Source organism: Sporosarcina sp. SAFN-010 (assembly GCF_059415065.1).
This window is the reverse complement of record NZ_JBPFDS010000001.1, coordinates 230,685-288,355: the sequence shown is the minus strand read 5'-3', so window position 1 is coordinate 288,355 and position 57,671 is coordinate 230,685. Positions and strand designations below refer to the sequence as shown.

The window sequence follows — 57,671 nt, the reverse complement described above, 5'->3', positions numbered from 1 at the left end:
TTCAGGCTCCAAGTGCTGAAACAATTTACTACGTCTTTGTTGTGGATGATGACAACCGGCTAACCGGGGTTGTATCGTTACGTGACTTGATTACCTCTGAAGAGGATGTCCTGATTAACACCATTATGAATGAACGTGTTGTCAGTGTACTCGTGTCAGACGATCAGGAAGACGTTGCCCGTACAACACAAGACTATAACTTGCTTGCTGTACCAGTCGTAGATTTTCAGCAACATATACTCGGAATTGTTACAGTCGATGACGTGCTAGATGTCCTCGAAGAAGAGGCATCGGATGACTACTCGAAATTAGCCGGTGTATCAAATATGGATACATTTGACAAAAATTCATTATCTGCAGCGAAGAAACGAGTACCATGGCTTATTATTTTACTTATACTTGGGATGATAACGGCAAACTTGATTGATATGTTTACTGATACGATTTCACAAGTTGCATTGCTAGCGGCATTTATTCCTTTAATTGCAGGAACTGCTGGTAACAGTGGTACACAAGCTCTCGCAGTTGCGGTCCGAGGAATTGCAACACGGGATATCGAAGATGAAAGTAAACTCAAATTATTAATAAGAGAAGCGGGAACCGGATTAATTACCGGATTCATATGTGGAGTCTTTGTAATCGGTTTGATCTTTTTTTGGAAACACGAATTGGTGATCGGAATGCTAGTAGGAGCAGCAATTTTCGTTTCGATTTTTGCGGCAACTATTTCTGGATCGTTCATCCCTTTGTTTATGCACAAAATGAAGATAGACCCAGCTGTCGCTTCAGGTCCGTTCATCACCACATTGAATGACTTGATCAGTATTTTAATTTACTTAGGATTAGCGACCACATTCATCAACCTTCTATAACGTCAGTCACGCATGGGCAGATGTTGCATATAATGCAGTAAAAAGGATGTGGCGCATATTTCACTTCAAGTTCCTTTGCTTTTTATCGACGGCCCCCCTATGGTAACGATTGTCGAGGTTGTTAAAGAAGAGAGTACGTCTATTTATTGGTCAGGTAATGACCCTGAACTAATGGAACAAAACGAACATTCTCAAGAAGAAACAGTGCCTCAAGAAGACATAGTACTTCAACAAGTGATTGAAGCAACGGTAGAGTCTCCAGTCGTCAAAAGGTTACGTTACTTAGCTGAACCGTTTCCTCGCAATGCTTATCGTCCTCTCCAATTCTTGGTGAACGGTCAATTACTGACAGGCGGTATCTCCGCTATGACCGATTCGCAGATTGCGATTGAAGTGAAGCAAGAAAGCAAAGATATGGATGAAATACGGACGCTGGACTTACAGGAAATCGAGGAAGTGTTCTGGAAAGGAACACCGTTCACATGAAAAAGCGTCTCAGGCTAACTAGTCTGAGACGCTTTTTAATACGAATAAAAAGGAGACTACCCAAGTGGGGAGTCTCCTTTCGTGCATCGCGGGGATGATGCTTATGCTGGTGTGTTGCACTGTGTAACAAATGTATCTGTGATACATTGGATTGCACAGAAACAATTCAAGTCAACCGTGATACAAGACTTTGTTGCTCTGAAGCGCTCGACTTTGCAAAGTTTGTCAAGGCAAATTTTACCACAGTCAGTAATATCGACTGGTTTTCCGTCTTTGTCTAGAGGCTCAAGCACCATCAATGTTGCGCAGCAATTGTCAAAAATGTTTTGGACTCTGAAGAATACAGAGAAACAATTGATGCCATGATGATGTGTATGGCTCTTAGGACGATACATCGCTTTAAAGAAGTCACCGTCCTCTGTTAGTAAAGAAAACACCCGTGTATTGAAACGTTCGCTTGCAGGACTTACTAAACTGCCAAGCGGTCTCATAAAGCAGTCTGTATCACAGTCGAAGCAATCTTCATCTGTGTGCGTATCTTGAAGGCGTTTAATGAAGCGAACTGCCTCACAAACACAGTGTCCTTGAATCGGATTCACCTTATCCCCCGTATTTTCGTTCTTTCCACATCCACAACTCATTGATCATTTCCTCCTCTCGTTTGTTCTCTATACCTTATGGCATTCAGCTACCTATTGGCAGGGCGCTTGAACCGTTATGAATAAAATGCATACAAAAAAGGCATACTGGTTAAAAAAGGAGGGGATGGCGATTCGTAAAATACTGCTCCTTGTTTTCATCCTAGTTCTGCTGGCGGGTTGCTCGACTTCGATTGGTTTTAAAACCGTTAATACAACAGATATAGATGAACAACAAGCGGAAACGTTGTTGAAAGAAGATAAGCGTATTAAAAATGCAGTCATGCTGATCCATGATGATCGGTTGATTGCGGGGTTACGCGTTAATACCTTTGAAAGATTTAAAAAGCGTAAGATTGCCAAGGAACTTACGAAAGAGCTGGAGAAAATGTATCCGGACCTGAAAATTACGGTATCCGCAGATAGCAAAGTGTTGTTGGAAACAAACAAGTTAATCGAAAAAGAGAATGAACAGAACTATTTAAAAAAGATGAAAAAAATTAGTGCATTGGTAAAGGAAGAGACCTAATGGATGAAAAAAAATATCAGCAACTTGAACAACAGATTACACCCAAACCGAAGTATTTAAAAAATTGTATATTAGCATTTGTTGTTGGAGGTTTCATTTGCTTTATTGGTCAATTCGTTGCTCTTTTCTATATTACTTTTTTTGATTTCACTGAACGAACGGCAAGTAATCCGACAGTGGCCACGATGATCTTTATCTCCATGTTATTAACAGGGTTCGGATACTATAAAAAAATCGCACAGGTCGGTGGAGCAGGAAGCGCCGTACCGATTACGGGATTTGGAAATGCCATGATATCCGCGGCAATCGAACACAGATCCGAGGGCTACGTATTAGGTGTCGGAGGCAATATGTTTAAACTGGCAGGTTCCGTCATTTTATATGGTGTCTTTTCGGCATTTGTAGTTGCTCTCATTAAAACGATACTCGTTGGATTAGGAGTGGTATCTTGGTAAACAAACGAGGGTTATTGACATTTGCATCTAATCCAGTGATTGCATCAACTGGTGTCACGGTAGGGCCTTTGGAAACGAAGAAGAGTCCCTTTTCCAAGTATGCCGACAAGAATTATGATGACGAGCGTTGCGGATTAAAGACGAATGAGCAAGGCCATGCGAAAATGATGGAAGATGCTTGCATGATTGCATTGAGTAAGCTGGACAAGACCCCCACAGATGCCGAGTTTGTTTTGATGGGCGATTTAGTGAATGAAATGACTCCTTCCAACTTTGCGGCAAGCACAATAGGGGTTCCTTATATTGGAATGTTTTCAGCTTGTGCAACTTCTGTTTCCTCTCTATTAATGGCTGCATTGTTAACGGAATCTGGAATGGCTGAATTAGTAGTAGCGGGGTCCTCCAGTCAGCACAATGCTATTGAACGTCAATTTCGTTATCCTCTTCAATACGGAAGTCAAAAAGGAGCTACAGCTCAATGGACCGTAAGTGCAGCTGGAGTAGCTACGATTATCCCTCATATAGAAGGAGCGCCGATTATTACGTGCGGAACGATTGGAATAGTTACGGATTTAGGATTGACAGATCCGTTAAATATGGGGGCAGCTATGGCACCTGCTGCTGCAGATACGTTTAAACGTCATTTGGAAGGTCACGGTTCGACAGTTGAAGATTATGATTTGATCATGACTGGGGACTTAGGGAAAATCGGATTCGAGCTATTTAAAACGTTACTTGACCGTTGGGAATATGATGTTTCGAGTACTTTTCGGGATGCGGGAGCAGAGTATTATGGCAAACATCCAGAATTTCTTGCAGGAGCAAGTGGTTCGGGATGCTCGGCATCTGCTTATTTCTCGGAAGTGTATGATAAGCTGCTGTCCGGAACATATAAGCGCGTGTTACTGATTGCGACTGGTTCATTAATGTCCCCTCTATCTTATCAGCAAGGCGATACGATTCCCTGTATTGCGCATGCAGTGGAAATCCAAATGAAATGAGTGGTTTAAATTGCTATCCATTTTTATAACAAGTTTTATAGTAGGGGGACTCATTTGTGTCATCGGGCAGTTGATGATGGACGTAGGCAAACTCACCCCGGCACACACATTGTGTACATTAGTGGTTGCAGGCTCCATTTTGGATGGCTTCGGACTGTATGAACCGCTGATCGATTTTGCTGGTACAGGTGCAACGATTCCAATCACATCTTTTGGGAATGCACTTACACACGGAGCCCTCGCTGAGGCTGAGAAGCATGGCATCATAGGTGTTCTGACGGGAATGTTTGAAGTGACAAGTTCGGGTATCAGTGCAGCCATCATTTTCGGTTTCGTCGCTTCTCTCGTATTTAAGTCAAAAGGAACCATCTAAATCACCAACTAAAAATAAATATGCGAATGTCCCGCCCGCTTCGCTGTGTCTTTGCATAGGATACAGGGAAGAGAGGGGGGATTTTCTTATGTACGGAAACTATTGTTACGGAGAACCGCGCTATGAAGGTGGATATGACCGTGGTTGTAATCAAGGAGGCGGCTCTACGTTCGTCTTGTTAGTTGTTTTGTTCATTTTGCTGATTATTGTTGGAAGTACGTTCTGCTAAATGAGAGGGGGGAACTGGGAGTATGAATGACTCCTTCTTCAAGAAAATAGAATCTAAAACTGGTGTGCCGATGACAGAAGTATTTGCACTCGCGAATGCCATACAACATGCTGATTTTAAAGATGAACGACAAGTGAGACGGATTATTCAAAATGTCGGGATGCTTGCGAATAAAAATGTACCCCAACATTTAGAAGATGAACTAGTCAATTCACTTGTTTCTAGTGGTCAGCCTGTAAATATTGCAGATATTCAAAGGATGTTAGGGAAATAAAGAAATAGGTTTAGCTTCCCTAGCAACCGGGTATAGTGAACTAACAACTTAAACGAGAAAGAAGGTGGAGGCAATGGGTTACCTGCTGCCGATTCAGAATATCCAATCACAAATGTATGCAAACCGCTTGGAGGAAGCTTCGCCTGCTATTTCTTATATTGACAGAGTCCAATCTATTAAATCACAGGCAGATTACGAAGAATGGCAACGAGTTCTTCGACGTGAGCGGGAAAGGAATTCTGAAGGGGAGTTTGGTAAAAGTGCGAATCAGCAACGTCCATTGTCTCCAGCTAAAAAAGGTTTTATCCAACCGGACCCTACAATTCTGTCAAAACAAGTTGTAGCGGTGGTAGGAAAAGGTCTGGCTGTAAACGAATACGCATAATAAGCACCCTCAAAAAAAGCCCCATTCCTAAAATTGGAATGGGGCTTTTAAATATGCTTTTTAATATTCTAAAGTGCTGGGTCCATTTGTTTTTCCATGGCGCGATGGGGAATATCCGCATCCATGAATTCGGGAGAAGTGACTCCATACCCAAGTTTCTCGTAAAAAGGAATTGCATAAGACTGGGCATTCAACAAGATTTTGTGGATGCCAGTCTTTTTTGCATGTTCCTCAAGAGCGTTCATAATTAGGACACCAAGATGTTGACCACGATATTCTTTTAATACACAGACACGTTCCACTTTACCCACTTCATTTGCGATACTTCTGATGCGGCCAGCAGCAATTGCTTTCGGCCCATCATAGACGACAAAATGGGATGCAGACGTGTCGTGTTCGTCAATTTCCATCGTTAGGGGAACACCTTGTTCTTCTACAAATACTTTCTTCCGTACAGTAAATGCAGCTTCACGTTCTTGTTCAGACGCGGCAATCTTTACCTCGTACAAATCAGTTTTCCTCTTGTAGACGGAACGTTTCGTATACTGTCCACGAGCCGTCCTCTAGTTGGTACAGAAGATGGATGCGATCGATGATTTCTGAGTGATCTGCACCAAGCATCTTCAATTGACCGATAATGTCATCATGCTCACCGGAAGTTAGACTTTGAGCAATTGTGATGTGAGGTACGAAAGCATATTGTGGTTGTGGACCGAAAAAATCCTCATTATTGAGAGCTTTGTGCAAAGCAAGTAACTCCTCATTTGGGGCAACTTTAAAATATATAGTATTTGTTATTGGCGCAAAAGAGCTTACTTTTGAAACGTTTAGTTCGAATGGCTTGTTTTTCATTGCTACGTTACGCAATGCTTCAGCCACTTTTCTAATTTCAGTTTCATCTGCATCGAAAACACCTTTTACCGTCATATGAGGAGTGATCTGAGAGTAGTGAGGATCATACCGTTTGCGATATCCATTTGCTAGATCTTGCAATTTTTTTGATGGAAATGCTACAACGCCGTATTTCATGTGAAAAACCTCCTTAGGAAAGTGAATACAATTCTTCATTCAAGTATAGCAGAATTGTTTGGAATTGTCCGATTGGTTATTGTCCGTATACCATTTGGACAGCACGACGCACATCTGGTTGCCAATATTTCCAGGTATGCTCTCCATTAAATTCTTCATAGAAGTACGGAAATCCTTTATTTCCAAATAATTTGTTGAGCTCACGGTTTGGAGTCAAAAAGTCTTGTTTTCCATCGACAGTCGTAGAAACTTGAGTTTCTCCAGTTCCAATGACGTGATAAACCGATAGACCTGATGGGTTCTTAGCCGAATTTACGGCTTCAAGTACTTTTTCGTCCACATAAGGTGAATGGAGTATTACTTTGCCAAAACAATTTGGGTATTGTAATGCAGCCTGTAAAGAAACTGTGGCAGCAAGAGAATCACCAATAAGTCCACGCCCTCCACCAATTTGGTAAGTGGGATAATGCTCGTCTATATAAGGAACGAGTTCATGCACGAGGAAACGGATGTAGTCTTTTTGACGATCTCCGTCTGGATGATACATTCTACGGCGTTCAGCAACAGATTTGTATGGAATGCCGACAACGATTACATTTTCAATCTCTTCCTTATCTAAATATTCATCTATAACTTTCCCGATTCTACCATACTGAAAATAGTCTTTCCCATCTGATGCGAAAAGGATAGAGTATTTATATAGTGGAGAATAGTTATACGGAAGGTAAATAAGGAGCTCCATTTCCTCCTGAAGTTCTTTGCTATAAAATTGAATATCATGAATCTTTCCGTTGTTCATAAAGTAACCCCCTCACAAGTCTATTCAAGGAGATTGTAACATAGGATGGTTAGAGGGTATAATGTGCACGATTGGTGGACAGTGGGGACAGCTAGAAATTAGAAGGAGATGGTAGCATGTTTGACGGGAAAAGCAAAGTACGGTCAGAAGTAATTGCAGTTGCAACAAAAGAAGCGTTGCAGCGCCGAGGTGTAGAGCTGTTAGATATCGCGAAAATCGTCTATGAAATGCAAGCGCCTTATAATGAAGAACTGCAGCTTGAACAGTGTGTGGACTCTGTTGTGAATGTATTGAAAAAGCGCGAACTTCAACATGCAATTTTAGTTGGTATCGAGCTGGACGAGCTTTGTGAACAAGGCAAATTATCTAAACCGTTACAAGATATCGTCGAATCGGATGAAGGTCTTTTCGGAGTGGATGAAACAATTGCTCTAGGAGCCGTATTTACGTATGGTTCGATTGCAGTGACGACGTTTGGTCACTTAGATAAAAACAAAGTCGGTATTATAAATGATTTAGATACTAAAAAAGGAAATAAAGTCCATACATTTTTAGATGATCTAGTTGCCAGTGTTGCATCATGTGCGGCAGCTCGAATTGCCCATCGGTCCCGAGATCTGGAGGAAGCCGGATTGACATTCGACGATGTAAAGGATGCTGCGAAGTAAGGAAATGACTAAAAACTACAGATGAAAAGAGTGTAAATCGCTCTTTTCTTTTTTATGTATACATAATGAAAACGGTTTCAAATGATTTTGTTTTCTGAAAAAGATTGACAATTGAACCCGCTTACATGGTAGAATATACATTACTAGACGAATAGTTAAATAGGGGGTAATTGAATGAATAAGAAACTTTTAGGGCTCATCTCGATGCTACTCATTGCAGTGCTTGCACTTGCAGCGTGTGGTACATCAGACGATGCAGCGAAGGATGATGGAGCAAAAGGGGATTCAAATAGCAGTGATAAAGAATACAAGTTCCTCAGTGTTTTAACTGGCGGAACGCAAGGTACGTACTACGCTCTTGGTGGCGCCATTGCAGAGTTCATCGAATCGGATACAGGTGTGAAAACATCAGCTGAAGTATCTCAAGCATCTGCAGCTAACATGACAGCACTGAAAGATGGAGATGCTGAAATCGCTTTCGTACAAACGGATATCGCGTATTATGCACAAGAAGGCGAAATGATGTTTAAAGACGATAAAGTCGATACAGTTTCTGCAATTGGTGCACTTTATCCTGAAACTGTACAACTTGTAACACTGGACAAGACGGGGATTAAAACATTTGATGATTTGAAAGGTAAGAAAGTTTCTGTCGGTGCTCCTGGTTCTGGTACGTATGCGAACGCAGAGCAGCTTCTTGAAATCCACGGATTGTCTATGGATGACATTAAGCCACAAAACTTGGACTTTGGGGAGTCTCAAGAAAGTTTGCAAGCGGGTCAGATCGATGCAGCATTCATCACTGCAGGAACACCAACTGGTGCTGTTGAAGGCCTAAACGCAGTAGCAAAAGTATTCGTAGTACCTGTTGAAGATGACAAAGCAGATGAGCTCATCAGCAAGTATAAGTACTATGCTAAGGAAGTTATTCCAGCTGGAACTTATGGTTTGGCTGAAGATACACCTACTGTTTCAGTAGGAGCTATGCTTGTTATCCAAAACGAAGTTCCTGAAGAACTTGCTTATGAAATTACAAAAGCAATTTACGACAACGCACCAAAACTTCAACACGCAAAGGGTAAACTGATCAAAGCTGAAACTGGGCTTGACGGAATAGGTATTCCAGTTCACCCAGGTGCTCAAAAGTACTTTGACGAAGTAAACAAATAAGAGTTGAATGATAGAATGGGGCGGTGAGGCGATCGATGCTTCATCCGTCCCTTCTGCATTCATAGAACTGTATAAAGAGGTGAGCGGATGAAACGATGGGGGATTCCGCTTGGATTACTCATTGTAGTTTTTCTGATTGTCGGGGGTCTAACGATTCCTTTAAAAAGAGCGTATACCTTTACAGAAACGAGGACGGAAGATCCTAAGATGACGTATCGACTTTTATCGGATGACTCGGAATTTCAAATCAGATATGTCCATTCGATTTTTTTAACAGATGTACTAGAAACCTATCAAGTACAGACGGACAGTTCGTTAAAATTCTTAACGATGCGTTATGAAGATGTTGGAATTGGTCTTCCGGGATATGCAGAAGAAGGAGAAACATTATCTGTGACGGAAGATGGCATTTATACACTTACATATGAGGATAAAGTAGTCGATTCTTTTGTACTTTATATTGGAGATGTAGATGCACAATTAGCATTTCGATATAAAGGGAAAGAAACGGATTTAAAAGCTTATTTGGAACGTGGTCATTCATACGAATTTCGTGTGAAAAAATTAACCCTATATGAAATAATGAAAGGAGTCAACTTGAATGGCAAAGCGAAAGAAAGAACAGAAAGTGGTTCCGATAACGGATCCAAATGACGAGCGGTTCGAAACACTTTCCGAAAAGGAACAGTTGGAGCTCCTTCAAAAATACGATCCTGAATCCAACACGAGGGATTTAGCAGGTATACTTGGCAAGATTGTGTTTTTTGGTCTGTTGGCATTTTCAATTTTTCAATTGTATACCTCAATCGGAACACCGTTCACAGCCTATATTCAGCGATCGATTCACTTAGGATTTGCGCTATCTCTGATTTTCCTCCTGTTTCCGGCACGTAAAAAGCCAGGGGAGAAACGCAACAAAGTTCCATTTTATGATATGATCTTATCCCTTCTTTCTATTGGTGTCGGATTGTACTGGCCACTCAATATGAACGAACTCGTATTAAGAGTAGGTCGTGTGTCTGATTTAGACTTGATCGTTGGGATATTGGCTGTCCTATTAACGATGGAAGCTGCTCGTCGTGCAGTAGGTTTACCAATTACTATTATTTCAGCTGTGTTCTTAGTTTATGCATTTTTCGGACCTTATTTCCCAGGATTCCTAGCACACAGAGGGCAGAATTTAGATAATCTTGTCCAGTTGATGTTCTTTACAACAGACGGAATCCTAGGGACACCGATTAGTGTATCTGCCACTTTCATTTTCGTGTTCCTGTTGTTCGGAGCATTCCTTGTGAAAACGGGCGTAGGCAACTACTTCAATGATTTAGCGGTTGTCCTAGCAGGTAAATTGACAGGTGGACCTGCAAAAGTTGCAATCTTCTCAAGTGCTCTGCAAGGAACAATTTCCGGTAGTTCTGTAGCAAACGTTGTTGGATCTGGTTCTTATACGATTCCTATGATGAAAAAACTAGGCTATCGAAAAGAGTTCGCTGGCGGGGTTGAAGCTGCTGCGTCAACTGGTGGACAGATTATGCCACCAATCATGGGAGCTGCTGCATTCCTGATGGTTGAATTCATTGGCGGAGTGACTTATTGGGAAATTGCCAAAGCTGCTACAATTCCAGCATTGCTGTATTTCACAGGTATTTGGATTATGACACACTTCGAAGCAAAGCGGGTCGGACTACAGGGGATGAAGCCTGAAGAGATTCCGAACCGTAAAGAAACATTAAAGAAAATTTACTTACTACTCCCTATCATCGGAATCATCGTATTCTTATTACTTGGAATTCCTACGATGAAAGCAGCGTTACTTGGTATTGTGCTAACCCTTGTTGTGAGTTCGTTTAACAAAGAGACACGTCTCGGATTTAAAGATATTATTCAAGCACTCGTTGACGGTGCACGTACAGCACTCGCTGTAGCTGCAGCGACAGCTTGTGCAGGTATTATAGTAGGGGTAGTTGTAAAAACAGGTCTTGGACTAAGTTTAGCAAATGGCCTTGTATCAGCTGCAGGCGGAAACATTTTGCTGACGCTTATCTTTACAATGTTTGCTGCAATCGTTCTTGGTATGGGTTCACCAACTACTGCGAACTATGTCATCACTTCTACGATTGCAGCACCAGCAATCATTACGTTGCTGATGTTGGATACACCTGACGCAACAGTACCAGTAGTCGTTGCGATTTCTGCTCACTTGTTCGTATTTTACTTTGGCATTATTGCAGATATCACACCGCCAGTTGCGCTCGCAGCTTTTGCAGCTTCTGGAATCTCAGGTGGAGATCCAATTAAGACCGGTGTCACATCGGCCAAACTTGCCATCGCGGCATTCATTATTCCGTATATGTTTGTATTTAACCCTGCGATGCTCATGATTGAATCGAGTATTGGTGAAATTATCTGGGTGACCGTCACGGCGATTATTGGAATGATAGCGATAGGAGCAGGTCTGATTGGCTTCTGGTATCGAAGAATCAACTGGATTGAACGGATCATTACGGTTGCGACTGGAATGATGTTAATCTATCCAGAAACGAAAACGGATTTCATCGGACTAGGATTGTTTGTTATTCTGTTTGCAATTCAACTAGTCACTAAAGACAAAAACAAAGAAGAAGAAACCGCAACTGTATAATTCCAGCCCGTCTGTCATACTATGCAGGCGGGCTTGTTTTTTGAAACATTGTAATGTGATGAACGTCTAATGAATAATGAAATGAAGGAGGAAGACGAACGTGAGGTTTATCAAAAAACTGATGATGACAGTAATTGTAGTTGCACTACTAGTCGGAGCTGCATATTATTTTGGAACGAATTGGATAGCTGACAAAGCAATGGATCAAGTCACTACTCAGTTGGAAAGTAGTGGACAACTGGATTCAGTCAAACAAGAAATCAATAGCAATCCAGAAGTTCAGGCATATTTGCAAGACGCAAAAACAGCGGATCGCAGTAAATTACCTATTCAAACTAAAGAACAGGCCACTCGAGTTGTACTCAAGAAGTTCAGTATTAGCGAGTTGCAAGATATACAGAAAAAAGCACAGTCTGGGATGACTGCACAAGAGCAACAGCAATTATTGCAACAAGTTGAAGGCCGTCTCACTGAAGAAGAACTGCTTTCGTTGAAGGTTTTAGCTCTGGATGAACTTTCAAAGTAAAAAGTACTTTGCTACTATAAAACAATTAAAGCAGGGACAGCACCATCGCCTTTTCAAAGGCGCCATGGACTATCCCTGCTTTGGTTTTTCTTAAGTGATTGAATTTCATTCGTAAGATACAGGATTTGCTCTTTCATCTCTTTTAACTCATTCACTAAATCCTCATTGTTTGGAGAATTCTTTTTTTCTTTTTTTTCTTCTTCAATTGCGAGCACAGCAGCATAGGTTGAGATGGATTCTCCGATAATGGTGATGACACTACCAATCACATCTATTTTGGCGGCTTGCCCGCCGACATCAATGTCTATGAAATCCAGACTATCAGGATTTACCACGGCGTGCCCTCCTATCCGAAAACTCCCTACTTCAATGTATGCATTGGGCAGTGATAGGTGAATGGGGAAACTAGATACTAAAACTATTTTACAAAATCGTATTGCGCAAAGATGAAGTTCATGGTATTATCATAGATGTGCTTAGTGACAAATCGTTTATTTTAAACGAGTGCTTGTCATTAAAGTCGATTGAAACATTCCCGATTCCTTAGCTCAGCTGGGAGAGCGCTACCTTGACAGGGTAGAGGTCGCTGGTTCGAGCCCAGTAGGAATCATTGGGTGCCAAACCCTCGGAAGTATCGTCGGAACAACGATACTTCTCCAAGACAGACCTATTAGGCCGGATGCCTAGGGTCTGTTTTTTTTGTGCTTGAATGAACAATTCCAGAGAAACGCCAAAATTACAGCAAATTCTGGAAGACATCACTCGCTTTTTCATCGTCCTTTTCAGTGATGTGCGAATAAATATTTTGAGTCGTTTTGATGATTCGAATACCTAATCTATATTGTAACACTTACATATTTACACCCTCTCTTAAAATTAGAATCGTTTACAGCTTTCAGTGCACCTACAATGGTGAACAATTTATTCTTACAGAAGTATATTTATATTATTTTATCAATAAGAATGAAGCGTTTTGTATACTGCTTGATGAATCTAGAAGAAATTAATATATAGAAATGCTCAAGTCGAGGATGTCCACATAGGGCATTCTTTTTTTTGTAGAAAGAGATAAGAGAGTGGGAAAGATGGAGGGGGAAATAGGTGATGCACTTGGAAGTTGGAGGGTTTTGAGGTATCTATGAGCCATTCATCAGTTTCCAGACTTATTTCAACGGCGTTATTAACGATTCGGTTGTTGTCCTCATATTTTTTATGATTCTCGATGGGGTTATGAAATTGTTAAGTTTGTATTTGGCAAAATTCTAGGATAGCAAAATAGGTTTCGTTGGCGTTATAAAAAAGTAGGTATGTTCGTAATGATAGGTATGGAAGTAGCATTTGTATATATAGTGATATCAGGTGGACAGGACTCACACGGGGGGGAGTGCTCCTTGACGTAACGTTTTTTTGTTGTAAATGGAGTGATAAGAATATTAGAAAAATGTGGACAGATTGGGCTGCTGATTCCGGTGGTTCTTTTTATTTTGCTTAAAAAAATGCATCGGGAACTATCTGAGAAAGAATAACGGCTGATACAGTTCTCCATGTTGAACCGTATCGATAAAAAAAGCTTTTGATGGGAAATGAAGTGTTGTTCCCCCAGCCAGCTGAACAAGAAGAGAGAGGAGGAACAATGACAGCAGTTTGATTACTTGCAACAATCTTAGCACTTGATCTTTTTATTGGTTTCGCGGCATTAGCGTTTAATGACTTAAAAGTTGTATTGCGGTTATGAGCAGACGGCTTAGCTGGACTGACAGCTATAGGGATTTTTGAACTAGGGTCTCAAAGTAATAATTTAAAATAATTAATTGTAAGCACGCATGTCTATCTCAAGCAATACGAGTAAACATAGTAATAACATAAAGGAGGAAAAAGAAAATGAGTAAAATCTTTATTGATCCTGGACACGGTGCACATGATCCAGGGGCTAGTGGTAAACGGTCGAAGGAAAAAGATAACGTCCTGAAAGTTGGTTTGCGATTAAAGACATTGCTTGAAAGTTACGGACACACAGTCAAAATGTCACGCACAACTGATGTATTTATTGGACTATCAGAACGAGCTAATATGGCGAATAACTGGGGTGCTGATTACTTCATAAGTCTGCACAACAACTCAGCCACTTCAAACGCATCAGGCTTTGAAACGTTTATCTTTGACGGAACAGTTAGTGAGGCAACAAAAAAAGTACAGGCAGCTATCCACAAAGCAATCGCAAGTAAAATCGGTATATCTAATCGTGGAATGAAACGTGGAAATTTATCTGTATTGCGTGAGTCAAAAATGCCGGCTGTATTAGTGGAATATGCGTTTATCTCAAATTTGAACGATGAAAGCATTTTACTCAACAAGGTAGAACAACTCGCACAATGGACTGCAGAAGGAATTATTGCATTTGCAGGTGGTACTATAAAACCAACAGTTCCTAATCCGACTCCAAAGCCAGTGCCTTCAGTACCCAAAACGGAGGAAACTGAGCTGTACAAACCATCAGTTTCTGCAATTGTTAACTCGACAGCTACAGTATTAAAGCGTTTGGAACAAAAAAACGATCAATCATTAGATCCTCAATGGCGAGAAAAGTTACTAAAAGGAGAGCTGACTCTTTCAGATGCAATCGGTCTTTTGTATGTTGCAATTGATCGCGGTCATATTGTGGGGAAAGAAGAGTGATTAGTGGACAAAATAGTAAGATAAATGTAAATTGGAATGGTGGTCTCCAGCAACAACTTCCCTTTTTTGTCACAATATAAAACATGAAAAAGCGCCCCTCCATTAATTGGTAAGGGCGTTAATGTTGTATAATATTTAATCATCTTCTGTATCATCTTATGGTAACAAAAAGAGTAACAACCAATAACTCACTGTTCTACTATCTATAAAGATGAGAACAGAAAAAATAAGCATGCAACATTTATTGTGAAAGACGTAAATAAACTTGGAGCAAATACTATTTTAATAATCATAGGATGATTAGTTCTTGTTTTTCGCAAGATGCATAACGAAATCTTCGAGAACAGTAATTAGTTCTTTCTGTCTCATATTAATGTTCAAAATCTCCTCGGCATTAGCGGTAAAGTGGGGGTCTTTGATCTTTTTTTTAGGAGAATTGGTCTCTTGTTTATTGATTTCATTAAAATTTCTGGTGAATTTCACTATTTTTTCATTCTTTTTATTTAATGCATGTTTAATTTCTTTAAGGAGGTCCTCTTTGAAAGAAAATAGTGTCTCATTTAATTGGTATTTATCAAAATTTAGGGATTCTTGCATGTCTTTCAGATTTTTGACGACATAATTTGCTTCATCTCTTTGTCGGAGGAGGTTTTTAAATTGCTTCTTGTAAAGATCAATCTTCCTCTGCTGTTTGTTACTCTTGTATAATAATTCTTTATAAGAGTCCAACAATTTTTCCTGTTCATATTCCAATTCACTTTTAGTGGGAGGTTGGCTTGTTTTGTATTTATTTAGTTCAGACTGCAAATGAAGGACAAGTTGCTGGAGCTGAATAAGATTCTCTTGTTCAGAACGGTTATGATTCATCATGGCTGCTCCTTTCAAATTAACTCTTCTTTTTCGCTTCATTTATCAGCTCAGCGAAGTGTTGCTTATTTTCAGCAATTAAGGCATCAATCTCTCCTTCAATATCTATAAATTGTTCCCCACGTTGTATATTCTTCTTTGAAAATTCCATTTCCTTATTCATCATATAAATAATTAATAAATTTATGGTTTGTGAGTCTAAGAAAACACAGCTTTTTGAATGATTATCTTGTTGTGATAAATCACCAATCAATGCTTCTGTCATCTTATCAAACCAATTATGTATTTCCTCTCCTTTTGAATTAGTCATGGTTAACCTCCTCAACAGCTAATGTTCCACTTATATTAATAGCATTTAACGCAGCAACACCGTCTGTTCTCTGATCTGTGTAAGTGTATCCGGTTATACTTCCTGAGTACTCTTCTGATGGCTTCCAAGTGATTTGAAAAGAAGAGAAAGTTAGCATTTCGCCTGGAAATATGATGGTGTCTTCAGAAGGTTTTAAATGGAACTCATGTAAAGCTGATGGGTCATTAAGACGTATCCATCCATTCTTCAGTTTTGAAGGTATACGAGAACCAGGGTTAATATATTTACCATGGAAAGAGAATGGACATCCTTCAGAAATTTTGAGAATGATTTCAGGATTTTTAATGGGATTATTTCCTATATTTTTAATGTGGTATGACGCAAGACACATATTGTCGGATTGAAGATGGTGAGCGATATTAGATGAATAAGTAAAAAAACTGATGTGATTTGTTTTGTGCTCAGTTAAATTAGCAATAGCATCTTTTAGTTCCAAAATATGTTCTTGTGTAGACTTTCTGAGTTCTTGCAGTTTAGTTTCCAATGAATCCGTACCGGAATGCATAAAATTACCTCCTAAAAAATGAAGAGAGGAATTCCCCTCTCTTCATCCTATGTGTCTCTATGAGCTGGTATTACTTGTGAAAACATGTTTCAGTCAGGGTAGACGGCATGACATTGAGCTGGTTTTGCGGGAGGAGGGCAAGCTCCGATTGCTAGATCTGCTCTCGGTTCGCAATAATCAGCAAGAAATTCAACTGTGACTGGGTATGTGGATTGAATACTTTGACATGTTGCAATTGTAATGACTAATCCCGTGAATGTGATTTGTTGAGTTGCGGTGTTAAGAGTAGGAACACCAGGGGAACTAATGATACAATCCAAATCTGTGTATTCAACCATTACGTCTGTCCCTTCTGGAGCACATAGAGTTACTTGTTCGGATCTGGAGATTGTCTGAGTAGGTCCTCTCAACACGGTTCCATTGGCCAATGTTACATAAAGAACAAGATTAAAGTTTTTCTGGATAGTTAGTTGCTGCAAACATACTGAGCAGCCGTCAATCATGAACGAACGGTTCTCTCTTCGGAGTATTACAAAGGGATTTACTGCAGCTGGTGTCACCTCACACGAAACAACGGAATCGGTCAAACTTGTTGTACTTGTGATTCCAGAAAATGTTAGTGGAGAGGGAGCAAGAAAGTAGTCAAACGTATTCTCTTTCATTACCCAGTCATATACCTTATCAACATTGATACAGATAAGCTCCTGATCAGGGCAAGGTAATATATTTTCCATAGTTACTGTCACCTCCTGTAAGTTAAATGGTCTTGCATTCGTAGCATATGTGAAAATAAATGTAGTGAATAGGCAAAAAAAGGACTAGCAAAGAAACTATTATGAATATTAGGCTGACAGAACGATTGTAACAAAAGTGATTCTATATCAATAAGATAGTACTGTATGTTTGACATTAGAATGAGGTGACTAAAATTGGAGACGAATAATCATCAAATTGAAGAGTTGAAAAAGAAAATTGAAAAGTATCGCGTGGCATTGGAAAATTTGAAAAACTCTAAGGGGAGAGAAGATTCGCAAATCGAGAAGAGAGTAAATAGTCTTGAAGAATTGTTCAATGAACTTGAACTACAACAAACTGAGCTATTTGAAAAAATGAAAGTCACTCAGTCAATTCTGGATGAATTACAAGAACGTGTTGAGAAGGAAAACTTAACTGAAGAGTCAAACCAAATGGAGGAAAAGGAGGAGATAGGTTTTCAGAGAAGTAACATGAAAACGATTCCTCCTTTTAAAGTTTTAAAACAGATAGCAAACGACCTCCCTGTATTGTATACAAGTACTCACTCCCCCAATCAAGAGGAAAACCCTTTTTCTAAACCTAGGAATAAGAAAAATCAATTTAAGGCGTTGTCTGTAACAGATTTAAAAACCAGCCTTCCTATAGAACAAAATAATGGTGATCAAATAGATGAAACACAAAAATATGCTAGTACAGAAAACTTCGAAGCGCCTATTGAAAGTGCTGATTTAGTTTCTTCTGAACCACAGAATGATCCTCAAGAAGAGTCTTTAAATGAAGGTAATAGGCCATCGGGATTTTGGAAAGGGATTTTAAAAAAATGAATAAAATAGATTTGGGCATACAATCTAGACGAAAAACTTACAGTCTCGAGCCCGTCCTTTCGTTATCTAAGAGAATAGGATAACAGAGAAAGGAGGTGTTACTATGGTAAACAATCTAAATCACGGTTGCCGTGGTTGTGGAAATCTCGCTGCATCATCTTATTGTTGCGATAATGGCTCATTAAGAAATAGATGTGGTACATTCGGACCGATTCGTGCGATTGATCGGGAATGTATTCCATCTACAGCAGGAAGAGGTTCAATCATTCCATTCGCATCAGGAATAGTCCCTGTCGCTTTGACTTCATTAGTTGGAGGTTTAGTTGGGATTCCGTTCTATATTGGTTTTGGATCGGCAGTTCCGGGTGTCATTCTGGCCAACAACACAATTTCATTGACTGGATTAGTTAACGAAGCATTTACTGTGCCAAGGAATGGGACAATTACAGCAATTTCTGCAACCTTCACTCTGACTGTAGCATTGTCAGTAGCTGGGCAAGCAGCAACCGTAAACGCTCAGATCTATCGTGCACCAGCTGGCAGTAATACGTTTAGTCCGACAGGTGCAAGTGTAAACTTGACGCCACCACTTACAAGCCTATTGACAGTAGGTGAGACTCTCAGTGGTTCATCTGTTCCGGTTGCTCCGGTTTCTGTTGCACCAGGAGATCGATTATTAATGGTTTATTCAATCTCCGGTACAACACTCGCAACTGCAGTTACAGGTACTGTAAGTGCAGGCATCACAATTGCCGAGTAACAGTATTTGAGAAATGCCCACTTTTCGGTGGGCATTTTCTTCTCTCGTTTGATAGGAAATCAAGAATATTAAATGGAGCATTTAATACAGTTCAATCTGTGTATGCAGTGTCCTTTTCAAGTATTTGACGTTATTGTATTATTAATAAATAATCCTAGGTTATATTATTACGATAACGAGATAACAGTTGAATTAATAAAAAAGAGGGGGCAGCTGCCTCCTCTTTTAGTTGCAGTGACCGTCGAGTGACCAATATTTATTTTCTATGATAAAAGATGAGTAAAGTTGACTGAATAGCAGTCAGTAAACATGGTTACTGCAAGGTTTAGACACCTACTGATTTTAGGTGAAAGACAGATTTCACACCTTGACAGGGTAGAGGTCTCTGGTTCGAGCCCAGTAGGAATCATTGGGTGCCAAACCCTCGGAAGTATCGTCGGAACAACGATACTTCTCCAAGACAGACCTATTAGGCCGGATGCCTAGGGGCTGTTTTTTGTGCTTTTTTCGTTTGTAAAAGGTCTCGGGAATTAGAGTTGAAAGAGGCGTTTTCAAAAAACGTTTTTCTCTTTCAAGTCTAATTTGAGGTAAGTCACTCCTCTTCAGTAACCCCAAAGCGCTGGGTTTGGATATTTGTAAAAACACCCTAATATCCATTTGCGTTAAAACAATTAGTCTCCGATTTATCTAGTTATAACAAGTCTTGTTTGTACAACTGAAGAGGATCCGTTAGATACTATAGAGTGACTTCTTTTTTTTGTTTATTGTTTTGGCATCCTAATGAAATAGCAATGTTTTGAGCACCTACTTCGCGGCAACGTAAATTAAAGATAGAAAGAAAGATGCTACATATGTTCAAATTATGACAGCTAATTCTAAATTTCTTCTTGATATGACAACTATCACTAGTACCTATAAGAATATGTAGTGTAAGTTATGGGGAGTAGATAGGTGAATTCAATATGAAATTTATATTTAGAGGAGAAGGTTTAATGAAGAAAATAGCTTGGATTACGGATACAGCTGCGCAACTAGAGGATGCTTTCATCCAAAAACATCATGTACATGTACTGCCTCTTGGTGTTGTTTTTTCCGATGGGTCGTATAGGGAATCCATCGATCTTACACAGGAAGAGTTTTACGATAAATTACGCCTATCTAAAGTTTCACCTAAAACCTCGCAGCCCGCAATCGGAGAGATGCTTTCTTTATACGAAAAACTGCAGTTAGAAGGATACGATTTTGCCATTGCTTTACACTTATCAAGTGGACTTTCGGGGACATTTGAAAGCGCACAGGCGGCTTCTGAAATGACAGACTTCAACGTGTATCCTATTGATTCGAAAATCGGTTCTTTTCCGATGGTTAAAATGATTGAAATCGGCAATGATCTATTTGCGAAGGGGAAAGATGTAGAAGAAGTTGTTGCATCCATCAATGAAATAACATCTAAATCGAAGTTGTCCTTTATTCCATCCAGTCTGAACCAATTACATAAAAGCGGACGTGTTTCTGGAACTCAGAACTTCTTAAGTAATTTGCTGGACATTAAAGTAGTCATTAGTTTTGAGAGTGGAAAACCAGTCATGAAAGAAAAGATCCGTTCAAATAAGCGAGCAAAAAATTACGTGACTTCTTTACTTCGTGCGGACATGAATAATGGTAATGTTCCAGAAGTTGCTGTTATTAATTGCAATAATGCTCCTGACGCAGAAATATGGAAGAACGAGTTATTGCAAGAGTTTCCAACTATAAAAGTACAAGTTGTTCCACTTAGTATTTGCGTGGGCGTACATGCGGGTGAAGGAACTACAGGATTAAGTTGGGTTACTTATTAATTTTTTTAATATAAACTTCAGTTAGCTGAGAAGCTGTATTACGTTAATGGATTCTCTTGAGAGATGCTAACGAAAAATATATGAAAAGGGGGACGAATCCGCAATGGTTTCGACCCCTTTTAATTGTTGCTTTACTTTGGTTTGATGAAATAACCTTTTTGTGGTTAACCGGCTTGTTGCACTTTTGTTGAAAAGTTGAGGATGAAGAAAGCTTCTGCAACCAGTAACAAAATCATTGAAATAGGAGCGACAGAAGGCATTGTAAAGAAGAGGACAGCCGTTATGATTAGCAATACTACCAATAGGCTAGGAAATTTTTCGAGCATGGTTATGTTAGAATAAGAGGTGAAGTCATCGGTGTTGTTGCGAACAGCAAGAATGAGTTGGTGGATAATATAAAATATCATAATCATGCCAGCCACCGCTAATGATGTAAGACTCAAAGCAATAACAGTATCGATTCCTGTGGAAAGCGGAATGGTTGTAATCGAATGTCCAGATCCATTTAATACTGAGAATGCTAAGCTATGCAAAATCATGAAGAGAACAACTGGTTGAATACGTCGAATGGACTCTACGCCACTACTTATACCCCTTAATCCGAAATAGATGAAAATGTACCCGATGGTATTTGTAACGTAATAGAGCGCTCGGGTTTCGAGAAATTGCAAATTGAATTTAGCAAAGATAAACAATAGCCCTAGTATAAATAGACTCATTCATTTCCTCCAAGTGTTGAATAATTTTAGGACATGTATCTATTTGTTAATTTTATAATATTCCTACAACTACAACAAGTGAATTCCGAGGAAATCGTTCATTATCTTGCAAGGAGGTCATTCTTTTGAACATTGAATTGAAACTATCATTCCCATATGATTTTGATCGTGCGCTTGAGAGATTATCCGGGACACCTGTGAATTTTGTAGATCTTCAGCAACGATTCGTGCGTGTTCCAATGGAAGAAGGTAATCTGGTTAAGGTTCAAGCGACAGGGACGATACAAGAGCCAGCTTTTCTCATTGATGGCCAGGAAGACGAGGAACAACTTGCTCATATCAAATGGCTTTTCCACTTTGAAGAATCTCTGGACGGGATTGCTGCTCATTTTGCTCGGACAGACCTAGCTCCAATCTTTCAAGAACATATGGGTACACCACTGGTCAGAAGTTTTTCACTTTATGGCGAGCTTATGAAGAGCATTATCCATCAACAATTAAATCTTACATTTGCAAACACGCTGCTCATGCGTTTTGTTGAAAAATACGGTTCCCAGCAAGATGGGGTCTGGCGATATCCAAAACCGGAACGGATTGCGGCTGTTACAGTTGAAGAGCTTCGAGAAATGCAGTTCAGTACTAGGAAAGCAGAGTATGTTATTGGTCTTTCACAAGCGATAGCTGCAGGAGCGTTAGATCTTGAATCGATGCGAATGAAAAACGACGAAGATGTGACTACGGAACTCATTGCCTACCGTGGTGTTGGACCATGGACCGCGCAAGGTTTTCTGATGTTTGGTCTAGGAAGACCGAACCTGTTTCCGACTGCAGATATCGGACTCCAAAATGCACTCAAGACGTTATGGAAGTTAGATCGCAAACCTACTCAGGATGAAATACGTGAACGTTTTCCGGACTGGTCTCCTTATTTAAGTTACGCGGCATTATACCTATGGAGAAGTATTGAATGAAATAAAAAACAAGCAGAGAACTCATTGAATCGAGTCTCTGCTTGTTTTTTGTAGCTCTTATTTCACCATATAGCCCCAACGCATTGCGAACAATGTCCCGAAAATCGTGACTAGTCCTACAAACAAGGCGTAGAGGATATTTAAATACAGCGTCTTGCTCTCTGCATTTTCTTTCACGTGCATGAACAGGAACAGTTGCAATCCTGCTTGTACCAGAGCTGTAACAACGAGAATCGTCATCCCTGCAGCAAATGATAAGTCAAAAAGTACTGCAACAAGTGCTACTAGTGATAGTAACAGGGAGAATAGGAATCCCATGACGTGCTGTGCTGGAAAAAGTTGTTTCATCTTACATCAGTCCTTTCAAGTAGACGAAGCTGAAGATGAAGATCCAAACAACGTCAAGAAAGTGCCAATACAAAGAGAAGATGAACGACTTATTAGTTGTTTCCGGTGTAAAGCCGCGCTTCTTGATTTGTAGTAAAATCGCGCCACCCCAGAGGAGACCGAATGTTACGTGCAAACCGTGTGTTCCAAGTAGTGTGAAGAGGGCAGACAGGAATCCGCTCGTCTGAATCGTGGCGCCTTCGCCGACGTATGTCACGAATTCATAGACTTCGACACCAAGGAAAGCAGCACCAAGCGCTAGTGTGATGCCGAAGAACGTCATCATCGGTTTTTTCAAACCAAGGCGCATGGCATGTATACCTAATCCGATTGTGAAACTACTTGATAACAGAAGAATTGTTTCAATCATGACCGGAGTCAGATGGAACAAATCAGCAGAGGTAGGTCCGACTTTCGTATTGCCTTGCAGTGTAAAATACACTGCAAAAAGAGTGGAGAAGAGGGCGATTTCCGCCCCCAGGAAGATCCAGAATCCAAGGATTTTCATTTTGTTTTCATCGGTACTATATTCCATTGGTACTGAGTGATCAATTTTCATGCTGTTCACCTCGCAATGCTTTTTCTGTTCGTTCGATTTCTTCCACAGAAATGTAGTGTCCATGATCTTTTTCGAAAGTGCGGTAAGCTAACGTTCCTAAAATCACAACTCCGAAGACGATAGCAGGAATCCACCAGCTGAATACCATGAAGAAGCCCCAGAAGAAGAACGCTGCACCCATAATAATAGGTAGACCGCTATTATTCGGCATGTGGATTGGTTCGTACTTTCCAGTTGCGAGTGGTTTTCCTTCTTTCTTCGCAAACCAGTGAGCATCCAAACGATTTACAGTAGGGATTAACGCAAAGTTATATTCAGGTACTGGGCTGTGTGTGCTCCATTCAAGTGAACGTGCATCCCATGGATCGCTTTTTATATTTCGTGGGCTGTAACGAACGCTCCAGTAAATATTGTACACAAGGATGATGAAACCGATTGTAAGACCGACTGCACCGACCATTGACAGCATGTTGAGTGGACCGTAACCAGTGCTTTCTGAATACGTATACATCCGACGTGTCATTCCGTTTAATCCAAGAATGAAGAGAGGGAAGAACGTCACGTTAAAGCTGATTGCGATAAACCAAAATGACAGTTTTCCGAGTTTTTCGTTTAACATGAAACCAAACACTTTAGGGAACCAGAAATGGAACCCGGCAATGACCGCAAACACTGTACCTGGTATCAGTACATAGTGGAAGTGGGCAACTAAGAACATTGTATTGTGGTACTGATAGTCAGCACTTGCCATCGCAAGCATGACACCTGTCACTCCACCAATGGTGAAGATTGGAATGAAGGCTAGAGAATACAACATAGGTGTCGTAAAGCTGATCTTACCTTTACGTAACGTGAATAACCAGTTGAATATTTTTACACCGGTTGGAATCGCGATGGCCATCGTTGTAATTGAGAACACACTATTAACCATAACGCCGTGACCCATTGTATAGAAGTGATGGGCCCAAACGACGAAGGATAGTAACGAAATTGCAACCATACTGACAACCATCGATTTATAGCCGTAGAGGTTTTTACGTGCAAATGTTGAAATGATTTCACTGTAAATACCGAAGGCTGGCAAAATAACAATGTAGACTTCAGGATGGCCCCAAACCCAGAACAGGTTGGCCCAAAGCATGTCCATACCGCCACTTTGCATGGCGAAGAACTGTGTGCCAAACTGACGATCGAGTGTCATCAATGCAAGTGCTACTGTCAAAACAGGGAATGCAAACACGATAATGACGTTAGTGATCAAAACAGACCATGTAAACATCGGCATTTTCATGAGTGTCATACCAGGTGCACGCATTTTCAGAATCGTCACCAAGAAGTTAATACCTGTTAACAGCGTACCTATACCCGCAATTTGAAGTGCAATTGCATAATAGTTATTCCCGACAGTCGGACTGAATTCCAGACTTGCAAGAGGGAAGTACGCAGACCATCCAGCATCTGGTGAACCACCGATAACGAACGAAATATTGAATAGCATTGCTCCAGAGAAGAATAACCAGAAGCTGACTGCGTTCAATCGAGGAAATGCAACGTCGCGTGCTCCAATTTGGAGTGGAATAACGACGTTCATTAATCCAATAATGAATGGCATTGCCATAAACAGGATCATAACGACCCCGTGTGTTGTAAAGATTTCATTGTAATGCTGACCGTCCAACAATCCGTTATCAGGGACTGCTGTCTGAGCACGCATCAGTATTGCATCTACGCCTCCACGGAATAGCATGAGGAGTGCAGCGAGAATGTACATGACTCCGATTTTCTTATGGTCAACCGTAGTTAACCAGTTCGTCCAAAGCCAGTTCCACTTTTTAAAGTATGTGAGCGCAATCGGAATCGCGAGAGATACAACAACAATACTTACCATCGCCGCGTAAATCATCGGTTCCCCGGTTACGAAAAATTCGTCCCATTTCATATCGTCGAACTCCTTTCGTTTGTTAAGGTTGTGAATGGAAGGTTGGATTTGCTAGGAATGCACTTAGTGAGCATCATGATCCATATCCATATCCATATCCATATCTTCATGGTCTTCGTGCTGTTCTTCAGTGGATGTATTCCCACCATGATTATGTCCGCTATTTTCCCCTTCAGGAGCGGGTTTGAATTCAAGGTGGTTAGAGGAATAAGTCTTACGACCGACGTGTTCAGCTTCTATCAACTCGTCGAACTCATCTTCTGTTAGCTTAGGGGCAGTTGTTTTCACATCGTTAACCCATTCCTTGTAATCGGCATCTGACAGTGATTGAGCTTCAAATTCCATTTTGGCAAAGCCTTCACCGCTGAAGTTAGAGTTTTTACCTATAAACGATCCAGGAACATCTGCAGACATGTGGATGGTATTAACCATGTCACTCATCGCGTACTTTTGACCAGCTAGTTGTGGAATCCAAAAACTTGTAATTGGTCCGAAAGAATATAGACGGAACTCAATTGGGCGATTCGCTGGGAAGTTTACGTAGTTTACGGTCTCGATCCCTTCTTCTGGATAGCTGAAATGCCATTTCCAGTTGGAGGAAGACGCGTAGATTACCATTGGTTTTTCGTCTGCATAAGCGACAGACTTTTGCTCGACTTTACTAGTTGAAGATACTGTGACCACAGAAAGTACAATTACGATGATGACCGGAATGGCTGTCCAAATGATTTCTAACCATTTGTTTCCCTCTTCATGAGGCGGTTCATAATCGTCATCCAGTTTCGAGGCACGATACTTAACTAGGACAACTGTGTATAGCACATAGACCACGAAAAGGATGCCTGCCATTATTGCAATTGAAAACAGGATTGTTTCTGATAATATTTTTGCTTGCGGTCCTTTTGGGTCTAATATGAGCAACGGGTTTTCACAACCAGCAAGTAGAATGGCTGTGATGGAGAATAACGAAAGCGCTATCCACTTTTTCTTCATGATAGGACTCCTCTCAAGAGCGTGATGTTAACAGGGGAGCTCTATATAGTTTGCCACTAAACTATATTTTGATAATTAAAAACGATATGTGTTTATCAATTAAATGCAAAAGACTCCCGTGCGAACTTTATAATAGTCCCGTATAAACGAGAATTCAATGGAGAAGAGAGTATGTCACAAAAGGTTCTTATCTGTTCAAATTCATGAGCGAACAATTTGCATCACCTATTAAATGGGTGTAAGCTTGTTTATAATTTGTTTGATAAAGTTATTAGAAATATAGGGTTTTTTAGGCAAGTCGGAGAGTTATGTGGATTATAGAAGTGACAAGGATGTCCATTTTTAGGCAAACAAAAACAGCTTTTCTTTTCGCGTTCCGCAAAAGAAAAGCTGTTTTATGTACCACCGTCATCTTGAAAAGTCTGTTGGGCGAGCTGCGTCTTCAAAATTAGTTGACGACCTCGTGAGTAAGTTCTTCATCTCTAAAATATAGGAAGTGCTCTTCATCTAATTCGTTCATACGTTCCTTGTTCAATCCAGCGGCTAAATTACCTTCAAAAATTGTTTCCCACCAAGTATCAGTTGTTGTCATCATTATTTCCTCCCTTAAAGAATGTGGTTGCTTGTTATACACTCTTTACCCTAACTCTGTTTAGCTCAAAACGTTGTTCTGAAAAAAGGCTCCGATAGTCCTGCTACGAAATTCCAATTTTGTAGGACTGCCTGATGTGGTTAGTATATGAATCGACAGGAGTTGCTAACCTGCGTATTTTGTCGGAATTAATGATAACGAAAACAGATCCTTTTGAATGATTGACTTTTATTTAGCTTTTTGATAGTGAGCAGGTTGGATTTTTGCGTAACACTCTAAAGGCAGTTAAGATAGAAGAAACCGCTTAAGAGGAGGAACGTCCATGAACTTTACAACTAAAGACGTAGAATCAATAATTGAGCGCCAACATGATTTTTATTTTTCAGGAGCAACACGTCCTGTTGAATTTAGAAAAGAAATGCTAATCCGTTTAAAAGAAGCGATTCAAGCATCTGAACAAGAAATCGAAAAAGCGCTCTACCGGGACTTGCGGAAAAATCCTTTTGAATCATATGTAACTGAAATCGGATTTGTTCTTTCAAGTATTGGTCATGTATTGAAACACTTAGATGAATGGATGGAACCTGAAACAGCGAAAACACCAATCTATTTACAGCCGGGGAAAAGTCAGGTAATCCGAGAGCCGTATGGATCGGTTTTAGTAATTGGACCGTTCAATTATCCGTTTCAACTAGTCATGGAACCAATCGTGGGTGCACTAGCTGCTGGAAACTGTGTAGTCGCAAAACCATCTGAAGCGGCACCGCATACTGCTGCTGTTGTTAGAAAAATTCTAGAACAGCAATTTCCACCAGAGTATGTTCGTGTTGTAGAAGGTGCAAAAGAAGAAACTTCAGCCTTGATACATGCACCGTTTGATTCGATTTTCTTTACTGGCAGTGTCGCGGTGGGGAAAATTGTTATGAAGGCGGCATCAGAACGTCTAACGCCTGTAACACTTGAACTAGGTGGTAAGAGTCCTGCAATTGTAGATCAGACTGCCAATTTGAAAATAGCTGCTGAGCGGATTGTATGGGGGAAGTTCTCGAATGCGGGTCAAACGTGTGTGGCGCCAGACTATGTAGTGGCACATAAAACTATTAAGGAATCTCTGCTAAAAGAGATTAAAAAGGCCATTCGACGTTTTTATGGAAAAGATGCTTCCTCAAGCAAGGATTACGGTCGGATCATTAATGAGAAACAATTCGATCGTCTTCAAACTATCCTTGAAAAAGAGCAATCTGTTGTAAGTAGTGGTGGAAACACTGACAGGGCAGACTTATATATCGAACCGACTGTCCTAGAAGGTATTCATTTTGACAGCCCCTCTATGGAAGATGAATTGTTCGGACCGATCTTGCCGGTACTTGAGTATGAGAACTTAGGGGCTTTGCTACATCAAATTCGTAAAATGCCAAAACCACTTGCTGGTTATATGTTCACAGAAAATGAGGAAGCTGCTGCATACTTCACTGAACAACTACCGTTTGGGGGAGGATGTATCAATGATACGATTTCCCATGTTGGCAACATCCACTTGCCATTCGGTGGAGTGGGTTCATCGGGACAAGGTAATTATCATGGTAAAGCAAGCTTTGACGTCTTCACCCATGAAAAAGCTATGATGAATCGTAGTACTGCTATTCCGATGAGAGCTGCTTTCCCTCCATATGGCAATAAGCTGAAATTCATTAAACCGCTGATTCGTTAAGATCAGTGGTTTTTCTTTTGATTCGTTAATTCAACCATGACGTAGACACAAAAAAAACGTATAATGAATGTATTGCCTAAAAAAGCAGATGGTCGAAAATCGATAATGGATCACTGTAAGGTATGGCTGAACGGAGGAGTACAATGAATACAAAACAATTATTGGCAGTTTTGCCAGTTAAACGTGAGGTAGGGGTACTACCTGAACAAGTAACAGATTTGACAACAGACTCTCGGGCAGTCAGTGCAGGAGGATTATTTGTCTGTATCGAAGGCTTTACAGTAGATGGCCACAAATATGTTAGTCAAGCAGTGGAATCAGGTGCACGGGTCATCATCGCTTCCAAACCAATAAAAGTCGATCTTGAAAAAGTAGCGGTCGTGTACGTAGAAAACACTTCTAGAGCAATTAGCTTACTTGCTTCTGCTTGGTGTGGCTATCCATCAAAGAGAATGAAAATGATTGGGGTAACCGGGACCAACGGAAAAACAAGTGTAAGTAATATCATTCACGGCATCCTAATGGGGGCTGGTGAACGTTCAGCTGTCTCAGGGACAATCGGGTTCAACTTGGATGGTGTATTGTACGAAACGGAAAATACAACGACAGATGTGTTGACCACACAAAAGATGATTGCACGTGCAGCAGAAGAAGGTTGCGACACGATGACGATGGAAGTTTCTTCTCACGGCCTCATAGAGGGACGGTTAGCTGGGACAGAATTTGATATTGCCATATTCACGAACTTGACCCACGATCATTTGGATTTCCATGGGACGATGGAGAACTATGGCAATGCAAAAGGTCTTCTGTTTGCTCAGCTCGGGCAAGACTTGCAACAACAAAAAGTTGCGGTTCTGAACGCAGATGATAAGTGGCACACTAAAATGAAAGAGATGACATCTTATCCTGTGCTAACTTATGGAATTCATTCGGATGCAATGTTCTCAGCCTCAAATATCGACCTTCGAACAGATGGAAGCTCATTTACGTTACACTCGCCAGAAGGTGAATGGGACGTTGAAATGCGAATGATTGGTGAGTTTAGTGTATCCAATGCGCTAGCTGCGATTACTGCGCTCTATGCAAAAGGATTAGCAATTCCCGATATTTTAGCGCCACTCCGTTATCTTGCACCTATTAAAGGGCGAATGGAACGAGTGGAAACTGAACTACCTTTAACAATCTACGTGGACTATGCCCATTCTGCAGATGCAATAGAAAAAGCAATCGATGCAGTGCTTCCTTACAAATCAGACTCTTCAAAACTGATCTTTGTAATCGGCACAGGTGGAAACAGGGATAGGAAGAAACGCCCTGTGATGGCTGAAAAAGCTTCCGCTGCGGATTACGTGATTTTAACGACGGATGATCCGAGAGATGAACCATATGACTCTATAACATCTGAACTTGCAGCAGGAATGACCCATCAGCAGTTTGCATGTGTAGGAGATCGCGAAGTTGCCGTGCGCCATGCGATTGAAATTGCTGATGAAGGCGATATTATTATCTTCGCAGGTAAGGGACATGAAGATTATCAAATTATCGGCTCAACAAAATATCCGCATTCAGATGCAACAATTGCACTTGAAGAGGCGGAAAAGAAATTTGGTAAAGGCTTGATCGGCAGCTAAATGTCGGGCTCATATACGAAGGAGAATAAGGAAATGACTAAAAATATGCAAAATCAAATTGCTTCAAGACGAACGTTTGCCATCATCTCTCACCCAGATGCCGGGAAGACGACGATGACAGAAAAACTGCTCTACTTCGGTGGTGCAATTCGAGATGCCGGAACGGTTAAGGGGAAGAAAAGCGGAAAGTACGCAACGTCCGACTGGATGGAGATTGAAAAACAACGTGGTATTTCTGTGACTTCATCTGTTTTACAGTTCGATTACGATGGAAAACGAGTTAACATTCTGGATACACCAGGACACGAAGACTTTAGTGAAGATACCTATCGGACACTTATGGCAGTCGATGCAGCCGTTATGATGGTCGACTCAGCAAAAGGAATTGAGCCTCAAACCATCAAGCTCTTCAAAGTTTGTCGTATGCGTGGTATACCCATTTTCACGTTCATGAACAAAATGGATCGACAAGGTAAAGAGCCGCTTGAGTTAATGGAAGAGCTAGAAGAAGTTCTCGGCATCGAGTCCTACGCAATGAACTGGCCGATTGGTATGGGGAAAGAGTTCGTAGGGATTTACGATCGCTACAACAATCGCATTGAACAAGCCCGCGTTGAAGGGGAAGATAAGTATCTTGAGTTAGACGACGAAGGTCAACTGGCTAAGCCCCATCCAATGATGGAAACTTCTTATTACAAACAAGCAGTGGAAGATGCGCTTTTGTTAGAAGAAGCTGGGAATTCTTTTGATGAATCCCGCGTTGCCAAGGGCGAGCTTACACCTGTATTTTTCGGAAGTGCCTTGACAAACTTTGGCGTCCAGACTTTTTTGGAGACCTTTTTGAACTTTGCTCCCTCTCCGCAACCCCGCATAACAGAGAACGAGCAATATGTAGACCCAATGACGGACGAATTCTCGGGCTTCATCTTCAAGATTCAGGCAAATATGAATCCAGCTCACCGAGATCGGATTGCCTTCGTTCGAATTGTGTCTGGTTCGTTTGAAAGAGGGATGTCTGTAAACATTCCTCGTATTGGGAAGACGGTAAAGTTATCACAAACAACTCAGTTTCTTGCAGATGATCGTGAAACAGTGAATGAAGCGGTAGCAGGAGACATTATCGGGTTGTACGACACAGGGAATTATCAAATTGGAGATACTGTAGTTGGCGGTAAGTCCACATACAAATTCGAAGCATTACCACAGTTCAACCCAGAATTATTCGTCAAAGTTACAGCCAAGAATGTCATGAAGTCAAAACACTTCCATAAAGGGATTTTACAGCTCGTTCAAGAAGGGGCTATTCAGTATTACAAAACACTTCACACTGAAGAAGTCATACTTGGTGCGGTAGGTCAGCTTCAATTTGAAGTATTCGAGCACCGGATGAAGAATGAATATAATGTCGAAGTCCAAATGGAGCACATTGGCTCTAAAGTGGCGCGTTGGATTGAAAACGAAGCAGACGTGAAGGAATCTATGACGGGACCACGTTCTATGCTCGTAAAAGATCGTTATGATAACTTAGTCTTCCTATTTGAAAACGAATTTGCTATGCGTTGGTTCGGGGACAAATTCCCGGATATTCGTTTATATAGTTTGTTATAAGCAATAGTCCACATTAAAAACTCGTTACATATTTGTGTACGAGTTTTTTTACTATAATAAAATTTTCAAACGTTCTGTTTGAACTCAAGCGATGCATTGCATATGATGAAAGTACTGTATTTAAGAAAAAAGGGGACGCGCACATGAAAATAAGCGATTTTTCGATTAAACGCCCGGTATTTACGCTTGTCACGATGTTTTTAATTATCATTCTCGGGGCTGTATCTTTTCTAAAAATACCCGTTACGCTCATACCAGATTTAAATCCACCTGTCGCAGTAGTCGTTGCGAATTATGGTGGTGCATCTCCAACAGAAGTTAGCGAAAAACTAACAAAACCTTTAGAAGAGAGTCTTTCCACAGCACCTGGATTAAAGTCCTTACAATCTACTTCCCAAGAAGGTGCTACCTTAGTCTTCATGATGTTCGATTGGTCTGCTGATATAGACGACGTTCAGCTCGATATTTTACAGAGAATTGACCAGGTTCCTATACCTGAAGGCGCGGATAAACCTCGTTTCATGAAGTTTGATCCTTCTCAATTCCCAGTTATTCAACTCGCACTTAAAACCGGTTCTGAAGATGTTGACATTCGGAAGATTGCAGAAGAATTGGAAACAGAATTACGTCAAACTGAAGGCGTCGCTAGTGTCAGTGTATCCGGTAAGCTTGTTGAAGAAATTCAAATCGTATTAGATGAAAGTAAGCTTGAAAAGAACGGACTCACTCAAGCGGACGTGTTACAAGCTGTTCAAGCTTCGAATGTAACGATGCCAGGTGAGCCCGTGAGTGCATCAGGTGGCAAACAACTAACGACGCGTATCATCAGTACCCTCAACTCAGCAGATGATGTGAAAAACGTCATTATTGGTCCAAATCCTGTGACTGGGAAGCGATTGTATGTAAAAGACGTCGCATCTGTCACCCTCACAGAAGCAAATAGTGGCACGTTAACTCGTGCAAATGACCAACAAGCCGTGTTACTCTCAGTCCTCCAGGAATCGGGAGCGAATACTGCAGAAGTGTCCAAGTCTTTCAAACAATCATTAGATCGGATGTTAGACGAAAAGCAATTTAAAGACGTAGAAGCGGATATATTATTTGACCAAGGCGATTACGTAAAATTAGCCATTAATAACATAGGTCAATCACTTATACTTGGTGGTCTCTTTGCCATGATCGTTCTTTTCTTCTTCCTACGGGGCATTAGAAGTCCGATTATTATTGGTGTTGCAATTCCGTATTCTGTTATTGTGACATTCGTTCTAATGTTCTTTGCGGACTTCTCGCTCAACATTATGACGTTAGGTGCGTTAGCCCTCGGTATCGGAATGCTAGTGGACAACTCCATTGTCGTCATTGAAAATATTGAACGGCACCTTGCTATGGGGAAAGACCGGAAAGTAGCAGCAAGCGAAGGGGCTAAAGAAATCAGTGGGGCGATCATTGCATCCACTTTGACGACACTGGCTGTATTTGTTCCAGTCATCTTCATTAGTGGATTAATTGGACAAATCTTTACTCAATTTGCCCTGACTATCTCGTTCAGTTTATTTGCATCGTTGGTTGTTGCGTTAACCGTTGTGCCAATGATGGCGAGTCGCATGTTACGCAAGCCACGTCGCAATGTAGAAGCACGTAGACGTCGCTCGAAAACACTCAGTACATTCGAGAAGTCCATAAAATGGTCTTTAGGTCATCGCTTCCTTATTTTGGTGATGACGGTAGTTTTACTTGGCGCTAGTGCATTTGGATTGTTTAAAGTAGGGACGGAATTTTTACCGTCTACCGATGAAGGTTTCTTCAGCATTAATGTTGAACTTCCAAATGGATCTTCACTTGAAACAACGAATGCAGCAGTAAAAAAAGTAGAAGATGTGTTGAAAGAACAAAAAGATGTCGACGTATATGTCAGTCTAGTCGGAGGAACACAGCAGTCCATGGCACAAGGAGGTTCACAAGCGGATACAGCTGAAATGTATGTGAAGCTGAAACCGCTAGCAGACCGGGAGCGCTCCGTATTCGAATTCATGGATGATGTGAAGCCAAAAGTGAATAAAGCGATTGGGGATACTGCCGATATTAGCTTTAACGTACAAGCTGCTGCAGGTTCAAATCCGAATACGTTAACATTTGCAATTGAAGATACAAACGAATCTCGTTTAAATGAGGCAACTGCAAAAATAGATGATGCTCTCAAAAAGTTAGATGGTGTAACAGAAGTCTCTAACAACTTAATGGATACCGTTGAGGAAGTCCAAGTCACCGTCGATCCAAAGTTAGCTGCAAATTTCGGCTTGGCACCTTATCAAGTAGCTCAAACGATTACAGACGTTACTCGTGGTACATTTGCGACTCAAATCGTCGATGAAAGTGATCAAGTGTTGACGGTGAAAGTCCAATATGACAAAAAGTATTATAAAGATACCGATGCTTTAAGAAAGATAAAGCTCCGTACGCCAACAGGACAGTTTGTTAAGTTAGGGCAGATTGCGAAAATTGATATTGCTGAAGGCCCAGTCGCCATTCAACGTGTTGACCAAGCACACTCTGTTTCTTATGACGTGAAGTATGAAAATGATAAATCTCTTGGTGATATGACGAAATCTGTGAACGATGCAATAGATGAACTCAAGTTACCGGATGAAGTGAAGATGTCCTACAGTGGAGACCGTGAACTCTTTGAGAGTGCAGCAAATGATATGCTACTTGCACTTATACTTGCAGTAGTTCTCGTCTACATTGTTATGGCAGCCCAATTTGAGTCGTTTAAATACCCATTTGTTATCATGTTCTCTGTTCCATTGATGGTGATTGGTGTAGCAATTGGTTTGTTTGTGACGAACACCCCGATAAGTGTCACTTCGATTATTGGTATCCTTGTATTAGTAGGAATCGTCGTGAACAACGGGATTGTCCTTGTGGACTACATTAACCAGCAAAAGGCTGCTGGTATGAGATCGTATGATGCAATTGTCATTTCGGTTAAAAACCGTGTGCGTCCGATTCTTATGACAGCTCTAACGACAATTCTTGGCTTGTTACCACTTGCACTTGGCATCGGTGAAGGTACAGAAATAAACCAACCGATGGGAATTGCTGTGATTGGTGGACTCATCAGTTCCACGTTCTTGACACTCTTCATCGTTCCGATTATTTATAGTCTCTTCGATAAAGAAACAAGAAGACGTGCACGACCTACAACATCTGTGGATAACCAAAATGATTTATAGAAGTTGACTTAAAAGCAGAGGAAAAGATCCCTCTGCTTTTTTGTATGGTATGAATAGGACAATCATTCATAGAATGAACCGATGTTTCATATAATGTGAGTATCTGCAAAGGAATGTTTTGATTGAAAAAAAGCAGCTACAAAATACGATTCTCCTGATTGGTATTGATTGTGTCGAAACTAAAACATCGAGAAGAAACTTATTTGAAAAAGCGGATGTTTAGTTTACAGAACAGCTGATGATTAGTATAATAAAGGGAGAAAAGTACCCAACAACTGAATGTCTTTGACGTTTGTCAAAGGGGAGTAGCTATAGGGAAACCTATTTCATAGTCGTCAATACATGGTGATAGTGCACCATCGGTTATGATAGCTGGATTTTTTACAAATTCCGACTTAGCGAGACCTTTGCCTTTTATTAGGTGAGGGTTTTTTTGATTGAATAAAAAGGAGGAATTTTTGTTGGAAACGATTTTCTTTGAATACGCGTGGGTACTACTTGTACTAATTGTTTTGGAAGGCCTACTCGCAGCAGATAACGCTGTTGTTATGGCGGTTATGGTGAAACACCTTCCCAAAGTACAACAGCAGAAAGCATTGTTCTACGGACTATTAGGGGCATTTGTTTTCAGATTTACAGCTCTATTTTTCATCACGTACCTGGTGAATTATTGGGAAATTCAAGCACTAGGTGCAGTTTACCTATTGTATATTTCAGCAAAAAACATTTACGACCAAAAACATCATAAAAATCCCGATCCAACTAAGAAAAAAAGGAAAGAGTCCGGTTTCTGGTTTACTGTATTGAAAGTGGAACTTGCGGATATCGCATTTGCACTAGACTCTATGCTTGCAGCGGTAGCACTTGCAGTAACACTTCCAGAACTAGGAAACTTCCACATCGGTGGCATTAATGGTGGACAATTCACCGTCATGCTAATTGGTGGAATTATCGGTCTTATCATGATCCGATTTGCAGCTCGTCAATTTGTAACATTGCTTGAGAAGTTTCCAGCACTTGAAACAGCTGCCTTCCTTATTGTTGGCTGGGTAGGTGTTAAACTTGCTGTAATGACACTTGCGCATCCTAATGTTCAGATTCTCGATACAGAATTTCCACACTCTCTTACGTGGAAACTTATTTTCTGGTCTGTCCTTGCAGCCATCGCAATAGGCGGATACTTAACTGCTGTTGCAAGTAATCGAAAAACTTCGAAGTAACGATTCTAAAACTGTCCAACGCGAGAGATGTTTCTCGCGCTAGACAGTTTTTTTTGATTAGCTTGTACATAAAAACTATGTAGATGCTACTTTAGGGGATAAATAAGGTGACTGAAAATGAAACTTGCAACCGATGCTAAAAGAGTACCGAATTTTTCTGACAGGATAAATTCGAATATGGTATGATTATGTCCTCCTGAAGGAAAGGATCGGATACAAAAATGAAATTTAATCGTGATACTTTACACAGATTCACACCAGCTCAAATAATTGTGTTTTATTATTTTTTAGCAATCGCATTTTCTTTTCTATTGTTGAATCTACCAGGCGTTTATAAACCCGGTGTGAAGGTTTCTTTTATCGATAGTTTATTTACATCTGTAAGTGCTGTCAGCGTCACCGGACTGACGCCGATTAGTATTGCAGGTACGTATACTGTTTTCGGACTATGTATGCTAATGCTCGTTCTGCAAATAGGCGGAATCGGGATTATGTCAATCGGTACGTTTTTCTGGTTACTCGTAAAAAAACGTATAGGGTTACGGGAACGACAGCTCATTATGGTGGATCATAATCAGTACTCGCTCGCTGGAGTCGTACAATTGATTAAACAAATTGTACGGATTATTTTTCTGATTGAGCTAATTGGTGGAATTATCCTGACCATTTACATTATGCCTCTCTACGATAGTTTTTCTGACGCACTATTAAATGGAATGTTTTTATCAGTTTCTGCTACAACGAATGCTGGATTCGACATTACAGATGCTTCTTTGTTGCCGTATTTCAATGACTATTTTGTACAAACTGTTATTATGGTATTAATTATCTTAGGAGCTATCGGATTCCCAGTTCTTGTAGAAGTAAAAAGTTTCTTTTCAAAAAAGGTTCCTCATTTTCGTTTTTCGCTATTTACCAAAATTACGACATCTACATTCGGAATCCTGTTGTTAGTAGGTGCGGTAATGATCTATATTTTAGAGTCATTTCATTCTTTTAAAGGAATGTCTTGGCATGAAAAGATCTTTTCTTCCTTATTTCACTCTGTTTCAGCACGATCTGCGGGTTTAACAACATATGATATTACTAGCTTTAGTGATGCGACGGATATTGTAATCAGTTCATTGATGTTTATCGGTGCATCCCCAAGTTCAGTCGGTGGGGGAATTCGAACTACGACATTTGCTATCGCAGTACTATTTCTCATTAACTTTGCAAAAGGGAAAGATGTTATTCACATTTTCAAACGACGTATCAAGCTTGTCGACATTTTTAGATCGTATGCCGTCATTTTGCTAGCGGGCTTCATGGTAATGACTGCCCTTCTCATAATGTTAGTAACGGAGCCAGGAGTACCAGTGGTCTCATTGTTGTTTGAAATAACCTCTGCATTCGGAACGTGCGGCATGTCTCTTGGTATTACTTCCGATTTATCTGTACCGGGCAAGGTTATTATCATGGCACTTATGTTCATTGGGCGAGTGGGACTTATTTCTTTCCTATTCACACTAGGTGGAAAAGTAAATAAAACTTCTTTCCGATATCCAAAAGAGCGAGTAATTATAGGGTGAAGGAAAATCAGAGAATTTGCAGAAGGTTCAATTAAATGATTCTGCATTTCTTTGAATAACCTTGTATGGAAGAAAATTCGAACAATATAATTCTTAAGGCCTATATAATGAATTATGGAAATATGGAATAATCTGAATTATACACTTTGAACCGTTTATTTATGTAAGTTATAACATTTGGTGCTATTTCATATCTTGTCTAAACAGTCTCGGGAGGGTATAGAATGCTTGAACAATTAGAAAATGTGAATAGTTATGGATCACTTTTCGTTACCGACAATCGTCACCCTTGTATTTTGGTCAGTATGGATGGTGTCATTGCTGAGGCAAATTTCTTATTTTGTAAAAAGTTTTCGTTGGGACAAAACGATAACTTTTTATCGTTACTTAAAAGAGATGGTTTACGCAGCTGGAATGACTTCAAGCAAGAATGCACTGAAACAAAAGAAATTATATTAGATGACCTCGCCTTGATTTCTGAAGGAAATGTTGAGTGTTTATGTAAAACAAATATATTTTATTCAAACCAAACACAGCAAGCTTTAGTTACTTTTGTGTTGCCATCAATTTGTACAGAACTACCAATAGCTGATTATTTAGGGTACTTTACGCATGCCTCAAGGTTAACGATGATTGTCAATCGTGAAGGGCACATTATTGATGTCAATAATCGAATTAGTGAATTATTTAACCTAACAAGGAATGCGGTTATTGGAAAACGTGCTCAATCGTTGTATAGAAAGTTCAACACGCAAAAGAGGAATGCAGAGGCCCAGTATGAGGCATATATAAAAACACTTCATACTATTGGAGAAGTCACCATCAAAGAACGATTTGAAGATGAACCGAATACGATTCAATTTTTTGAGATTCATGCCGTGTATAATAGCGATAGCGACTTGTATATCGTGGAAATACAAGATTGTACCGAGATTGAAATGCTTCGCAGAAAGCTGGATCATTCCGGATCCTTGTCAACAGTAGGACAAATGGCAGCAAGTATTGCACATGAAATCCGTAATCCGATGACGACGTTAAAAGGATTTGTGCAGTTGATGGAAGTGACTGCAACAGGAGATACAGCGAAATATTTGTCCGTCGTGGACGACGAGCTAAAACGTATGGAAGCCATTCTGAATGAAATGCTCATGTTATCGAAACCATCGGAAGAAAAAATTTCTGAGTTCTCTTTAGGAGTACTTATTACAAAAGTGCTAGAGATTATGAAGCCGAAAGCGATGTTTGAATCGATTCACATTGACTGGCAAGATGCGTCTTTTTGCAACTCGATGATCTATTCAAATGCGGATAAAATCAAACAAGTTCTTTTGAATGTTTTCAAAAATGCATTCGAGGCTATGGAACCAGGAGGAGTTTTGACCCTGAAACTTGAAAAGGCAGAAGGGACCTCATTTACACTTTCCGTTACAGATACAGGAAAAGGGATGACTCCTTTACAAATTAAAAATATATTCATGCCTTTTTTCACCTCTAAACCAGAAGGGACCGGTCTAGGACTACCATTCGTACTAAAGACAATGGAAGATTTAGGTGGAGCAGTAGCAGTTTCAAGTGTGGCGGGAAAAGGGACAACATTCACTTTGGTTTTTCCACAGCATTATTTGGAGAGTTGTGTAATAATCGATCAATCATCGGCTAATTAATAATTTATATTGGGTCAGTTTTGACGAATTGGTATTCAACCAATTATACTAATTTCGTAGATTAAATTGGAAAACAGCAGGTGAATATTTTATGGGGAAAGCAAACGAACGCGCACTAAAATTATTTGTAGTACTATCACGGGCAAATAAAGTGCTGCATGAAGAGACGAATCGACTAATCTCATCTAAAGGGTTGAATCCGACTGAGTTTGCGGTTCTCGAGTTGTTGTACCACAAAGGAAAACAGCCTATCCAAAAAATTGGGGAAAAGATTTTAATGCGTAGCGGTTCAATGACCTATGTCATTAATAAACTGGAGTCCAACGGTTACTTACAACGAGAAGTCAATTCTATCGACAAACGCGTAACGTATGTAGAAATTACTACACAAGGGGAACAGTTAATGGATGCATTGTTTCCAGGGCATGCAGAGAACATTACTAATTTACTCTCATCATTGACTAACGAGGAGCAAGAACAAGCGACAAGTTTGCTTCAAAAGTTAGGAGTATCCATTCGTGATTTGTCCTCAACAAAAAGCTGAACAGCAATTTGCTGTTCAGCTTTTTGTTATAGGTCTTATTTTGGTTGAATCGTTTCAGCCATTTTCAAATATTCTTCATAGTAGCTTTCATCGTTGTTATCATACATCATGACTTGAACGATTAGCTCTCCTTTTTGGAAGATCATTGCTGTAATGGGACCTTCAGCTGAAGCTACACGATACGCTTGTACTTTTTCTAGTTCTTTACTAGTTGGAAGTTGTGCTTCGTCTGTCAATGCAACAGGAGACGCATCTGCACTTGTAGCAGCGAGCGTTTCTGTCATATTTTCGACAGCTTTGTCTAAATCAGTTTCAGAAGCTTGCATAGTTTTGATAACCATATACTTATCTTCTTGTTCTTTTAAATAAAGAATGTCACGTCCAGGCTCTTCACTCGTCAATTCATAAGTAGGTAGCACTTGCATTTTAAAAGGTTGTTCATCGCTCTCTGTTTCTACAGCATCTGCTAACGTCGCAGAGCCATCTGTTTCACTACTGTCCGCTTCGGAATCTGAATCATCACTTGTTGAATCTTCTTCCGTCACTTCATCTTCGCTTGTAGCGTTCTCGTCAGTAGTCGTATCTGTTCCCTCTGCTCCACCAGATTCACCATCAGTAGATTCAGTTTCTTCTGTGCCGGTATCAGCAGCTTGTTCAGTATTTTCAATTGACTGCTTATCGTTGTCCTCCTCACTCGTATCTGTTCCACAAGCGGCTAATAATAATGAGGCAGACAATGCTGTGTAAAGTAATTTTTTGTTTTTCATACGGTTAACTCCTCCTTACTAAATGTGACGCAAATTCACAATAAAAGTTTCAATTTTCTTTTTTATGAAGGATGGTGTAGCGTTTATGGTTCACAACTGTTTTTTCTTCAAGACCAAGATCCTCGAAGTTCTCCATATACGTTAAGTTCACAATAACCGAGTTATCATTCACTTTTTCTACAATCCCCTGTAAACCATCTTTAAACTCAATAATGGACCCAACTTCTGCGATGTTCAACTCTTCCATTTCTTCCATCTGATTCAACTCCTTCTGTAACTGATTAATCATAGTATACTTAACAAAAGCAATACAGGTAAAGTATCACGAAATGAGAGAATGTACAAATTATTATTGTTTCGACAATTATTTGTCATGAATTGTCGAAAGGTTTTGACACAAAAAAATTGGCTATATGTTAATATATATTAAGCTTTGTAATTAATCGTCGGGAGGGCTGTCTATGGATAATCTGGAATACAAAATTGAATTTATTCGCAGGGAACTCTTGAAGACTGCAGAGGAAAAAGGGCTATCCTCCAATGAGACGGTCAAACTGAGCGTGGAATTGGATCACTTATTGAATGACTATTCATACGATGAAAAGAGCTCTGTTGCTAAAAATAGTAGTTTAGACAGAAAAATAAAAATAAAAAGTGAAAAATTTGGCTGAATGTGTTTAGAACTCTGACGAAGGGGGATACTACAATTGAACACAGCAACATTCTCATTTCCCCCTTTTGACGACGGTCCTTTCCCAGGGCCGTCTCTTTTTTGTTCTTAGCAAGAAATGCGGTGCATTTTAGAGTATTATTAGTATAGTGTCACTATTTTTTAAGGGGGGATTTAGAACATGAAAAATATTTCATTTATCGGAACGGGAGTAATGGGAGCTAGTATCGTCAATCATTTGCTTCAAGCTGGATATCCAGTAACTGTACATACACGTACGAAGGGAAAAGCAGACCCACTTATTGCTGCAGGTGCTAAATGGGCTTCTACTGTCGCTGAGGCTGTACAAAAAGCGGATCTCATCTTTACAATGGTTGGCATGCCTACTGACGTTGAAGAAATCTATCTAAATGTTGATGGTATCGTCGCTAACGGAAGAAGTGGACAAATTGTTGTGGATATGACGACCTCTAGTCCGGCACTTGCAAAAAAAATTGAAAAAGCAGCTATTGAAAAAGGAATGACATCACTCGACGCTCCTGTTTCTGGCGGAGACGTAGGAGCTAAAAATGGAACGCTCTCGATTATGTGTGGCGGAGACGAGACCGTATTTGAACAAGTCAAACCGATCTTTATGAAATTTGGAAGTCAAATTGTACTTCAAGGCAGTGCAGGAGCTGGACAACACACAAAAATGAGCAATCAGCTTGCTATTGCGACCAATATGATCGGTGTATGTGAAGCGCTTGTATATGCCAGAAAAGCAGGACTGGATCCAGATCGCGTTTTAGAGTCCATCTCTCCTGGCGCAGCAGGTTCTTGGTCGCTTTCAAATCTTGGACCTCGTATGCTTGCCGGCAATTTCGAGCCTGGTTTTTACACGAAGCATTTCCTTAAGGATTTGCGTATTGCACTCGATGAAGCGAAAGCCATGAATTTGGATCTTCCCGGGTTACAGCTAGCAATCCGTCTTTATGAGGACCTTATGGCTAAAGGATACGGTGACAAAGGTACACAAGTTCTCTACAAACATTATCAATGAAAAAAGGGACACGCCGATTTAGGCATGTCCCTCAGACTGTAGACAAACTCCAGAAATCATGGATTTGCCTACAGTCTTTTTCTTTTACAATAGGATTAACTATGAAAAGTTGATTTTCGCTGCGAGCGGACGCTTTCCGAGGGGCTTGCTCTCAGCCAATCGAACAACGAAGAGTTCGATTTGCCGTATTTTAGCGTACTTTGCTGAAATTAAGGCAGCACTCATCTCCCTCGCTTTGCTCAGTCCAGGGTCTTCGAGCTTCGCTTATCCCTCCGGAGTCGCCGCTCTCCGCTACAATCAACAGTATCTCCCAATTATCAAATGAAGTAATGGAAATGATGATGAAAAATCAAATCAAAGAACGGGAACAGATGGAGCTGCTAATAATCTAACAGTTAGTTCCGCGAGACCATCTGTTCCGTAAATTAGAGGTAGTAATTTATTTTCCCTTTATTTCTCCATTGGTTCGAGATTTATAATCACTATTTGGGAGACCTTGCATAGATCCTGTTGTTTTCAATAAAATGTCATTCATTCAATACTCTAAGGCATCTTAGGGTTGTCCATCGGATACCATGCATCTCCTAAGCATCGACAAAAACGAGTTCAACTGTCTCTTTACATTTTCATAGAATTCTTTGGTTTCATATCGGAGTCTCAAGACTTCTGCTACATCTAGTTATTCTTACCAGCTTGACATGGAGCACTCCGTTTGCATTCTTTGCTTGAATGATGTCAATGTGTCATAGGACATTCAGTTGATTGAAGTGCAGGACGGCGACTCCTGGGGATCAGCGCAGCGCGAAGACCCCGCAGGAGCGAAGCGACGAGGAGGCTGAGGGCAAGCCCCCGGAAAGCGCCCGTCCGGAACGGAGATCAACGGCCTGTTGTTATCCTTCATTTTCAGAGTCAACGATGCAAAAAGACAAAAGGGATGGAAATCAAATCGATTCCCATCCCTTTTGTCTACAGTCTGAGGGACACGCCGTTTAGGCATGTCCCTTTTATCTTTTTCCATCTAAATAGGAAGAACGGAAAACTTCTGTATTTGAAACCCGTCTAGTTTTTTTCTGTTGAGGTTTTTTAACTGAAGGTGTCGGTGCGCTCTCTTGCAGAATGCCCGTAAAATTGGTGAGCATATCACGAGCGGTCTTTAAACTCATTCGCTCTTGAGGATTCCTAAACTCCAAATCTTGCTCACCTAGATGTGGCAACTGTGCGAAGTCATCTTTTTCAGGGAGAGTGTGAAAGAGGAATTCCCCACAACGTACGAGGACAGTGGAATGCTGTTTGCTGTATTTTGGATTTTCTACAAAATGTAACCCAACTTTTTCGGCGCCACCTGTTTCAAGAAGTTTAGCGATTGCTACTTTCTTCAATTGGTAAAGTGGTCGATTATCCGGAGCTGTTTTTGCATGCCGGTTAACGGTATAGATTGCTACGGCTAGTTCCCGCAGTGAATTGGCGTCTGCCAATATATAGACCTCCCATCTAATTTTAGAAACATCAATTTGACAGTATTGTACTAGTAAAATAGAAATAAGTACACAAAAAGCGACAAAGTCTTTTAAACTTTTGGCGACAGGTTCTTCAAGAAAAAGTAGAATGAGGAGCGGATGAAAAATAATCAGAGTTGTGGTACAATTTGAATGAGTATTCATTCATTTTATAAGGGGGATGTAAGAATGGACGAGAAAAAGGTTATTATCGTTACAGGCGGGTCAAACGGGATGGGGAAATACATGGCAAAGAAATTTGCTCAAGACGGGGCAAATGTCATTATAACCGGAAGAGACTTGGAAAAGTTGAATGCTGCCAAAGAGGAAATTGGCGAAAATGCTTATACTTTTCAAATGGACGTACGTGAGATTGAAACAATCGAAGCACTTATACACTATGCAGACAAGACATTTGGGAAAATTGATGGTCTTGTCAATAATGCCGCAGGGAATTTCATCGTACAAGCAGAAGATCTATCTCCGAACGGATGGAAGTCAGTGATCGATATTGTTTTGAATGGAACTTTCTACTGTTCAAGTGCAGTGATGAACTACTGGAAAGAAAAAGGACAAAAAGGTGCAATATTAAATATGTTGGCAACGTATGCATGGGATGCAGGCCCAGGGGTAGTTCATTCTGCTGCAGCAAAAGCAGGAGTCATGTCTCTAACAAGAACGCTTGCTGTTGAATGGGGAAGGAAATATGGTGTGCGTGTTAACGGAATCGCACCTGGTCCTATTGAGCGTACAGGAGGAGCGGAAAAGTTATTCCAATCAGAGAAAGCAGCGCAGCGAACGATTCAATCCGTACCACTTGGACGTGTAGGTAAGCCCGAAGAAATCGCTGAACTCGCTGCCTTCATCATGTCTGACAAAGCTTCCTACATGAACGGAGAAATCGTGACATTAGATGGCGGTCAGTGGCTGAACCAATATCCTTTTTGATGGATAGTTTACCTCAAGATGCACATTCTAATCCAACAGGTAGCAGAAAAAAATAGTGGCCTGTTGAGGAGGGAAGAAATTGTTTGATATTTGGGCAATTCCAATTGGTGTTGTCGTTGCAGTAATGGTCATCATTGGAGTGTTGGCGGTTCGTAAAAAGCCTCATTATAATCCAGATGGTGTGCTCAACAGACAGGATCGAAGCGTGGCGGAGCCGATTGAAGACCACCCCTTCACGTTGAATCCCATTTTGTGGGTGATTCTCGTAGCTGCTCTATTTAGTGTAATCGTTATATTTTACTACTGGGCCTCTTTCTCATAAGGAAGAGGCTTTTTTGTTAAAAATGGAAAATATCTATACGAATCGTCCGGGACTTCTTCATTTTATAGCGAGCTCTATGATATAGTAGAAGTGCAGCTTAGCTTGAAGTAAATTGCTGCTGGAGGAGCGATTTAAATTGGTTGCTTTGAATAATAGTGACTTTTTAGTCATGCCAATATCCGACTATCTAATTTCTTCTGAGAAAGTTGCACATGTGCAGGTTGGAAATAATGCAGAGCACGCATTACTCGTACTTACAAAGACGGGGTATTCAGCAATTCCTGTACTTGACGCAAAGTATAAATTAAGAGGTTTGTTAGGCATTGGAATGATTACAGATGCAATATTAGGGTTAGAAAGAATCGAATATGAGCGGCTATCAGACCTAAAAGTGGATGAAATTATGCAAACCAATCTACCGATGATCAGGACGACAGACCGCTTTCAAAAGGGATTGGATTTACTCATTGACCACACGTTCTTATGCGTGACGGATGAAGAGGGTACCTTTGCTGGAATTTTAACGCGCCGTGTGATGCTTAAACAGTTTAAGAAGTATATATATAGCTCAAGATAAATTGTGCGCGCAGATAGTTATCTACAGAAAAGAAGAGGCTCTTACCAAAGAGCCTCTTCTTTTTTAGATAGAATGATAAGAAATTAGTTACGAAGCGATAGCTTCTTGAAAAGGATGTTGAACAACTATATGAATACAACTGAAATTATGAAAGTCTTAGCGGAAGAAGGGAATATGAGAAAAGCAGCAGACCGGTTATTCATCTCACAACCGGCGCTTTCTCAAAGGCTCCAGTCCATTGAAAAAGCTTGGGGAGCTAAATTATTTGTAAGATCGCAAAAAGGTCTTGTCCCAACAGCTGCAGGAGAACTCGTCATTGAGTTTGCGAAAGAAACCGTCCAGAGGAAAGAAGAAACCATCGAACAAATTGCCGGGCTTGCAGACAGAGTGCATGGAACACTAAAAATCGCATGTGCATCCATCGTTGGACAGACGTGGCTTCCAGAAGTACTTAAAGATTATGTGAAGCAATATCCAGACGCTAAAATTACACTGATGACTGGTTGGACGTCGGAAATATTGAAGGCACTATATGAAGGGGAAGCCCACGTTGGAATTGTCAGAGGGGAAGTAGAGTGGAACAGCAGACGTACCTATTTGTTCCGGGATCAGTTGTATTTAGTGGATAAAGAAATCACTTCACTAGAGCAATTGAAAGATACAGAACGCCCATATATTCAATTTAAAAGTGATTCAAATTATTATACGGAAATTCAACAATGGTGGCAAAAACATTTTTCGAAAAATCCAGGTAGACAATTAACAGTGGACCAGATGGAAACATGTCGACAACTCGTTTTAAATGGTATTGGGTATGCGATATTGCCTTCAATCACTTTACGTGGAGATGAGCAAGTGAATAAAATTCCATTGTTGAATAGTGAAGCGGAATTTGAATTGACGAGAGACACCTACTTAATTGGTTACCAATCTAGTTTTGAGTTGAAACAAGTAGAAGCTTTTTCAAAGGTGATAGAAGCCCATGCACTTCAATTGAAAAATGATTCTAGTTTACTTGAATGATGGAACTTTCTAGCAAGTAAAACGTACTAATTATCGATATGAGTAGAAAAATAATTCAGAAAGTGAGGCGGGCTATTTGAAAAAGTCGTTATGGAAGCCATTTACTATGTTAGTAGTTCTAGTCGGAATCATTATTCTATGGCCGATGACAAAAGCATTTGCTGCACCTGACTTGCATGTGTCCGTTCAAACTGGTCTAGACCAAAAAACTAAGGATGGAAAAGGTGCACCTATAGTTTTCACGATTGAAAACAAAGGAACTGCCTTTGCCGGAGACTTGATAGTCAATACTACAAGTCAAACGGGCGGAGTTGGTCAATCTATTGCAGTGAATATTGGAGAAGGAGAGAAGCAGACTGTAACGATGACTGTTGACTCCATTCAAGATCCAACAATGTATGGAAATCCCATTAAGAAAAATATTTATTTCTATGAAAATGGTTGGAGATCAGGTGATGAAATCACGCACTCCGGAACGCAACTCATTAAATCTACAACATTTCCTGAGCAAGTTTTATTCATTGCAGGACTAGCGGATAATATTGATCGGTTATCTTCTTTGAAAGATTTATATTTAAAAAACCAAGAAGGTACTCAACTTCTGAACTTAACAAAAGCAGACCAACCTCCTTTACCTGCTGAACAAGGCGGATGGGATGCAGTAGATATTATTGCTGTCGATGGTTTTTCCATCGCAGATCTTTCTCCAAAACAGCAAGATGCCATGTTGGAATGGGTAAAAGCAGGAGGGACTTTACTAATCGGAGGATCTCAGAACGTATCGGCTGAAGCAGGAGTATTCAGTTCACTGTTACCCCTTGAGATTAAAGAAAGTAAAGAGTTTGCCCCAGCTTTATTCAATGACAAATTCAAGGATCCTGTACCAGGGTTTTCAGCGAAGAAATCACCTGACGCAGCCATTCTATTACAGCAGGATGATACTATTCTAGCAGCCTCTCAACTTGTTGGCTCTGGAATGGTTCTCCAGACAACCTTTTCAATCGGTAACGAATCATTCAGGTCCTCCACAGGTGTGAAAGCATTTTGGACGGATCTATTGAACAAGAGTAACCAACTGTTGAAACAACGACCTTCTCAAATGTATTACACTCCTCCGACAGATGATCTGATGTTTACTGTCGGGGCAACAAACGAACTTTTTCCTTCTTTTAAAGTATCAACACCGTTATTGTTCGGCATTATCATTGTGTATATCATTTTAATTATTCCTCTACTATATTTCCTTTTGCGAAAAAGAGATAAGAGAGAGCATGCTTGGTGGATCATTCCTGTTGTCGCAGTGGTCGTCTCTTTTGCGATTTTTGCTTATGGAGGTAAGGATCGTTTAGGTAATGCACAGCTTCAACATTCCGCTGTCTATCTTGTGGAACCGGACAATAGATTATCGGGATATTACGCTGAATCCCTACTAACGGATAAATCAGGGAACTTCACTTTTTCAATGCAGAAACCGAGTACAGTCACTACAAATTCATCGGCAAATTCGATATTTGGAACTAGTCTACCATCCCATGATCACGCTATTTTAGAAAAGGGCGCGACTGAAGAAGTTTTATCGTTCAGAAATCTGGGATTTTGGAATGTCGCATCTATTTATGGGGAAACAGAACTTGGAGATGTGGGTAATTTTGATACTAATTTAGAGCTTGAAGATAAAAAATTGACGGGAACAATTACGAATAACTTTCCGTTTTCTGTGAAGGACGTTTCGATTTTATCTGGAAGTAAAACAATTAAACTGGGTTCGATAATGGCTGGAGAAACTTTAAAGGTCCAAGAAGATGTGAAAGTGAATGTACTTGGACCACGGAGTTCCTCTAGTTATGGATATATGAACCCTGTAGCAAACAATCAGGATGATTTGATAAAAATGAGAAAAGAAGGTCTCTTGAACTTTTCGTCTACTCATATGAATGAGTCATCTAAACCAATCTTATCAGCAACTACAGATACTCAAATTATGGAACTTTCACTAACAGAACGAAAAGCTGAAAACTCACCAATTTCTATGTTACTTCAGCCAATTGATATTAAAACTAAATTGTCCGGAACTGTAACTGTGGACAGTGATTTAATGGAAATGGAATTACTCTCATCCACTGGGAATTCTGCAGATTTAGTAGATGAAGTAAACAAAGAGTACATCTTTTCCGAAAACGAATATAGTCAGAAGTGGCAACTACCGAACGACTTTTCTCAGAAGGTGGACAACTGGACGAAGATTCAGCTGTTTGGCGTGGATCTTAATCGTTATGACGTAAGCATTCTCAATGTGAAAACAGAGAGTTATGAAGTATTGGAAGGAAAATCGTCGATAACAATGGAACCTGCAAGTGATTATGTATCGAAGGATGGAAACTTAACAATCAAGTTAAACTTCAATAATTCGCAAATGGGAGAATCTTCTCATCCACCGGAACTCCGTTTGACAGGGGAGGTTAAAAAATGATAGAAATCTCCAAGCTAACAAAAAAATATGGGCAATTTAAAGCGTTGGATGAGTTGACATTGTCACTCAAAGAGGGAACTGTTTTTGGGTTTGTTGGGGCGAATGGTGCGGGAAAGTCCACAACATTTCTCATTTTAGCTACGCTCTTACAGCCTACTTCAGGGTCTGTAACAATTAATGGAGTAGACGTTACAAAGAAGCCCGAAGAAATCCGGAAACTCATTGGCTACATGCCAGATTTTTTCGGGATATACGATCAGTTGAAAGCGCATGAGTATTTAGATTTCTATGGGGCTAGCTATGGGATTCCAGTGGAAAAAAGAAATCAACTGATTACGGAACTACTGGAACTCGTCAACTTAACGGACAAACGAAATGCATATGTAGACTCTCTTTCCAGAGGGATGAAGCAAAGACTCTGTCTGGCGAGAAGTCTCATTCATGATCCGAAAGTTCTTATTTTAGATGAACCTGCATCTGGGCTCGATCCTAGAGCGCGTGTAGAAATGCGAGACATTCTACGTTCACTGAAAAGTTTAGGGAAGACGATTCTAATCTCGTCTCATATTTTACCCGAACTCGCGGAAATGTGTGATGAAATTGGAGTAATTGATAACGGCAAACTGATTGCACATGGATCGGTTTCGGAAATCCAGGCCAAGCTTCTAGGGGATAAAACAATTACGACCCGAATTTCAGGGGATAGTGGTTCTGCAGTAGCATTTTTTGAAGAAAGTCCGTTTGTTTCAGCAATTTCTCATGATATACATGAAGGTGTGCTGTCGTTCACATTCAAAGGGGACGATGAGCAGCAGTTTCATTTGCTGAAAGAAGCTGTGCTATCAGGAATTCATATCGTATCATTTACAGAAAACTCTGTTGACCTGGAAGATGTGTTCATGGAGATTACGAAGGGAGTAGAGCTTATTGAAAAGCAGACTAAATAATCCTGTTCTCGCTAAAGAAGTAAAGCTCCGGTTCCGAAGCTCCAAAAGCTTTACAGGAGTCCTGTTCTATTTGCTAGCCATGTGTATCTTTGTTTTTGGATTTATCTACACTACGACTAGTCTCGCGGGTACTGCCTATTTTAAGCCGTCTGAAAGTGTCATTCTATTTACATTTTTAACATTTATCCAATTGGGGCTAGTCCTTTTCATAACTCCTGGTTTGACGGCTGGAACTATTAGTGGGGAACGTGAAAGGCAAACGTTACCCATGCTGTTAACGACTTCCCAAAGTTCGTTCCAAATCGTTACAGGAAAGCTGTTGTCGTCTGTCTTATTTTTATTGTTACTCATCATTGCTGGGTTACCTGTATATAGTATGGTGTTTTTGTTCGGTGGAATTTCCCCTGTGTTGTTTGTAAAATCACTGTTCTTTTTATTTGTGACATTGCTTGCAATTGGGAGTCTTGGTGTTTTGTTTTCAACGTTGATACGCAGAACTACGGTTTCAATGATTGTAACGTATGGGAGTATGTTGTTTTTCACAGCAGTCATTCCATTTTTGTTTCTCATTATCATACAGGTGAAACAGTTTGGGACTATGGGTATGACGCCATCCAAAACTTACGTAGGTCATTTCCTAGCATCCATAAATCCTGAAATCTTTTTCGCTTCCTTGCTAGCGCCAGAGCTTGGAATGAGTGTTCAAGAGATGACGCAAGTAACATTTCCATTGTGGATTGGTTATTTACTTTTTTATGGAGTGATAACGATTGGATCCATCTGGATTGCGACAAAACGATTGAGAGTAAACATGAAAAAACATAAATAGGGAGGAGAGCAAATATGGCTAATCAGTCTGGGTATAAGGAAATGATTGAGCGGGCAATTACGAAAGTTAGAAGAAGTTTATTACTTGAACAAGCGATTGTTTTCTTTGTACGTGGAATCGCAATTGCGATAGTTGCTGCGGCCACAGTCATTGCTGTATCCAGATTGTTTGTCCTTCCTTATTACACTCTGTATGCGTGGAGTGCTGCGTTACTAATAGTGATCATTACCTGCTGCTTGTTTATTAAAAATCGTGTGAAGCGCATGGCTGCAGTCCGTACATTAGATCGTTATTTACCCGACAACCTATTATTGACTGTTTTAGATCAAGAAATTCAAGCTTCTGCATTTGGGGATATATTGCTGGAACGCGTCGGAATGAGACTCCCGCCTGCAGAGAGTTTGTTTGCTGCGAGGAAAAAGAAAGCAGCAGAATGGAAAATAATTATGTCTGGGATTGGAGCAGCTATGGTATTGACTGCACTTTTGCTAGTACCCTCTCCCGCGCAACAAGAAGCACAAACAATCGTGAAAGAAAAAGAAATCGTGAACGACCTTATAAAAGAAACGAAGAAACAGCTAACACGTTCGACAACACCTGCTGTAAAAAAGAAACTAGAACAGCTCGCAACGGATTTAAAGAAAGCAGAAGGATCCGAAAAAGCATTGAAAAAGTTCGTGAAAACCCAAAAAGAGTTGAAATTGCAACAAATGCAGTTGCTTGAAAAGAAGAGGAGCCAACAGGGTGGTACTAGTAAAGAAGGATTGTCACCTGAAGAAAAGCAGCAGTTGGCAGAGTTGGAAAAGTTGGCCGGCCCTCTTACTCAACAAGCGGACAAAGCATATCAAGATTTAGCAAGTATTGGAAAAGCTCCATCGATTCCACAACTGGCGGCGGGGCAGTCAAGTGCAGGCGGACAAGAATCTGGATCGTCACCTTCTTCCAATGGAGAGAAAAACTCAACAACTGGAGGACAAAATCCAACTTCGGGTAAGCCATCGTCTGGAACAAACAAACAACCAGGTAGTCAAGGACAGAGTCAAGGTCAGGGTCAAGGTCAAGGTCAGGGTCAGGGTCAAGGTCAGGGGCAAGGAAAAGGTCAAGGTCAGGGTCAGGGTCAGGGTCAAGGTCAGGGTCAAGGAAAAGGCCAAGGCCAAGGCCAAGGTCAGGGTCAAGGTCAAGGCCAAGGTCAGGGCCAAGGGAAGGGCCAGGGAATGGGTCAAGGCGGTAGAAACTTATTATCCATTCCTGAAAATCGGTTTGGAAACGCTTCTGATGTAAATCAAGACGGAGGAAAGCTCGGAAGCGGCAAGACGATCGAATCCAAGGATAAACAGACCGCCAATGAACGGGGAACAATTCGACCTTATGAGGAAGTTGTAGGTCAATATAAAGATGCTTATTTAAAGCGGACAGAACAGCTGCCTTTATCTCCCGAACTTGAAAAAATCTTAACTGATTATTTTTCATCCATTGAATAATTCAACATGGAAGGAGCACTTGCTATGAGCGATTTACTACAACCGTTTGAAGAAATGAGTCAGAAAATGATTAATGTCCGAACTGAAATTGAAAAATTCATCGTGGGACAGGAACAAGCAATTGAATACACGCTTCTTTCTATTCTTGCTGATGGGCATGCCCTTCTTGAAGGAGCACCTGGACTAGGTAAAACAATGCTGATTCGTACGATTAGTGAAGCACTGGATCTCTCCTTTAAACGTATCCAATTCACCCCTGACCTAATGCCATCAGATATTACAGGTACCACCTTACTGGAACGGGATGGGGAAGGGCGCCAGAAATTTACATTTAACGAGGGACCATTATTCAGCCAGCTCGTACTGGCGGATGAAATCAACCGTGCCACTCCTAAAACCCAAAGTGCATTGCTTGAAGCAATGGGAGAAAAAACAGTTACTGTTTTAGGAAACACATATCCTATGGAAAAGCCGTTTTTTGTACTCGCCACACAAAATCCAATCGATATGGAAGGTACGTATCCTTTACCAGAGGCACAGTTGGACCGCTTTCTATGTAAAATCAATTTACTTCATCCATCTGCAAGCGAATTGAAAGAAATCGTAAAACGTACGACTGGAACTACTATCATTTCAATACAGAAGGTGATCAGCAGGGAGGAATTACTCCAAGCACAACAGCTTGTCCGTGAAATCGTTATTGCTGAAGAAATGATTGACTATGCGATTCAACTCATTTCAATGACTCATGCTGAAGCAGAAGAGGCGGATGAATGGTCCCAATACATCCAGTTCGGAAGTGGCCCCCGTGGATTGCAAGCAATTATCCGTCTTGCAAAAGCTAGAGCCTTTCTGTCGGGTCGTGTTCACGTATCCATCGGTGATATCCGAGCGGTTGCGAAACCTGCTCTTCTTCACCGTATTCAGTTGAACTATGAAGCAGAAGCAGAAGGGATTACAAATGAGACATTCCTTGATCGGGTGCTTGCGAGCATGCGGAGGGAGGCAGTCGGTTAATGACTTCTTTCTTTCCATCGAGCTTATCCGCGCGTCTCGGTAGACTCTCATTTGTGCAGCATGGTGGGCGGCTTGGTCATCACAAAGGGAGCCATGTATCTAAAAAAACGGGTGCCTCATTGGAGTTCTCGGATTTTAAGGAATACCATCCTGGTGATGACATCCGTCATATCGACTGGAACGTGTACGCTCGAACTGACTCTTATTTCATCAAACAGTTTTTAGATGAACAGGAAATGCGTGTCCATATAGTACTAGATACGAGCAAGTCCATGAACTTTGAAGACAAGTGGAAGTTTGCACAACAAATATCGATTGGACTCGGGCAAATCGCATTGAAGAATAGTGATACGGTATCCATCAGTCGAATGGTGAGCGGTAAAAAGCAATTATTTACTCGTAAAGGTGCGCGTCAGGCAGGTTCTTGGATGACCTATATTAGTCGCTTTGAACAACCTTCGGAAACAACTGGTGTATTGGAAGGGATTCACGCTATCCCCAAAGGAACGACTTTGTTATTTGTAGTCACAGACGCATTGGAACCAAATGAACAACTCAACCAGATGTTTAAACAGCTTTCAACGAGATGTCGGGATGTGCGCGTAATTGCCATCCGTTCGAAATCAGAGCTTGCGCCTACCTACCAGGGAGACATCCGATTCATTGACAGTGAAAGTGAGAAAATTTCAGAAGTGACGATGATGCCCTCAATCGAAAACGCGTATTTGCTTCAGCAGAAGAAACATCAACTACGTATGATGGATAGCGCAGCGAAATACGGAATCGGCGTTCTAATGATAACACCTCAAACAGGACCTGAAGATGTATTTACGATTCAAATGCGTAGACAAGGTTGGATACGCTAGAGAGGAGGGGTGTGGATGGGATTTGCTAACTTGACGAACTTGTGGACACTGGTATTTCCACTAACAGTAGTCATCTATTATTTATTCAGAAAACGTTTTGAACCGAAAACAATCTCATCTACACTATTTTGGGATGAAGATCGCCGAGAAGAGAACGTATCACCATTCATACGTAATTTGCAACGCAATGCTCTATTTTACTTACAATTGTTAGCGCTTCTGTTATTTGTATGGATGCTCCTTGTACCATCCATCAAGCAAACTCAAACTGAAGGCATCCCCCTCGTTTTCATCGTCGATAGTTCTGCAACGATGCTAGCAACGCCAAAAGATTCCACACTCTTTGAGATGAATCAAGTAGAGATGAAGAACTTACTGGAATCAGCGGAAGGACGACCTGTTTCTATCGTCATTTCAGGGAAGGAACCAGAGATCGCGATACAAAACAGTGATTCTCGATCAGCTGTCCAGGTAATTGAAGGATTATCCGTTCAGTATGAACAAAATCATTTGGATACCTCCATTGAGCTTGTGAAGTCGATGTATAGTGAGCACGGAGCGGAAGTTCATATTTTTACGGATGCGTTGGAACGGACGGCATTGGCGTATGAAGGTACTAATATGAGTTGGCATGTACATACAAATGATCAAAAATTAAATAACCATTCCATTGTCCGGTTTGGAGCTAATCGACGAGAAGAAGGAGTAGTAGCAATTGTGAAATTGCAACATGACACAGAGAAAACACAACTTGGAGCCATTCAATTAAAAGAAGCTGACTCTGAAAAAGTACTTGCTGAAGAAACTTTTAAAGGGGAACCGGGCAGTGAAGAATTGATTTCCTTTAAAAAGATTGAGACGAATGCTTCCGCGCTTCAAGTTGAACTGGTTGGTACTGATGACTATAGTGCGGATAACAGCAGTCATGCGTTGCTAGCGACTGAACGTGCGAAAGTGGTAGTGGATGATACACTTCACGAATTACTGAAAAAAGCTGCACAAGCCATACAGGAAGAGGTCGCAATCGATAATGGAGAGGACTTCGATGAAGAATCTATTTTACGAATAACGGGTTCGGAAAGCTTTCTGGACAAAGGGAAACGTCCAATTTTTTTAATCGGACGGGACAATGTCAAGCCGCTTGAAGCAAATGGAGAGGTATCGGTTACGAATGATCCATTATTTTCAATTGCAGCTCCAAAAGACATGTATGTAGCAGAAATTTATCCCCCTTTTGCAGACTACGAAGTGCTTGCGAGAGTTGGTAAAGATCCACTTATCCAACGCTCACCTCGTGGAGATATTATCTTACTTGCAGACTTGGAAGCAACGGACTGGCCGTTGCAACCTACGTTCCCACTATTCGTGTGGAGTGTCGTAAAATCTTTGTCCGATGACGCTGAAACGCTAGGAGTATTCACACCACTTCAACGGAAGTCTGTCGTGATGTCGGAAGCTGCAGATATATATGAGTTATCCGGTTCTTATTTGTACACTACAGAGTCAGCAAATACATTACAGGCTCCAGCAATACCCGGCATTTATAAAGCAACAGATGGGACGACTGACAAATTATTAGCTGTTCAGCTTGATTCCTCTGAAAAAAGTGTAGCGACAGGAGATTCTTATTCAACCGGAAAGCTGACAACAACAGATGTGAAGAAAGAGCAAACAGTACCAGTCATCTGGCCATTTCTTCTGCCACTCTTACTGGTATTGCTCATAGAATGGGAGGTGCAGCGACGCCGTGGATATCCGTATTGATCATCCTTTATGGTTGCTATTATTAGTCCCCATTGTTGCCTATATGATTTTCACATGGCGTTCAGTAGAGCGGAAAACACCTAGAGCAGCACTTCTTTTTATACTTCGAAGTGCTTCCATTCTATTTCTTTTTGCAGCACTAGTGTCACCATATCTAGTCCTCTACAATGAAGAGGAACAGATATTGTTCCTTGCCGATCGTTCAGCTTCAACCTCAGGTACATCAGAAGAAATGGATACCTTTATTGAACAAAGTCTTAGTTCAAAAAAAGCTGACCAAGCGGTAGGACTCTATTCATTTGCAGGTGATTTCCGGACGGACACTACGTTAACGAAAGCTCAAGTACGCGTACCTGAGGTTGAATCTCTGGAAGAAGCTAGCGAAACAGATATTGAGAAGGCTCTTTCCCTAGCGAATGCCATTGGTTCTCCTGAATCCGCAACGCGAGTAGTTTTGCTCTCAGACGGATTGCAAACTAGAGGAGATGCATTAAGCTACCTACAGAAGTTTACGGATAGTCGTGTGCAGATTGATGTTGCGAAGCTGAACCATCAAGTGTTCCCAGATGCTGCCTTAACAAAGTTAGATGTTCCGAGGACCGCTTATGCTGGGCAACAGCAGCTCATGACCATTGAAGTGAATGCATCAGATCGGACAACAGGGACCTTATATTTATATCAAGACGATCGACCTCTCGGTGAAGAGGGGATAGAACTGATTCCAGGGAAGAATCAATTCACCTACCCGTTACCTGCAGTGAATACAGGATTAGTAAAGTATGAGGCAAAACTCGTCGTTGAAAATGATCACTTTTTAGAGAATAATCGAATGTTCGCGGCTGTGACTGTTCAAGGACAACCATCCGTATTGGTAGTTGAAACTGAGGACGATCCATCGGTCATCCCGGGTTTGTTGGATCAGAACACATTGAACGTTACAACACTTCAAGCGAAAGACCTACCTTCAACTATATCAGGCTATTTACCTTATCAAGCAATCATTTTTGATAATGTTCCAGGCACTTTGGTAGGCGAAGAAAAAATGGCTATGATTGAACAGACCGTGAAAAATTTTGGAACGGGTTTCATGATGACAGGGGGGGCCAACAGTTTCGGACTCGGTGGTTATTTCAAAACGCCGATTGAAACTTTATTGCCAGTTGAAATGGAAGTGAAAGGAAAAGAAGAGCTACCTTCACTTGGACTTGTCATCGCCATGGACCGGTCGGGAAGTATGAGCGGCTCAAAATTAGTCCTTGCGCGGGAAGCTGCAGCACGGTCGGTCGATTTACTTAGAGAAAAAGACACGTTCGGATTTACTGCATTTGACGACAGTATATGGGAAGTTGTCCCAGTAGAACCGCTTGATGACAAAGAAGATGTGACCTCGAAGATTTTATCCGTACCTGCTGCAGGGGGGACTAATATTTTCCCTT

General features: G+C 40.7%; 59 protein-coding genes, 1 tRNA gene and 1 pseudogene (2 of these 61 cut by a window edge). 43 read left to right on the top strand and 18 right to left on the bottom strand.

What is annotated here, in order from left to right; translation table 11 throughout:
* On the top strand, window positions 1-872 hold the 3' portion of the coding sequence (mgtE, locus tag ACR65F_RS01470) for a magnesium transporter (protein ID WP_369795185.1). Its footprint begins 529 nt before the window's first position; 872 of the gene's 1,401 nt are visible here — the last part of the coding sequence; the start codon falls outside the window, past its left edge; the stop codon is at window positions 870-872.
* Between the two features lie 48 nt (window positions 873-920).
* Window positions 921-1,358, top strand: a complete 438-nt coding sequence (locus tag ACR65F_RS01465) for a hypothetical protein (RefSeq protein WP_039042084.1) — start codon at window positions 921-923, stop codon at window positions 1,356-1,358.
* A 101-nt stretch (window positions 1,359-1,459) separates the two neighbouring features.
* Here ACR65F_RS01465 and ACR65F_RS01460 read toward each other — a convergent pair whose 3' ends face one another.
* Entirely contained in the window at window positions 1,460-1,999 is a 540-nt protein-coding gene (locus ACR65F_RS01460) for a CotY/CotZ family spore coat protein (protein WP_039042083.1), read from the bottom strand.
* A 76-nt stretch (window positions 2,000-2,075) separates the two neighbouring features.
* Here ACR65F_RS01460 and ACR65F_RS01455 point away from each other — a divergent pair, with 76 nt between their 5' ends.
* The 7 genes from ACR65F_RS01455 to ACR65F_RS01425 all read left to right on the top strand — a co-directional run bounded on the left by ACR65F_RS01455 (window position 2,076) and on the right by ACR65F_RS01425 (window position 5,242).
* On the top strand, window positions 2,076-2,525 hold the full coding sequence (locus tag ACR65F_RS01455; protein WP_440502884.1) for a hypothetical protein: 450 nt from the start codon (window positions 2,076-2,078) through the stop codon (window positions 2,523-2,525).
* The gene (gene spoVAC / locus ACR65F_RS01450; RefSeq protein WP_440502882.1) at window positions 2,525-2,980 is read left to right on the top strand and encodes a stage V sporulation protein AC; all 456 of its coding nucleotides are present in this window, start codon (window positions 2,525-2,527) and stop codon (window positions 2,978-2,980) included. Before ACR65F_RS01455 ends, spoVAC begins: the two co-directional genes overlap by 1 nt.
* On the top strand, window positions 2,974-3,981 hold the full coding sequence (locus ACR65F_RS01445) for a stage V sporulation protein AD (protein WP_440502881.1): 1,008 nt from the start codon (window positions 2,974-2,976) through the stop codon (window positions 3,979-3,981). The genes spoVAC and ACR65F_RS01445 overlap by 7 nt, the downstream gene beginning before the upstream one ends.
* A gap of 10 nt (window positions 3,982-3,991) precedes the next feature.
* Complete coding sequence (gene spoVAE / locus ACR65F_RS01440; protein ID WP_039042079.1) at window positions 3,992-4,354, top strand: stage V sporulation protein AE; 363 nt, start codon at window positions 3,992-3,994, stop codon at window positions 4,352-4,354.
* An 88-nt stretch (window positions 4,355-4,442) separates the two neighbouring features.
* On the top strand, window positions 4,443-4,583 hold the full coding sequence (locus ACR65F_RS01435) for a YjcZ family sporulation protein (protein WP_082003292.1): 141 nt from the start codon (window positions 4,443-4,445) through the stop codon (window positions 4,581-4,583).
* Between the two features lie 22 nt (window positions 4,584-4,605).
* On the top strand, window positions 4,606-4,857 hold the full coding sequence (locus tag ACR65F_RS01430) for a stage VI sporulation protein F (protein ID WP_039042078.1): 252 nt from the start codon (window positions 4,606-4,608) through the stop codon (window positions 4,855-4,857).
* A 73-nt stretch (window positions 4,858-4,930) separates the two neighbouring features.
* Entirely contained in the window at window positions 4,931-5,242 is a 312-nt protein-coding gene (locus ACR65F_RS01425; protein ID WP_440502879.1) for a hypothetical protein, read from the top strand.
* A 68-nt stretch (window positions 5,243-5,310) separates the two neighbouring features.
* Here the strand turns inward: ACR65F_RS01425 and ACR65F_RS01420 are convergent, their stop codons facing one another.
* The 3 genes from ACR65F_RS01420 to ACR65F_RS01410 form a co-directional block, all read right to left on the bottom strand.
* Window positions 5,311-5,751, bottom strand: coding sequence for a GNAT family N-acetyltransferase (locus ACR65F_RS01420; RefSeq protein ID WP_039042076.1), 441 nt, complete (start codon window positions 5,749-5,751; stop codon window positions 5,311-5,313).
* Window position 5,752: 1 nt separating this feature from the next.
* On the bottom strand, window positions 5,753-6,271 hold the full coding sequence (locus ACR65F_RS01415) for a YjcG family protein (RefSeq protein WP_039042075.1): 519 nt from the start codon (window positions 6,269-6,271) through the stop codon (window positions 5,753-5,755).
* A gap of 76 nt (window positions 6,272-6,347) precedes the next feature.
* Window positions 6,348-7,070: an alpha/beta hydrolase gene (locus tag ACR65F_RS01410; RefSeq protein ID WP_440502877.1), complete on the bottom strand. Its 723-nt coding sequence runs from the start codon at window positions 7,068-7,070 to the stop codon at window positions 6,348-6,350.
* 116 nt (window positions 7,071-7,186) lie between these two features.
* On the opposite strand from ACR65F_RS01410, the gene ACR65F_RS01405 reads away from it, so the two are divergent.
* The 5 genes from ACR65F_RS01405 (at window position 7,187) to ACR65F_RS01385 (ending at window position 12,075) form a co-directional block, all read left to right on the top strand.
* Complete coding sequence (locus ACR65F_RS01405) at window positions 7,187-7,738, top strand: phosphatidylglycerophosphatase A family protein (RefSeq protein ID WP_039042073.1); 552 nt, start codon at window positions 7,187-7,189, stop codon at window positions 7,736-7,738.
* A gap of 174 nt (window positions 7,739-7,912) precedes the next feature.
* Window positions 7,913-8,908 carry a TAXI family TRAP transporter solute-binding subunit gene (locus ACR65F_RS01400; protein WP_039042072.1) on the top strand — a complete coding sequence of 332 codons (996 nt, stop codon included), beginning with the start codon at window positions 7,913-7,915 and terminating at the stop codon, window positions 8,906-8,908.
* Window positions 8,909-8,995: 87 nt separating this feature from the next.
* On the top strand, window positions 8,996-9,562 hold the full coding sequence (locus tag ACR65F_RS01395; RefSeq protein ID WP_440502875.1) for a DUF1850 domain-containing protein: 567 nt from the start codon (window positions 8,996-8,998) through the stop codon (window positions 9,560-9,562).
* Window positions 9,510-11,549 carry a TRAP transporter permease gene (locus ACR65F_RS01390; protein WP_440502874.1) on the top strand — a complete coding sequence of 680 codons (2,040 nt, stop codon included), beginning with the start codon at window positions 9,510-9,512 and terminating at the stop codon, window positions 11,547-11,549. Before ACR65F_RS01395 ends, ACR65F_RS01390 begins: the two co-directional genes overlap by 53 nt.
* Window positions 11,550-11,649: 100 nt before the next feature.
* On the top strand, window positions 11,650-12,075 hold the full coding sequence (locus ACR65F_RS01385) for a hypothetical protein (RefSeq protein WP_440502873.1): 426 nt from the start codon (window positions 11,650-11,652) through the stop codon (window positions 12,073-12,075).
* Between the two features lie 53 nt (window positions 12,076-12,128).
* Here ACR65F_RS01385 and ACR65F_RS01380 read toward each other — a convergent pair whose 3' ends face one another.
* Window positions 12,129-12,410: a hypothetical protein gene (locus ACR65F_RS01380; protein WP_440502872.1), complete on the bottom strand. Its 282-nt coding sequence runs from the start codon at window positions 12,408-12,410 to the stop codon at window positions 12,129-12,131.
* Between the two features lie 202 nt (window positions 12,411-12,612).
* On the opposite strand from ACR65F_RS01380, the gene ACR65F_RS01375 reads away from it, so the two are divergent.
* Together ACR65F_RS01375 and ACR65F_RS01370 are read left to right on the top strand one after the other, a co-directional pair.
* Window positions 12,613-12,685: transfer RNA gene (locus ACR65F_RS01375), tRNA-Val, on the top strand.
* 1,271 nt (window positions 12,686-13,956) lie between these two features.
* Complete coding sequence (locus tag ACR65F_RS01370; protein ID WP_440502871.1) at window positions 13,957-14,751, top strand: N-acetylmuramoyl-L-alanine amidase family protein; 795 nt, start codon at window positions 13,957-13,959, stop codon at window positions 14,749-14,751.
* Between the two features lie 300 nt (window positions 14,752-15,051).
* Here ACR65F_RS01370 and ACR65F_RS01365 read toward each other — a convergent pair whose 3' ends face one another.
* From ACR65F_RS01365 to ACR65F_RS01350, 4 genes are all read right to left on the bottom strand, one after another.
* Window positions 15,052-15,636: a hypothetical protein gene (locus tag ACR65F_RS01365; protein ID WP_440502870.1), complete on the bottom strand. Its 585-nt coding sequence runs from the start codon at window positions 15,634-15,636 to the stop codon at window positions 15,052-15,054.
* A 1-nt stretch (window position 15,637) separates the two neighbouring features.
* Complete coding sequence (locus ACR65F_RS01360) at window positions 15,638-15,928, bottom strand: hypothetical protein (RefSeq protein ID WP_440502869.1); 291 nt, start codon at window positions 15,926-15,928, stop codon at window positions 15,638-15,640.
* On the bottom strand, window positions 15,921-16,493 hold the full coding sequence (locus ACR65F_RS01355; RefSeq protein WP_440502868.1) for a fibronectin type III domain-containing protein: 573 nt from the start codon (window positions 16,491-16,493) through the stop codon (window positions 15,921-15,923). Before ACR65F_RS01355 ends, ACR65F_RS01360 begins: the two co-directional genes overlap by 8 nt.
* Before the next feature lie 89 nt (window positions 16,494-16,582).
* The gene (locus ACR65F_RS01350; protein WP_440502867.1) at window positions 16,583-17,227 is read right to left on the bottom strand and encodes a BMQ_0737 family morphogenetic spore coat protein; all 645 of its coding nucleotides are present in this window, start codon (window positions 17,225-17,227) and stop codon (window positions 16,583-16,585) included.
* A gap of 195 nt (window positions 17,228-17,422) precedes the next feature.
* Here ACR65F_RS01350 and ACR65F_RS01345 point away from each other — a divergent pair, with 195 nt between their 5' ends.
* The 3 genes from ACR65F_RS01345 to ACR65F_RS01335 all read left to right on the top strand — a co-directional run bounded on the left by ACR65F_RS01345 (window position 17,423) and on the right by ACR65F_RS01335 (window position 20,671).
* On the top strand, window positions 17,423-18,073 hold the full coding sequence (locus tag ACR65F_RS01345; protein ID WP_440502866.1) for a hypothetical protein: 651 nt from the start codon (window positions 17,423-17,425) through the stop codon (window positions 18,071-18,073).
* A 103-nt stretch (window positions 18,074-18,176) separates the two neighbouring features.
* On the top strand, window positions 18,177-18,833 hold the full coding sequence (locus tag ACR65F_RS01340; RefSeq protein WP_440502865.1) for an exosporium glycoprotein BclB-related protein: 657 nt from the start codon (window positions 18,177-18,179) through the stop codon (window positions 18,831-18,833).
* Window positions 18,834-19,825: 992 nt separating this feature from the next.
* Window positions 19,826-20,671: a DegV family protein gene (locus ACR65F_RS01335; RefSeq protein ID WP_440502864.1), complete on the top strand. Its 846-nt coding sequence runs from the start codon at window positions 19,826-19,828 to the stop codon at window positions 20,669-20,671.
* A gap of 164 nt (window positions 20,672-20,835) precedes the next feature.
* Here the strand turns inward: ACR65F_RS01335 and ACR65F_RS01330 are convergent, their stop codons facing one another.
* A complete protein-coding gene (locus tag ACR65F_RS01330) occupies window positions 20,836-21,390 on the bottom strand; it encodes a hypothetical protein (RefSeq protein ID WP_440502862.1) in 555 nt (184 codons plus the stop codon).
* A 119-nt stretch (window positions 21,391-21,509) separates the two neighbouring features.
* Here ACR65F_RS01330 and ACR65F_RS01325 point away from each other — a divergent pair, with 119 nt between their 5' ends.
* Window positions 21,510-22,361 carry a DNA-3-methyladenine glycosylase family protein gene (locus ACR65F_RS01325; protein ID WP_440503206.1) on the top strand — a complete coding sequence of 284 codons (852 nt, stop codon included), beginning with the start codon at window positions 21,510-21,512 and terminating at the stop codon, window positions 22,359-22,361.
* A 57-nt stretch (window positions 22,362-22,418) separates the two neighbouring features.
* On the opposite strand, the gene qoxD is transcribed toward ACR65F_RS01325, so the two are convergent.
* The 5 genes from qoxD to ACR65F_RS01300 all read right to left on the bottom strand — a co-directional run bounded on the left by qoxD (window position 22,419) and on the right by ACR65F_RS01300 (window position 26,834).
* Window positions 22,419-22,709, bottom strand: a complete 291-nt coding sequence (gene qoxD, locus ACR65F_RS01320) for a cytochrome aa3 quinol oxidase subunit IV (RefSeq protein ID WP_039042054.1) — start codon at window positions 22,707-22,709, stop codon at window positions 22,419-22,421.
* Window position 22,710: 1 nt separating this feature from the next.
* Window positions 22,711-23,307, bottom strand: coding sequence for a cytochrome aa3 quinol oxidase subunit III (gene qoxC / locus ACR65F_RS01315; protein WP_039042053.1), 597 nt, complete (start codon window positions 23,305-23,307; stop codon window positions 22,711-22,713).
* Window positions 23,297-25,246, bottom strand: coding sequence for a cytochrome aa3 quinol oxidase subunit I (gene qoxB / locus ACR65F_RS01310; RefSeq protein ID WP_039042052.1), 1,950 nt, complete (start codon window positions 25,244-25,246; stop codon window positions 23,297-23,299). The genes qoxC and qoxB overlap by 11 nt, the downstream gene beginning before the upstream one ends.
* A 63-nt stretch (window positions 25,247-25,309) precedes the next feature.
* Window positions 25,310-26,239, bottom strand: coding sequence for a cytochrome aa3 quinol oxidase subunit II (gene qoxA, locus ACR65F_RS01305; RefSeq protein ID WP_440502861.1), 930 nt, complete (start codon window positions 26,237-26,239; stop codon window positions 25,310-25,312).
* 448 nt (window positions 26,240-26,687) lie between these two features.
* On the bottom strand, window positions 26,688-26,834 hold the full coding sequence (locus ACR65F_RS01300; RefSeq protein WP_156137884.1) for a hypothetical protein: 147 nt from the start codon (window positions 26,832-26,834) through the stop codon (window positions 26,688-26,690).
* Between the two features lie 319 nt (window positions 26,835-27,153).
* Here ACR65F_RS01300 and ACR65F_RS01295 point away from each other — a divergent pair, with 319 nt between their 5' ends.
* The 8 genes from ACR65F_RS01295 (at window position 27,154) to ACR65F_RS01260 (ending at window position 40,016) form a co-directional block, all read left to right on the top strand.
* Complete coding sequence (locus tag ACR65F_RS01295) at window positions 27,154-28,542, top strand: aldehyde dehydrogenase (RefSeq protein WP_440502860.1); 1,389 nt, start codon at window positions 27,154-27,156, stop codon at window positions 28,540-28,542.
* Window positions 28,543-28,685: 143 nt separating this feature from the next.
* Window positions 28,686-30,176, top strand: coding sequence for a UDP-N-acetylmuramoyl-L-alanyl-D-glutamate--2,6-diaminopimelate ligase (locus ACR65F_RS01290; protein WP_440502858.1), 1,491 nt, complete (start codon window positions 28,686-28,688; stop codon window positions 30,174-30,176).
* Window positions 30,177-30,209: 33 nt separating this feature from the next.
* Entirely contained in the window at window positions 30,210-31,784 is a 1,575-nt protein-coding gene (locus ACR65F_RS01285) for a peptide chain release factor 3 (protein WP_440502856.1), read from the top strand.
* A gap of 143 nt (window positions 31,785-31,927) precedes the next feature.
* On the top strand, window positions 31,928-35,017 hold the full coding sequence (locus ACR65F_RS01280) for an efflux RND transporter permease subunit (RefSeq protein ID WP_440502855.1): 3,090 nt from the start codon (window positions 31,928-31,930) through the stop codon (window positions 35,015-35,017).
* 461 nt (window positions 35,018-35,478) lie between these two features.
* Window positions 35,479-36,237 (top strand): TerC family protein, encoded by a 759-nt coding sequence (locus tag ACR65F_RS01275; protein WP_039042046.1) that lies wholly within the window; start codon window positions 35,479-35,481, stop codon window positions 36,235-36,237.
* Between the two features lie 221 nt (window positions 36,238-36,458).
* Window positions 36,459-37,808 (top strand): TrkH family potassium uptake protein, encoded by a 1,350-nt coding sequence (locus ACR65F_RS01270; protein WP_039042045.1) that lies wholly within the window; start codon window positions 36,459-36,461, stop codon window positions 37,806-37,808.
* A 224-nt stretch (window positions 37,809-38,032) separates the two neighbouring features.
* Window positions 38,033-39,472, top strand: a complete 1,440-nt coding sequence (locus ACR65F_RS01265) for an ATP-binding protein (protein ID WP_440502852.1) — start codon at window positions 38,033-38,035, stop codon at window positions 39,470-39,472.
* Between the two features lie 91 nt (window positions 39,473-39,563).
* Window positions 39,564-40,016, top strand: a complete 453-nt coding sequence (locus ACR65F_RS01260) for a MarR family winged helix-turn-helix transcriptional regulator (protein ID WP_039042044.1) — start codon at window positions 39,564-39,566, stop codon at window positions 40,014-40,016.
* Between the two features lie 35 nt (window positions 40,017-40,051).
* Here ACR65F_RS01260 and ACR65F_RS01255 read toward each other — a convergent pair whose 3' ends face one another.
* The gene (locus tag ACR65F_RS01255; protein ID WP_440502850.1) at window positions 40,052-40,783 is read right to left on the bottom strand and encodes a hypothetical protein; all 732 of its coding nucleotides are present in this window, start codon (window positions 40,781-40,783) and stop codon (window positions 40,052-40,054) included.
* A 49-nt stretch (window positions 40,784-40,832) separates the two neighbouring features.
* Window positions 40,833-41,072 carry a YkvS family protein gene (locus ACR65F_RS01250; RefSeq protein WP_440502848.1) on the bottom strand — a complete coding sequence of 80 codons (240 nt, stop codon included), beginning with the start codon at window positions 41,070-41,072 and terminating at the stop codon, window positions 40,833-40,835.
* A 172-nt stretch (window positions 41,073-41,244) separates the two neighbouring features.
* On the opposite strand from ACR65F_RS01250, the gene ACR65F_RS01245 reads away from it, so the two are divergent.
* From ACR65F_RS01245 to ACR65F_RS01235, 3 genes and pseudogenes are all read left to right on the top strand, one after another.
* Window positions 41,245-41,454 (top strand): aspartyl-phosphate phosphatase Spo0E family protein, encoded by a 210-nt coding sequence (locus ACR65F_RS01245; RefSeq protein ID WP_039042042.1) that lies wholly within the window; start codon window positions 41,245-41,247, stop codon window positions 41,452-41,454.
* A gap of 180 nt (window positions 41,455-41,634) precedes the next feature.
* Window positions 41,635-42,495, top strand: a complete 861-nt coding sequence (locus ACR65F_RS01240; RefSeq protein ID WP_440502846.1) for an NAD(P)-dependent oxidoreductase — start codon at window positions 41,635-41,637, stop codon at window positions 42,493-42,495.
* A 335-nt stretch (window positions 42,496-42,830) separates the two neighbouring features.
* Window positions 42,831-43,037 (top strand): annotated as a pseudogene (locus ACR65F_RS01235) (transposase); the annotation flags it as partial.
* Window positions 43,038-43,499: 462 nt separating this feature from the next.
* Here ACR65F_RS01235 and ACR65F_RS01230 read toward each other — a convergent pair.
* Window positions 43,500-43,970, bottom strand: a complete 471-nt coding sequence (locus ACR65F_RS01230) for a YkyB family protein (protein WP_039044181.1) — start codon at window positions 43,968-43,970, stop codon at window positions 43,500-43,502.
* A gap of 210 nt (window positions 43,971-44,180) precedes the next feature.
* Here ACR65F_RS01230 and fadH point away from each other — a divergent pair, with 210 nt between their 5' ends.
* The 12 genes from fadH to ACR65F_RS01170 form a co-directional block, all read left to right on the top strand.
* A complete protein-coding gene (fadH, locus tag ACR65F_RS01225; protein WP_039044180.1) occupies window positions 44,181-44,939 on the top strand; it encodes a 2,4-dienoyl-CoA reductase in 759 nt (252 codons plus the stop codon).
* 79 nt (window positions 44,940-45,018) lie between these two features.
* Window positions 45,019-45,261, top strand: coding sequence for a hypothetical protein (locus tag ACR65F_RS01220; protein ID WP_039044179.1), 243 nt, complete (start codon window positions 45,019-45,021; stop codon window positions 45,259-45,261).
* Window positions 45,262-45,397: 136 nt separating this feature from the next.
* Complete coding sequence (gene cbpB / locus ACR65F_RS01215; RefSeq protein WP_440502845.1) at window positions 45,398-45,838, top strand: cyclic-di-AMP-binding protein CbpB; 441 nt, start codon at window positions 45,398-45,400, stop codon at window positions 45,836-45,838.
* Between the two features lie 129 nt (window positions 45,839-45,967).
* The gene (gene ccpC, locus ACR65F_RS01210; protein WP_440502844.1) at window positions 45,968-46,861 is read left to right on the top strand and encodes a transcriptional regulator CcpC; all 894 of its coding nucleotides are present in this window, start codon (window positions 45,968-45,970) and stop codon (window positions 46,859-46,861) included.
* Window positions 46,862-46,937: 76 nt separating this feature from the next.
* Window positions 46,938-49,331, top strand: coding sequence for a DUF8725 domain-containing protein (locus ACR65F_RS01205; protein WP_440502843.1), 2,394 nt, complete (start codon window positions 46,938-46,940; stop codon window positions 49,329-49,331).
* Window positions 49,328-50,278, top strand: a complete 951-nt coding sequence (locus ACR65F_RS01200; RefSeq protein ID WP_039044175.1) for an ABC transporter ATP-binding protein — start codon at window positions 49,328-49,330, stop codon at window positions 50,276-50,278. The genes ACR65F_RS01205 and ACR65F_RS01200 overlap by 4 nt, the downstream gene beginning before the upstream one ends.
* Complete coding sequence (locus tag ACR65F_RS01195; protein ID WP_039044174.1) at window positions 50,259-51,107, top strand: ABC transporter permease; 849 nt, start codon at window positions 50,259-50,261, stop codon at window positions 51,105-51,107. The genes ACR65F_RS01200 and ACR65F_RS01195 overlap by 20 nt, the downstream gene beginning before the upstream one ends.
* A 14-nt stretch (window positions 51,108-51,121) precedes the next feature.
* The gene (locus ACR65F_RS01190; protein WP_440502842.1) at window positions 51,122-52,588 is read left to right on the top strand and encodes a DUF8809 domain-containing protein; all 1,467 of its coding nucleotides are present in this window, start codon (window positions 51,122-51,124) and stop codon (window positions 52,586-52,588) included.
* 24 nt (window positions 52,589-52,612) lie between these two features.
* Window positions 52,613-53,605: an AAA family ATPase gene (locus ACR65F_RS01185; protein WP_440502841.1), complete on the top strand. Its 993-nt coding sequence runs from the start codon at window positions 52,613-52,615 to the stop codon at window positions 53,603-53,605.
* A complete protein-coding gene (locus ACR65F_RS01180; RefSeq protein ID WP_440502840.1) occupies window positions 53,605-54,471 on the top strand; it encodes a DUF58 domain-containing protein in 867 nt (288 codons plus the stop codon). Before ACR65F_RS01185 ends, ACR65F_RS01180 begins: the two co-directional genes overlap by 1 nt.
* A gap of 15 nt (window positions 54,472-54,486) precedes the next feature.
* Window positions 54,487-56,235 (top strand): vWA domain-containing protein, encoded by a 1,749-nt coding sequence (locus ACR65F_RS01175; protein ID WP_440502839.1) that lies wholly within the window; start codon window positions 54,487-54,489, stop codon window positions 56,233-56,235.
* Window positions 56,219-57,671, top strand: partial view of a VWA domain-containing protein gene (locus ACR65F_RS01170; RefSeq protein WP_440502838.1) — the 5' portion only. 1,133 nt of this gene lie beyond the right edge of the window; the window shows 1,453 of its 2,586 coding nt (coding positions 1-1,453); it begins with the start codon at window positions 56,219-56,221; its stop codon lies beyond the right edge, outside the window. Before ACR65F_RS01175 ends, ACR65F_RS01170 begins: the two co-directional genes overlap by 17 nt.

Coding starts and splice junctions, on each gene's coding strand:
- ccpC (WP_440502844.1), top strand. CDS start 45,968: ATGAATACAACTGAAATTATGAAAGTCTTAGCGGAAGAAGGGAATATG.
- ACR65F_RS01410 (WP_440502877.1), bottom strand. CDS start 7,070: ATGAACAACGGAAAGATTCATGATATTCAATTTTATAGCAAAGAACTT.
- ACR65F_RS01425 (WP_440502879.1), top strand. CDS start 4,931: ATGGGTTACCTGCTGCCGATTCAGAATATCCAATCACAAATGTATGCA.
- ACR65F_RS01390 (WP_440502874.1), top strand. CDS start 9,510: ATGGCAAAGCGAAAGAAAGAACAGAAAGTGGTTCCGATAACGGATCCA.
- ACR65F_RS01430 (WP_039042078.1), top strand. CDS start 4,606: ATGAATGACTCCTTCTTCAAGAAAATAGAATCTAAAACTGGTGTGCCG.
- qoxC (WP_039042053.1), bottom strand. CDS start 23,307: ATGAAAATTGATCACTCAGTACCAATGGAATATAGTACCGATGAAAAC.
- ACR65F_RS01285 (WP_440502856.1), top strand. CDS start 30,210: ATGACTAAAAATATGCAAAATCAAATTGCTTCAAGACGAACGTTTGCC.
- ACR65F_RS01185 (WP_440502841.1), top strand. CDS start 52,613: ATGAGCGATTTACTACAACCGTTTGAAGAAATGAGTCAGAAAATGATT.
- ACR65F_RS01335 (WP_440502864.1), top strand. CDS start 19,826: ATGAAGAAAATAGCTTGGATTACGGATACAGCTGCGCAACTAGAGGAT.
- ACR65F_RS01255 (WP_440502850.1), bottom strand. CDS start 40,783: ATGAAAAACAAAAAATTACTTTACACAGCATTGTCTGCCTCATTATTA.
- ACR65F_RS01370 (WP_440502871.1), top strand. CDS start 13,957: ATGAGTAAAATCTTTATTGATCCTGGACACGGTGCACATGATCCAGGG.
- ACR65F_RS01460 (WP_039042083.1), bottom strand. CDS start 1,999: ATGAGTTGTGGATGTGGAAAGAACGAAAATACGGGGGATAAGGTGAAT.
- ACR65F_RS01295 (WP_440502860.1), top strand. CDS start 27,154: ATGAACTTTACAACTAAAGACGTAGAATCAATAATTGAGCGCCAACAT.
- ACR65F_RS01340 (WP_440502865.1), top strand. CDS start 18,177: ATGGTAAACAATCTAAATCACGGTTGCCGTGGTTGTGGAAATCTCGCT.
- ACR65F_RS01400 (WP_039042072.1), top strand. CDS start 7,913: ATGAATAAGAAACTTTTAGGGCTCATCTCGATGCTACTCATTGCAGTG.
- spoVAC (WP_440502882.1), top strand. CDS start 2,525: ATGGATGAAAAAAAATATCAGCAACTTGAACAACAGATTACACCCAAA.
- ACR65F_RS01175 (WP_440502839.1), top strand. CDS start 54,487: ATGGGATTTGCTAACTTGACGAACTTGTGGACACTGGTATTTCCACTA.
- ACR65F_RS01265 (WP_440502852.1), top strand. CDS start 38,033: ATGCTTGAACAATTAGAAAATGTGAATAGTTATGGATCACTTTTCGTT.
- ACR65F_RS01360 (WP_440502869.1), bottom strand. CDS start 15,928: ATGACTAATTCAAAAGGAGAGGAAATACATAATTGGTTTGATAAGATG.
- ACR65F_RS01290 (WP_440502858.1), top strand. CDS start 28,686: ATGAATACAAAACAATTATTGGCAGTTTTGCCAGTTAAACGTGAGGTA.
- ACR65F_RS01330 (WP_440502862.1), bottom strand. CDS start 21,390: ATGAGTCTATTTATACTAGGGCTATTGTTTATCTTTGCTAAATTCAAT.
- ACR65F_RS01355 (WP_440502868.1), bottom strand. CDS start 16,493: ATGCATTCCGGTACGGATTCATTGGAAACTAAACTGCAAGAACTCAGA.
- ACR65F_RS01190 (WP_440502842.1), top strand. CDS start 51,122: ATGGCTAATCAGTCTGGGTATAAGGAAATGATTGAGCGGGCAATTACG.
- ACR65F_RS01300 (WP_156137884.1), bottom strand. CDS start 26,834: ATGATGACAACAACTGATACTTGGTGGGAAACAATTTTTGAAGGTAAT.
- ACR65F_RS01240 (WP_440502846.1), top strand. CDS start 41,635: ATGAAAAATATTTCATTTATCGGAACGGGAGTAATGGGAGCTAGTATC.
- ACR65F_RS01395 (WP_440502875.1), top strand. CDS start 8,996: ATGAAACGATGGGGGATTCCGCTTGGATTACTCATTGTAGTTTTTCTG.
- ACR65F_RS01200 (WP_039044175.1), top strand. CDS start 49,328: ATGATAGAAATCTCCAAGCTAACAAAAAAATATGGGCAATTTAAAGCG.
- qoxD (WP_039042054.1), bottom strand. CDS start 22,709: ATGAAACAACTTTTTCCAGCACAGCACGTCATGGGATTCCTATTCTCC.
- ACR65F_RS01350 (WP_440502867.1), bottom strand. CDS start 17,227: ATGGAAAATATATTACCTTGCCCTGATCAGGAGCTTATCTGTATCAAT.
- ACR65F_RS01245 (WP_039042042.1), top strand. CDS start 41,245: ATGGATAATCTGGAATACAAAATTGAATTTATTCGCAGGGAACTCTTG.
- ACR65F_RS01435 (WP_082003292.1), top strand. CDS start 4,443: ATGTACGGAAACTATTGTTACGGAGAACCGCGCTATGAAGGTGGATAT.
- ACR65F_RS01455 (WP_440502884.1), top strand. CDS start 2,076: ATGAATAAAATGCATACAAAAAAGGCATACTGGTTAAAAAAGGAGGGG.
- ACR65F_RS01250 (WP_440502848.1), bottom strand. CDS start 41,072: ATGATTAATCAGTTACAGAAGGAGTTGAATCAGATGGAAGAAATGGAA.
- ACR65F_RS01405 (WP_039042073.1), top strand. CDS start 7,187: ATGTTTGACGGGAAAAGCAAAGTACGGTCAGAAGTAATTGCAGTTGCA.
- fadH (WP_039044180.1), top strand. CDS start 44,181: ATGGACGAGAAAAAGGTTATTATCGTTACAGGCGGGTCAAACGGGATG.
- ACR65F_RS01260 (WP_039042044.1), top strand. CDS start 39,564: ATGGGGAAAGCAAACGAACGCGCACTAAAATTATTTGTAGTACTATCA.
- ACR65F_RS01270 (WP_039042045.1), top strand. CDS start 36,459: ATGAAATTTAATCGTGATACTTTACACAGATTCACACCAGCTCAAATA.
- ACR65F_RS01180 (WP_440502840.1), top strand. CDS start 53,605: ATGACTTCTTTCTTTCCATCGAGCTTATCCGCGCGTCTCGGTAGACTC.
- qoxB (WP_039042052.1), bottom strand. CDS start 25,246: ATGAAATGGGACGAATTTTTCGTAACCGGGGAACCGATGATTTACGCG.
- qoxA (WP_440502861.1), bottom strand. CDS start 26,239: ATGAAGAAAAAGTGGATAGCGCTTTCGTTATTCTCCATCACAGCCATT.
- ACR65F_RS01415 (WP_039042075.1), bottom strand. CDS start 6,271: ATGAAATACGGCGTTGTAGCATTTCCATCAAAAAAATTGCAAGATCTA.
- ACR65F_RS01280 (WP_440502855.1), top strand. CDS start 31,928: ATGAAAATAAGCGATTTTTCGATTAAACGCCCGGTATTTACGCTTGTC.